Below are 57671 nucleotides of genomic sequence, written 5' to 3' on the forward strand. Positions count from 1 at the left end.
ACGTTTTCATCAATGTAAATGATAGGTTGGCTTTGCTGTAAGGTGTATTCCTTTGCAAGTTCTTTTGCTTGGGCCAGCTCGGCTTCAGAGATAGGGTCTAAACCATTGTCTTCAAGGTAGAACTGGTCAAAAATTCCTTGGTAAGATCTGGAGCTTAAAGACGTGTTGTCATAGGCAATGGCTCGAGCCATACCTTGTACTGCATAGCGTCGATCTTCACGAGCTTTTTTACTGTAGTATTCATATATGGTTAAAACTTTTCTACTGTCTGAAAAAGGAATCAATCGCTCCATGGTGGCTTCGGGGTACCCTTCAGGGTAACGCTCTGCATCGTAATTGACCCATAACATGGCTCTGGCATCGTTATTGTTGGCCGCAATTTCAACCACCTTGAATAAATTTGCCTCTTCAAGTGGTGATAAAGGGACTTTATCCATATTGAAAAGCTCTATAGAAGTTCGGTTTCGGTATAATGTGGCTAGCTTAAGTAAAGGCCGATAATAATGCTGTTTTATTCCATCGTTGGCAGCCTTCAATAATATCTGAAAAGGGTCGTCTTCCTTAACTTCGTAGCCTTTGTCGAAGAATAGGTTGCGTTCCTTGTAAAGATATTTCTGATCTAAAAACAGGGCGTAACCGGCTTTGGCATCCCCTTGCGCGGCACGCTCAATTAATATTTTTCGACCCAATTCGCCCCATTTTTTATCACAGTAATAAGCCATATTTTCTTGGCATTCGTAATTATTTTCATCCAGCATCATGGCCGCATAGGGGTTACCAAGTTTTGCAGCTCGCACAAACCAGCCCGCTCCAACTAATCCTGTCAAAGCACCACTATAGTTGATTTGTCCTAACCAAAACATAGCATCGGCATTGCCTTGATCTGCCAATACTTTGAGCTTTTCCTCAGCAACCGACCAGCGCTTTACCTGTATATAGGCGACAGCTTCATACAAAGGGTCTCCGGGTCGATAGGTACTGGCCGCATAAGGGTCATCATTAATGGGGACACCTTCTTCGGCAAGGGCGATCAAGTTGACAATCGCCTTATTTGGCCCTTCAGCTATTTGTAACTCTGTGTCTGTTGGTATCCTCAAATAGAGTTCATAACCAAACACACCTAAAAAGCCCACCAAGGCGATGGTAACAACGGAGATGGTCATTTTTTTAACGATTGTCATTTAGTGTCCGTACCTCTGTATCCACTACGTATTTTCCCTATAAAGTTAAATTCAATTATTACCAATCAAATTAGTTCGAGAGGGCACATTTTCATCAAAGGGGTATTATCCTTTTTTTTATCAACCCTTTGATTTAGCTAATGAGGCTCATAGCCCGATTTCACAGAACTCATATCCCAAGCACTGATATCTTGATTGAAGGAAGATGCTTCATCGAACATATCATACATGTCTCTGACATTACTGGTTTTCCAGTTACTAATGTCGCTATTAAAAGCACTTGCGTAGGTAAACATCTGACGCATGGTTGTTACTTGGCTAACGTCCCAAGTATTAATGTCACTATTAAATAAACTACTCACTAAAAACATCTCACGCATATTTGTCACTTGGCTAACATCCCAAGTGCTAATGTCTCCATTAAATTTATGTGTGTGGGTAAACATACCTCTCATGTTTGTCACTTTACCTGTGTTCCATTTATTTAAATTCTGATCGAAAACAAAGGCTTGATTAAACATGAAGGACATATTTTTGACATGGCTAACATCCCAATTGCCAATGTCTTGGTTAAATGATTCGGCATGCGAAAAGGTTTCAGCCATGTTGATAACGCGACTAGTATCCCACTGCCCAATATCTTGATTAAATGACTTCGCACCGTAAAACATTTTGTACATGGTATTAACACTACTGGTATCCCATGAAGATATATCAAGATTAAATGTTGTCATACCATTGAAGAGATTTGATAAGTCTGTAATACCGCTGACATCGGCATTTTTAATGTTATCTGCCATCTGTATTACTTCAGTGGCATTAGGGTTTACTTGATAAGCTTTATGATAGTCGGCGACTAGGTTGTAGAGTGCAATGCGTTTTTGACCAATAAGAGTGGTTGAATCATCATCGTCATGTAAGCGCTCAGCATCATATAAATTTAATAACCTTAAAAACCCCCAATGATATTCAGCCATCCCACCATCCATAGAATAGTAATCACGCAGCCCCTTTAATAGTTGGTGACATTCGTCATCACCTAATAAAGTACAAACAAAGAGTCGCTCGATAAGATCATAAAGTTGATGCTCACCAATATTTGGCATAGGGGTTAATACACTGGCTTTTATCGAGGCAATTTCTTCAGCGGTGACTTGTTGCTCAGGTAGTAAAAAATGCGGATCTGATAAGGTGAAAACACCGTTAACTTCTCGCCCTCGTCTTTCAATAAGTGGATACCTTTGTTCTCGCCAGCCTTTTCCGATAGGTAATATAGGGGATTCTTGAATGACAACGCCGTCGTTCGTATATTCCATAAAATGGTAAATGTAATACCCTTGTGCATCCATCAACAATTCGCCTGTACTGCAGTTTTGCAAGGCGAATGTATCTAACAGCACTTTATTTTTGCCATCGCTTTGGTGAACTGAACCGCAAGCAGATAAATCCGTATTGCCTACTTTTTTAGAAAAAGCAGGCTTTAACTTTTCTCCCATAAAATACTCACTGCTGCATTCACAGCTATTTGCATCGCTTTGAATTTTATAGGGCGAAATCCTACTTTTATGGACATAACCTTTTATTGTACGGTGCTTTATATACCACCAAGAGGAAGTGTTGCTTGGGATATAATCAAACTTACCCTCATAATCGTAAAACTTACCGACCACTCTAGCATTGCCTTGAGGTTGCTCTCGAACATTAACATAACCATCTATGTCGTTAATCACGCCTTCTTTAAACTCAGCAGCATGCACGCTAAAGCTGATGGCAAGGGAAATAAATAAGATAATGGATTTCATAGCAAACCTAAATTATAAGACTGAGTCGTAAAACGCTATTTAACAGAGTGAAAAGGTTATCACTAATAATCTAGTCAGGACACTCACAGATAAAATTTAGCCTTAAATGGCAGGCCTAATAGGTTGGCTTTTTCGGAGTTGGATCTGATTGATTTTCGAAAGCCACAAAAAAGCCGACATAACGTCGGCTTATTCTATTGGAAATTATCAACCTCATTTCACTAAGACAATTGCGCAGCAACTTCGTTAATTGCATCGACCAAGGTGACGGCAATAAAATCGGCTTCGTCTTTTGTTAGCGTCAACATCGGGCATAAACAGAGCGTGTTGTTATAGCGACCAAAAGAGCGATTAGTGCGGCCAATCATTAAACCTTTTTTCATGCATAGCCCCGCGACTTGCATGGCGATACTTTCTTCAACCGGCTCTTTGGAGACTTTGTCTTTAACCAGTTCAATGCCGATCAATAATCCTTTTCCGCGAACATCACCGATAATTCGGCTATCCAATTGCTGTTCACGCAGCAGCGTTAAAAGGTATTCGCCCATCGTCGCGCTGTTTTCAATTAGGTTTTCTTGTTCCAGAATCCGGATGTTTTCTAATGCCGCTGCTGGGCCTGCGGTACAGCCACCAAAGGTACTGATATCACGGAAGTAGTTGGCACGCTCACTCGGTTCGTCCATAAACTCTTGGAAGACGGCCTCTGTTGTCACCGTACAAGAAATTGCGGCGTAACTGGAAGCAACGCCTTTTGCTAACGTGACAATATCTGGCTGAATGCCGTAATGCTGATAACCAAACCATTTACCGGTTCGACCTAAACCACAGACCACTTCATCGATATGCAGCAACACCTGATACTTTTTGCAGATCGCCTGAATTTCTTGCCAGTAACCTTCTGGCGGCGTAATGACTCCACCACCGGCGGTGATGGTTTCTAATACAACAGCACCAACAGTATCGGCGCCTTCACGCAGAATGGCTTTTTCTAATTCTTGCGCCGCTAAATAGCCGTAATTTTCAACTTCGCCAAACTGACTGCGGTATTCACAGCAATGACCAAATTCTGCAAAGCCTGGAACGAATGGGCCATACTGGTCTCGGCGCTCTTCTTGGCCTGTTGCACTCAAGGCTGCAATGGTGGAGCCATGATAATCTCGCTCGCGGTATAAAATTTTATGCTTTTTACCGCCGTATTTTTTATGTGCGATTTGACGAACAATTTTAAATGCCTTTTCGTTGGCTTCAGAACCAGAACTGGCGTAATAAACTCGGCTCATGCCCGGCATTTTTTCGATCAACTTATGAGCTAATTCTGCACCCGGCGCTGTCGCGGCGGTACCAGCAAAAAAGTTAAGCTCAACTAGCTGGCGGCTGACGGCTTCGGCAATTTCGGTGCGGCCATAGCCAACGTTAACGCACCAAACTCCGCCCGCTGTGGCATCTAAATAGCTGTTACCTTTGGCATCCCAAACACGAGAACCTTCACCCTTTACAATCATCATCGGGTCTTGCTTCTCGTAAACGCTGTGCTGACTCAGATGATGCCAGACATGGGATTTATCTTTCTCAATCGCCGAGGCAAATTCAACTGTTTGAGGGCTTATTGTTTGCGTCATAGCATCGCTCCATATTGGCTTTTAGCACGTCTTGGCAATTTATGCTGCCAAAGACGCTAGCCATAGTGCCAGCCTTATAAATCCCTACGTCCAGACAAAGCTAATGAGGATAAATAAGTGACGTGACAGTAAAGGCTCGATAAGATCACAGCACTACTGTTATTTTTAACCAAGGGGACTGTTCATGAGCAATTGCGTTTTTATCACCGGAGCCACTGCCGGTTTTGGTTTAGCAACGGCAAAAAAATTCGCCCAACACGGCTGGCGCCTTGTTTTAACTGGTCGCCGCGAAGAGCGCTTAAACGAGCTTAAGGCAGAACTTTCTAGCCAATGCGAAGTTCATTGCATCGCTCTTGATGTGCGCGACAGCAATGCCGTTGCAGACGCTATTAAAACTCTGCCAAGTGCATTTAGCGATGTCAGCGTACTGGTCAACAACGCAGGACTCGCTTTAGGTACCGACCCATGCTACGAGGCGAGCTTGAGCGACTGGCACACCATGATCGACACCAACATTACTGGCCTGACGAACGTTACTCATGCGCTATTACCAACCTTGATGCAGCAGGTGCCTGCGACAGTGATCAACCTGTCGTCTATTGCCGCCAACTGGCCATACCCTGGTAGTCACGTTTACGGTGCCTCCAAAGCCTTTGTGAAACAATTCAGCTACAACATGCGTAGCGACTTAGCAGGTAAAGGTGTACGAGTCACCAGTCTAGAGCCGGGCATGGCGGAAAGTGAATTCAGTTTAGTGCGTTTTAAAGGCGATAAGGCAAAGGCCGATGCGCTCTATAAGGGTGCTAACGCGATCACGCCTGAAGATATTGCCGATATTATTTATTGGATCGCCAATCAGCCTGCGCACCTGAACATAAACAGCCTTGAAGTAATGCCGAACTCGCAGGCGTGGGATAACTTTAAAGTCGTCAAAGAGAGTTAAGCGCTTCTAATAGCACTGAAACAAAAAAGCCCCGACGAATCGGGGCTTTTTTATGCATGATCGAATGACTCGCGTTATTCGACCAACTTAAAACGTCCAACAATATTATCGAGTTTTCTATTTAGCTCAGAAATATCCTCGGTACCCTGCTGTAGGTTTTCGCCGTTGTCAGTGAGGTTTTCAACCATATTGTGAATGCGGTTCATGTTCTCGCTGATCTCCTGTACAACTCGATTTTGCTCATTCGCAGAGGTTGAGATGTGCACACTGATGTCGTTAATTTTGCTGACATAACCAGTCATCGACTCAAGGCTTTCAGAAATTGCTTCAGCCTCTTCAATGGTCTGCTCACTGGTTTGCTTAGTGCTCTCAATCGAGCTAACCACAGAGCCTGCACCCTGTTTAAGCTGGGTCAAAGATTTATCAATCTCACCTGTGCTTTCTTGGGTGCGCCCTGCCAAGGCACGTACTTCATCAGCAACCACCGCAAAGCCTCGTCCTTGCTCACCAGCACGCGCAGCCTCAATCGCAGCATTCAGTGCTAATAAATTGGTTTGCTCAGCAATTTCACCAATTACCGTCAAAATAGAACCAATGTCTTCTGTTTCTTTGCTCATCTGATTAACGCGCTCGGTAGCACCGTTAATTTCTTCTGCCAGTCGGTTCAAGCTCGCCTGGGCATTAACAATGGTTTCTTTTGAACGCTCACCTGACTTATTGGCGTCTTCAACAAATTGCGCCGCTTCATCCGCACTCTGCGCGACCATTTCTGACGACGAGCCGAGCTCATCCATCGCGACCACAATTTGATTGGTTTCTTCTTGGTGCTCACTCAACACTTCGGTGTTTTTTTGCATGTTATGGCGCAACTGACCGATGCTATTGATCAACTCACCGCTAACCGCCTTAACATCAAGCATCATGGCATTTAGGTTTTCAACAAAGCGATTCACGCCCTGAGCAATATCGCCTAAATCGTCTTTTGAACGAACTTCTAAACGCTGAGTTAAGTCTCCGTTACCACTGGATAAGCCTAAAATAAGATTCTTAAGTGCGATAACTGGGCGGTAAATGCGCGCCAACACCACCAACAGGATCATTAACGAAATGATACTGATAACAACGCAAATCATCGTCAAATACTTAGAAGCCTCATACACAGGCCCTAAAGCTGTTTGTTTGTCGACCGCGTTGACTAAGAACCAATAGCCACCACCCAGTAGATTAATTTGCGATGACAGCACCAAACGCTCACGACCTTCAATGACTAGCTCGTTAATGGTTGCTTCACTGGATAAAACTTCTGACGCAATATCGGCAAAACCTTCGGCTGCCGTGAACTCGTCTCGGATTAGGATGTTTTCTGAAGTAGAGGCCAAGATCATGCCGTTTTTATCGACGATCAAAGAGATAGTTCCCGGCTGAATATCAATACCTTCGACAATTTCTTGCAGGTTAGTCAAACGAATATCTGCGCTCAACACGCCATCTTTAATTGGTTGAACAGCCGCAGCTAAAGGCACGCCCTGTTTAGTGAAAAATACGTCGGTAACGGCTAAACCACTCTGAGCCAAACCAAATTGATACCACGGTCGGGTGCGTGGATCATACCGCTCCAGTAGGCCAACACCGTTAGGGAAGCTTTTTGAGGGTTTGGAAACATAGGAGCGACCATCATTAAAGCCGAGCGTAATTTTAGAGACGCTGCCTGTTACGGCTGCCATTTCAACGATTTTTTCATGACCTTCTTGGTATTGGTACTTATCGTAAAGTGTCGCTAGTTGAGCGATCGGTTGGGATGCATTGTAGATATACTCTTCGACGTTTTTAATTTCATAGCCAGCAGACGTCTGTATACGCTCAATAACTTTTTCGGTAACCACCTTCTCAAGCTGCTGAACCGCCAAATAACTCGTGGCCGCCAACGATAGTGACACAATCACCATCATCGATATTACCAGTACCGCTTTAAACCCTAACAACTTCTTCATTGCTATATTCCTTATATCCTACATCCCATTCGAACAGTGTACGTTTAAGCGCCTACTATGGCTTTACCGCTTTAAGAACACAACGCCTTACACTATTTAATTACCTGGACTATTTCTTTTATTTCTTGCAGCAACGACCTTATTGTTATTGGTGCTCGTCGATACAAGTATCTCTGACCTTAATCAGCATTATGAACTTGTTATAAAGATTATCGGTCAGTGCGCTATAAAGTTTAGCCTATTCTTATATATTGACTGCTCACGGCAACAAATCGATACAAATTGATGTGCTACACTTTATGCTATAGCTCAAACACTGAAACCTTGAACTAAACCCGTATCGTCGCCCACCTTGCGGCTAGGAGTCATCATGTATCAGACCATTGTTGCGCCCGTGGACATCTCTGAAAAGGAGATGAGTGAGAAGATCCTACAAATGGCTCTTTTTCATTTACAGCACAGTCACTGCCAAGTTCACCTACTGATGGTAACGCCGGCAACAGCCAGTGATGAAGAGGTTGAAAAGCTCTCGGTAGCGCTAATGGCATTTACCACCGAACATATTGATAAGCAGGATGGTAAAAAAGACAGCCTGAAAATGATCATCAAGAAAGGCGCGCCCAGCGATCAGATACTGAGTTATGCAACTGAGGTAAAGGCAGATTTAATAATTTTGGGGCGCCACCGTACTGCCGCTAATGTTCTTGGTCGCCCAGCCTTAGGCAGCACAACAGTGAAGGTGTCTAGTCAAGCAAGTGCCGATATTTGTATCGTAAAGAACATTGCTTAATCGTAAACAAAGAGGCTCTACTCAAAGCCTTACGGCTTATGAGTGATCTAAAAAATTAATAATCTAACGACCAGTTGAGCTCAATACCATTAGTATCGAGCTCTCCTACTTCACCTTGGGTATACAGCTCAATATAGGCGCGTTTGGTTAGCTTATATTGCAAGCTGCTGCGAAACTCTTCATCTGACCCATCCTGTTCTACTTCTAGATAAAGATAATCGTTAATATACTTACCTGCACTAACACTGAAGGTCAGTTCGCCGTCATCATTTGAGTCGGTATCAATCACTAACGTATCCAAAGAAAGTTCGTTACGCGCTTCACCAACAATATCGAGTCCGGTTTCACCTGTACGCAAATTATTCACCGCATTGGCCAACTGCACTGCTTGAACAATGCTCATCTGTTCAATGTTTTCGCCAAACAGTAACAAGGCCAGTAATTCATCTTGACCTTCAGCGGCATCGGATGTCAGTGACAACGACAACTCATTTTGATTGCCTGAAATTTCTAGCGTGACATCCAAGTCATTGTTTGAGTAATTACCTTGGATATCTAACGCGACCTGATCGCCTTGAATCTGAACGGTACCGCTTTCTAAGGTAAACACCTTACCAAAACCCAGGTAAGTGCCGCGCACCAACGAAAACTGACCCGCCAACACTGGGCTGTAGAGATTGTCAGTAATCGAAAACTGCCCCGAAAGCTCAGCAGTAATACCCTGACCATAAAGATTAACCCGTTGCTGTGCGGTTAAAGTAATGTCTAGCACACCCTGCGGCGCGTAGAATGCAGGCCCATCAGCGGCGGCAGAGCCTTGAGAGGTCGCCTCCACTATATTTAATTGCGGCGCGCCATCCCAAAGTAAGGAATCGGTTTGCATATTTAAACGTGATATCGCGACATCACCGACAATGGTTAAATTCTGATAGGAGCCTTGCGCGCGAATATCTCCGCTCATCGTTGCTTCCATCTGCGCCTGATTGATCAATCGAGCGTTACGGATTTCTGTCGCAACTGAAATATCATGCGGTAAAATAATGCCTTCGCTGGCGCTGAACTGAACTTGGCCTTGAACTGCAACACTGCCATCGGCGGCATCACTGGCTACGCCGTTAAGTTGCCACTGCTTCGATTCGGTGTTTAATGAAACAGCCATATCGGATAACCGAGTGCCTAGACCAACATGCTCATAACTGCCATCTCGCCAATGCAGCTCACCTTGCCATTGAGGATCACTTAGGCGGCCATCCAAACTGATATCACCATAGATAAAGCCGGTGAATGCCTGATCAAGCTGATTCACCAACAGCGGCTCCAGCACGTCCAGCGAGGTGTTTACGGCTAATCGCATCTCCATTGGCTGATCAGCGGCATTTGTCTGCCAACGACTCAATTCAGCAACAGGGGTTTTTAAGCGTAACTTAACTTTGGTTTGCTCATCGCTGATCAAACTTGCCTCTAGCTGATAATGCTGACTTAAAGTATTTAAATCTGCCCGTAAACTCAGTGGCGAGCTGCTGGCCTGCCAATCGACACTGCCTTTTAGGTTCGGCTGTTTTAAATCACCGTTGGCCTGCAACCTAACATTCGCCGGACCATTAATGATCCCCGACGTTGGCAACCAGTAACCCAAATCATCGGTCACTATATTGAGTGCTAAGTCGCCCATTGTAGCTTGGCCGCTACCACTTAATGAGATTTCTAATGCATCTGGAACAGTAAACAGGGCGCGCTCTATTTGCCAAGCGGACCAGCGACCATTGGCTTGCGCCTCGGTAATGAAATCATGATTCTGGTACTGACCAAACGCCTTAAGGTCGGCATTAAATAGCGGTTCAGTCACCGTACCTGCAACACTGACACTAGCATCTAATTGACCACTCAGGTGATCAGGGATATTTGAAGAAACCAGCGCCAACTGATTAAGGTCGACACGCTGCACATTCACTCGACCTGTGATTTGCTCACTCTCAGTTTGCAGCCGACCTCGCACAATAGCGGTGCCCCAAGTTAAGTCCAAGCGGTGATTTAACGTCGACTGCAAATTGCCACTGCCTTGCCAACTAAAGAGATAAGGCTCTGTTTGTAAAACACCCTCACTGCTTAAATCACCTTCGATCAGCCAAGCTTCGCTCTGATTATCGAGCGTTAAATCGCCCTTGAGCGAGCCTTGCCACTGTTCAACCCAGGCAAATCGATCGTCTTGTTGCAACAGAGGTGCGATGCCGTTCAGCAAATAGCTGGCATCGGGCAAATCCGTTGAGGCTGTCATCGAAACCTGTTGTTGCGCCCAATTATAAAAACCAGACAATGACCAAGCACCTTGCGCCCATTCAGCTTCCGAACCGGCGATTTCTATATGTTCGGTATCCAGTTGAGTGACGGTGGTGGTCATTGAAAATGGCTGTGCATCAATTTCGCCAGAACTGGTCAGCGTGCCTGCCAACGTCGGTCGATAGATTTTACCTTCAATCGACATCTGACCATTCATGTCGAGTAAGACTCGTTCTGGTAATTTTTTCTCGATACCAGTGAAGGCTTCGCTCAACAACGGCAAATGGCTACTAGACAAAGAAGTGACTTCGGCAGCGCCGTCCAGCCAGAGATCGTAAGGCTCGAATGCGCCATGGTAACGCCATTGAGCTCCCAGCCAATTCATATCCGACAGATCAACTTGCCAATCTTCGGCCGTCGTTGGGTCAATACTGATGGCTAAACTCAATGGCTGTCCTAGCCAAGAGCCACTAAATTCACTCTCTGTTGCAATGGCAGGCCGACGCCAATAGCCAGTAATACTGGTACTACCGCGTGCATTGCCAGAAAAACTCGCTAATACTTCAGGCCACTTTGAAAACCACGGAGCAATGGCTGCCACTGGCATCGAGCTATGTTCGAAATGCAAGTCCAGCTGTTTAGCAGACCAATCCACACCGCCATGGGCGAAGACATCGGCCTGATTAAAAGACACTCGAGAGTCACTGTAGCGGACACCCTGCGGGGTTAAAGAGTCCAGTTGGATGCTGGCATTAACCGGCCACTGCTGCCAACGCCCTAAGGCATTTAAAGGGCCAGAAAACTCGAACTGACGACCTTCACCCTCCGCCAAGACATCGCCATGTACCGAAAGATCAATATCCACCGGTAGCTCAATACCAACATACGGCAAGATGTCTGTGCGTAACTCATCGACATCAAACTGACCACGCCAACGGAAGTTAGCCGGTTGCCAGCTAAAATCGCCAGTTAACTGAGCTAACCGAGAATAGAGCGCGATATTACTGAAACCAAGTTTTTGATCCTGCCAAAGGCCGCTTAATTGGACGCGGAAATCCTCAGCGTACCAAGTACCCTCAGCTAGCCCAGCTATGGTGACAACTGGATTATCAAGCGTACCTATAATTTCACCGGTCAACTGAGCATTGCCCTGTAGCTCAGCAAAATAGTCTGGCATCAATGTAGGCAATAACGGCGCGGCGTTAATATCTGCTTGATACGCTAATGACAGCTCATCGGTCTGCCAATTGGTGGAGCCTGCGACATTCAGCTGACTATTCGCCAAGGTTAGTGAGGCTTGCTCAATATTGAAATTGGCACCATCACGATTTGAGGCTATTTGAACTTCAAACGGCTGCGCTTGCCATTGACCCGAAGCCTGTATTTTTGAGTCCGCTAGCGGACGACGCCAGCCGCCTTGAATCCGGCTTTGTACAACCAGCTCTCCGCTTAAATCTTGCACCCCAAAAACGTCAGCTAGAGGAGCTAAGGTCCAGCGATCAATAGACACCAATAAATCGGATTCATCGCGCGCTATAAAGCCTTCGGCACTGGCTTCTTTGCCATCGAGTACCAGCGTCAACGGCAAGAATTCGACTTGCTGTTCACTCACTAAATACCGCACCATGCCTTCAGCCGACAGCTCATGACTTTGCCAAGGCACGCTCCACTTATCGATAAGCACATCGAGCAAGCCATACTGACTGTAATCGATACGGATATCCCAGCTGGCCGCTAAGGGTTCCGACAGTTGCCAATTAGCCCACTGAGACCATGCACTCAAGGGCTCAGCATCCAGCCGGCCTTTTAACCGAAAATAATCAATTGCATCGGCAGAAAGCTCCGCAGCAAAGTAGTTTCCAGTCTCAGTTTCAGATAACGACACCACAAACTTAGCAGGAATCGCGCCCCAGTTAACTTCTCCCTGGCCATGAAGCTGGGCATGAAAATCCGACATCTCGGCACGCTCTAATGCAATCTGTGAAACATGCAATGCACTGACACGTAATGCAGGAATACTCAGCCAGCGTCGATACAGTTGAGAAAGCGCTGAAGAAGCGGTATCGGTTTTCTCGGCATTGGATCGACGATCGAGACTCAAATCAGCATCGAGCTGTTCGATACTGATACTTTTAAACCACCAGCGATTTTGCAAGGCGTATTTCCAGTTCCATTGCACATCAATATTGACTGCCTGCGCGAGTGGCTGGCCTTCGGAGGTATTCAGGCGGATGGCATCAATGTGCCACTGAGATAAAGCAGGCGATTGAACACCTTCAATCTGCAACTGATAATCGCTGACCCATTCGACCAGTCGCGCCGAGTTCATCGCCAACAAACCGCGGCCAGTTTGAGTACCGACAAAATAAATTAACGTTAGTAGCGATAGCAGCAACAACAACAGCAACGATCGAATTGCGATAGTCCAGCTACGTTTTGCTGCGGCGCGCAGTTGTAATGCCATTAAAACGCCTGCCCTAAGCTGACATAAATAATAAAGTCATCGTCTTCATCGCGCTGATCTAACGGTGTCGCAACATCAAAGCGAATTGGCGCAAAGCTGGTAAAAAATCGCACCCCGACACCTGCACCAGAATACCAAATATCCTGATCAAAGGGGTTAATTTGCTCGCTGACTGAACCACTATCTAGAAAAAACACCAAGCCCCAGCTCTCTGTTAAACGCAACCGTATCTCATTATTCAACAGCCAACGCTGGCTGGCACCTGCAATATCGCCAGCGGTGTCATCATCTGCCAAGTACTTTTCTTCCAGCTCAATAGACTCATAGGCATAACCTCGAATGGTACTGCTGCCACCAGCAGTCAGCCATTCTGACTCTGGAATATTTTCTTGCGACGAATCAAACACATCGCCATACCAAAGCGAGTTCCATTTGACACTGCTAGCTAAGGTCAACCGTGGATTTAATTCAATAAAACCCTGTACGCCAGTACCGCTGAGCAAGTAGCTTGTAAACTCATCATCAACATCCCAAACCGGTTCAACATTTACCGACCAACGCAAGCCAGTACTCGGATTGAACGGATCGGTAACATTGTCGTATTGGTATTCCAGCGGCACGCTGATCTGATGGTAAACATCCCATTCATCGTCGACGTACTCGTTTTCCTGAGTATAGCCAATGCCGTATTCATAATAATCTTGACGTGAAGCCTCGCGTTCAATCGTCGCGGTGCTCGAAAAGGTATTGTATTCGTAGTCGGAGGTATCGCGTTCGAATTCATTCTGCCAAGTAAATTCATTACGACGATCAAAAAAGGAGGGGACAACAAAAGCTACACTGGCGGTCTGATTAGTCTCCTGTAGCGATAATTCTAACTCCAAGCTTTGTGCGCTATGGAATAAATCTCGATGCTGCCAACCTAAGGTTGTGGTCGGCCCTTGCTCACTCTCGTATCCCAATGCCGCCGACAGCGTTCGCTTATCTTTTTGAGTTAGAGCAAAAACGACATCGACTTGATTATCGGCCGTTTTCGAAACAGTCGGTTTAACCTGACTAAACACACCGGTATCGAGCAACGCAATTACCGCTGTACTGATCGCTGAGGCTTTATAACAATCACCCGCGTCTATATCCGCCGTTCGGCTTAGAAACTCTTGGTTTAATGTTCCTGCTCCAGTGAAACTCACTGCATTGAATTGCGCAGGGTCTTTGACATTAGCAATTAGGGTCAAATTCCCGCTGTGGTTTTCTGGGTCCAGCTGAACTTCATGACTGACCGTTGAAGTAAAATAACAATCCTGCGTCGCTATATAGCTTTTCAGTGTCGACTGCTGGCTGATGACCGCGCTGGCATTTAAGGCATCACCTACTTCAAGACGCAACCAGTCATCATCGAGCGGTTGAAAGTTACCCTGTAACGTGAGCTCGGCAATTTCATAACGCGGCCCAAGAATAACTCGATAACTGGGTTTCCCAACTTGGTCACTACGTGACTGCCAACCGGCTTCGATCGTCGCCTCATAATAACCTCGGCTCTTTAACAAGAGGTTTAATCGGTTGATTTCGGCACGAATTTGTCGATCTTGCGTTAGGGTTATTTCTGAAGCATTGACTGAATCTCGATATTCGTTCAGCGTACGGACCAACTCGCCTTTTAGGCCATAACGATAGCTATCGATAGAAATATCCCACCGACTGGCAGAAGCTAAATCTTCCGCCCATGCCACGGTCGCTAACGACAACAACAAACCTAACACACTATATTTCATCGCCAGCGATTGGTCTCTATATAAAAATGAATGATAACCTGCTCCGATAGCAGCTTATGCCTGTAGCATTAGCGGCTATTCTAATTGAGCATTTTACCAAAAAGATGGCACAGATTATCATGCTATCTACAGTCATTAACGGATACTTACACAAATGAAAAAAGATAAGTCTAGAGTAGAGGGTGTCGAGTGGGGTGAGGCCCAATTACGTGAATACCTGAATTTCACGACGTTCGACGGTACAGACAAGGATTTTCACTGCCTACACCGCGCCTACACACGCATGACTGCTGACGTATTTGCTGATTTTGTTGCACTGTTCAAGGCAGAAAACCGCAATATTCATGCAATAAATTTACAAGGCAAAACCCTCGCAGAGCTGATTGCCAGCCATGATAAGAGCGCTGACTACCTTACCGCGCTCACCAATTAAAAGTAGCGATTGAGCAAACCAAGCCTGTCTAGGCTTGGGTTTCGCTCTTAATGCGGGCTCTTTCTGTCTTATTATTAGCTGTTACTGTCTTAAAGTTTAGCTAGTGCTGCTTAACGTTAATTATGCAAATGCAGTCTTTCTTCTCTTATTCGCTACTCTTCTCTTAATTGCTGTAACGCCTCTGCCAATGTCGTCACTGCGATCACCTGAATGCCATCGATTGTCTTTTTAGGCTTATTGCCGATTGGCACTATCGCGCGTTTAAAACCATGCTTAGCCGCTTCGATAATGCGCTCTTGGCCATTAGGTACCGGACGAACTTCACCATTAAGCCCAAGCTCACCAAAAGCGACCCAATCAGCAGAGATAGGCTTATCTTTCAAACTCGATAAAATGGCCAATAGGCTAGCCAAGTCTGCAGCAGTTTCATTAACTCGAACACCACCGACCACATTAATAAATACATCCTGATCGCCAGTAAAAATTCCGCCGTGACGGTTCAGAATTGCCAGCATCATGTTTAATCGATTGGTATCCAAACCGACAGCAACGCGACGTGGATGACCCATGGTTGCGCCATCGACCAACGCCTGAAACTCAATCAGCATAGGTCGAGTTCCTTCCCAAACAACGGTGACTACCGAACCAGAGGATTGTTGCGCTGAGCGATTCAAAAAGATTGAACTCGGATTTTTTACTTCTTTTAAACCCGTATCCAACATAGCAAACACACCTAACTCGTTGACGGCACCAAAGCGATTTTTGATTGCTCTTAACGTCCGAAAGCGTGAATCACCCGAGCTTTCTAACATCACAGAAGCATCGATCATGTGCTCCAATACTTTCGGTCCCGCTAACGAGCCATCTTTAGTGACGTGGCCAACCAGAACTAAAATCGTCCCTGTTTGCTTCGCATAACGGGTTAGCCAAGCCGCCGATTCACGAACCTGAGAAACACTACCGGGAGCTGACTCAATAGCGGGGGCGTGCATTACCTGAATCGAGTCAATCACCAGAATTTTCGGCTGCAGGTCTTTTGCAACTTCAGTGATGCTTTCGACACTGGTTTCAGAAAGAATTTTTAAATCATCACGCGGTAAGTTGAGCCGCTGCGCACGCATGGCAACCTGCTGCATAGACTCTTCACCAGTGACGTACAAAACCGAATGTTGCTTAGCCATATGGCAAAGCGTCTGCAAAAGTAAGGTACTTTTACCTGCGCCCGGGTGACCGCCAATCAAGATCGCACTGCCAGCAACCATACCGCCACCGAGCACGCGATCAAATTCGCCAATACCAGTCGCTAATCGAGACTGCTCATTTAGATCAACGTCACTGAGCGCTTGCACCGAAGCCTTAGCACCGGCGTAACCAGCAAAACGATCGGGTTGAGAAAAATCCGGTCGGCCGGCGGGTGATTTTGCTTCACGAAATTCTTTCAGTGTATTCCACTCTTTGCACTCGCCACATTGCCCTTGCCACTTGGTGTAATCTGCGCCGCAACTGGTGCATACGAATTGGACTTTAGCTTTTGCCACTGTAAATATATCCAGTTATTGTAATAAAGCACCTTTATAACCAATGCAACAAACTGACTCAAGCCTATTTTCTCTTCGGCATAAGCGAGCAGCACTTGAATAGTCAGCTGAGCACCAGCATGATGCTCACTTTAGCTCGATAATTCTTGGGATCACTGATGACACGTATGAATTGGGAATCGCTACTGACGACGGCGAGAGAAGGGCATGACGCATTAGGTCCAGCAGACATGGGCCGAAGTCACTTCCACAAAGATCACGACCGCATTGTATTTTCCGGTGCGTTTCGCAAGCTCGGTGGTAAAACTCAGGTTCACCCATTAGCCAAGTACGATCATATTCACAACCGCCTCATTCATTCGATGGAAGTTGGCAGCGTGGGTCGCTCACTCGGTATTCGTGTCGCCGAAGAACTTAAACAAGAGCTGCCAATAGGCATTCAGGCTGACGACCTCGGTACCATTATTCAGTCTGCCTGCTTAGCGCACGACATCGGCAATCCGCCCTTTGGTCACGCTGGCGAATACGCCATTCAAGACTGGTTTAAGCGAGATGCCAATAAACATTATTTAGCTGGATTGACCGAATTAGAACGCTTAGACCTACAAAGCTTTGAAGGTAACGCACAAGGCTTTCGCACACTCAGCCAAATTGAATATCATTTCAATAATGGAGGTCTAAGACTTACCTTCCCAACGCTCGGCGCTTCGTTAAAATACCCTTGGACCGCAGACTTAGCAGGCGCTAAAGGCAAATTTAGCTGTTTCAAAAGCGAACTTAGAAACCTTGAAGAGCTAGCCAATAAACTAGGGCTCAAACGAAAAGCCGATGGCCGCTTTGCTCGCCATCCGCTCAGCTATTTAATGGAAGCAGCAGACGACATCTGTTACGCCTTGATCGATCTTGAAGATGCGGTCGAGCTTTCGATTATCGAATTCAGTGAAGTCAAAGACATCTTTTTAAGCATACAGGGCACGCAAGATCTCGACTTTGATGAAGAGGGGGTTTCATCGGCCCGACAGCTTTCTGCATTACGCAGCAAAACCATTGGTTGCATTATCGATGCTGTAGTAGAAGCCTTCATGCAAAACAAAGAGACGATCCTAAACGGCGAATTGGAAGGTGATTTAATAGCCCACTGTGCACCTGCGGTACGTGACGGAATTTATAAAGCCAAGGCATTGGCGGTAAATAAAGTCTTCAAGGATGCACAAAAAACTGAAACGGAAATTGGCGCTTACACGGTGCTCTCGACCCTGTTAGAAACCTTTATTGAAGCCGGTCACGAATACTATCAGCGACCCGATAAAAACAAGCTGTCTTACCGCACCAGTCGCGTTTTTGACCTAATGGGCGGCGAAGCACCGACAGCAAAGATGTCGCAGTATCAGGTGTACCAACGTATGGTCGACAACATTGCTGGCATGACTGATAACTACGCGCTGTATTTAGCAAAACAGTTTTCTGCACCGAGCTAACTAACTCTCATAAAATATCGGAGTGCTGGCCTAGCCTAAGCGCTGGGCCTTGCACTCATATGCCTACGAATTTCACCCTGCGATCGAAGTATAGTGCTCGACCAATTCACTGCGCTGCTCTTTTTTGAATGCACTAAGAGCGAGCTTTCGAGTAACTTCCTTACCCTTTTCATTAACCACAATGGTAAGTCGTTTCGGCTCGGCCGTTACGCTGACAATGTTGTTATTTTTAACCAACCACGGAGATGCTAAAGGAGCCAATTTAATCTCTGAATACTGATCGTACACTCGCACCACTTGCAAACGATAATTCAACACCCCAATAATGGTTGTACCGATACCCACAAACAGAAAAAACGGGGCATCCAATTGGTATAATACTTCATTCGTAATGATAACAATAATGCCCACAATAATCTGGCAGACTGGAAGGGCTTTTGGAAGTCCGTATACCTTTTTAGGTTGCTCTTTTATTAAATCTTCAGTCATTTTCTATATCCTTTAAAAACTCACGTTTGGACTCTTTGTCCATTTCATTTCTAACTGCCACAAGTCCCATCAACCCAGTGGGTAGACCAAGCACAAAACCCACCATGGCTAGATAAGCCCAAAGCTTATGTTTTGTTTTTATATAAAGCAGACCCAAAGCCGATAATATAAATGACGCACCAGACGTCATTGCATACAACCTATATTCGTCACCCGGTGTAGCTTCGAACGCAATACCGACAACCAATTGGAAAACCAACGGCGTGTAATATAACCAACCCATAATACATATCTCTTCATTTTTGCGACCTACTTCATTAAGGTCTCCGTCAGCTAAACTAACCGATCTATATCGATTTAACTAGACTGTTATATTGACTTGCGACCTATATTATCGGCCGCGTTATACTAGACTGGTCGAACTGATCCTTAGCTAAATGGCTGACTATGCTTGAAATAATCAAACCGCACCGCGCTAAAATTTTTGCTGCCCTTACTTTCACTATGGCGTTATTGTTTCCACATATCAGCCTCATCCAATCCTCTGGGCTTAATGACGCACAACTAAAAACCATCGCCATTCTATTATTAGCAGCGGTGCTTTGGGTGAGTGAGTGGGTGCCGTTGTTTATTGTCAGCTTTATTATTTTAGCGTTAGAAATAATCTGGCTATTACCTGCTATTCATCAGCTCGATATTAGCGCCACAGAAAGCTTATTTTTTTCGCCTTTTTTTTCCAACATTATTTTATTGTTCATGGGTGGCTTTGTGTTATCGAGCATCATGCAAAAAGCCGCACTGGACGCTCGCTTTGCCTTTTGGATACTTAAAATCACCAAGGGTGAGCCCAAAATTACGTTAATGGGCATCATTGCTGGCTGTATTTTTCTTTCAATGTGGCTCAGCAATACAGCAACCACGGCCATGATGTTGACGATGATTCTACCACTCATTAAACAGCTTAGGTTTGACTCTCCATTCCGAGTCGGGTTGATTTTAGCGATTCCGCTGTCATGCAATCTTGGCGGTATCGGCACACCGATCGGAACGCCACCCAATGCCATTGCGATGAGCTACTTAAACGCAAAAGGCATCGATGTCAGCTTTTTAGAATGGATCATCCTAACCTTACCGTTCTTGCTAATTACCGCGATCGTTTTGTGGTATGCCATTTTAAAAGTCTATCCACCGGGCAACGATGTTTTAAAAATGAGCGACAGCAAGATGGAACCCTTCAAAACCCGCCAATGGCTGACACTGTTTATATTTGTTGCAACGGCGATTGGCTGGCTAGTCGGCGGGCAGTTTGGCTTAGCAACAGGAACCATTGCACTGTTCCCAATTATTGCGGCCTTCTGGCTTGGCTTATTGGATCAAACCGACTTTCGAGCGCTGCCATGGGATGTTCTCTTTATGGTTGCAGGCGGTATTGCACTGGGCGTCGCCATTGATATTACCGACTTAGGTCAGGTCATTTTGAACCTGCTGCCAGCCTATGAAAACTTTTTATTCTTAGTCATTTTATTAGTCGTGACGGGTGCGTTTTTAGGCACCGTAATGAGTAACACTGCAACCGCAGGCTTGCTCATCCCGATTGTCGTATCATTAGCATTGCCGACGAATCAACTGTTGGTGTTGGTGTTAGCCATCACACTCAACTGCTCCACTGCGATGATACTGCCCATCAGTACACCACCGAACGCTATTGCTTTTGGCTCCGGAGTTATTGGCGTCAAAGACATTGCCAGAATGGGGCTATTGATGAATATTTTGGGCATCGTGTTAGCAATTAGCATAGGCCCTATTTACTGGTTTATGGTGCTATAGCAGCAACCTAGACTGACACCATTACCGCCAGACTTTTAGATTTAGTGAGGAGTTCAGCATGCAAGTCCACATACAAAAATGCCAAAACTGCAGCTCAACAAATTTGCGTAATATTATCGCCCGCGATGATGCGCAACGCGTGTTTGTGCAATGCCAAGATTGCGGCCATTTTGTTGCCCGCTACGTACTGGCACCGGGTGGATATTTTCACGAAGGGCGCGACTACGAAAGCTTTCTGCGCACCCGAATGCTCGACCGCGGCTACTCTTCTGGGCGTGATTTAAAATCTTTATATAAAGAAGTGTCTGAGTCTGCAAAAGAAGGCTTTGAAGAAACCTTAAAACGCACTAAAGAAAAGTACGGGGACGAATTGCCCTAATTCGTTTTTCGCCATTTCACATTATCTTCATCACCCTTACTTACCGTTGCGCGCGACAAACACTTAGCCGTAAACTCATCGTCTCTTGATGAACAAATAGTAAGGAAATCCATAGTGAAAAAAGCACATCATCTGTTGCCTATACTCATGGCAGCCTGTTCACCGATTGTCTTCGCCGCCACTGTCGAATTGCGGGTTATGGAAACAACCGACATTCACATGCATATCGCAAACTACGATTACTATAGAGATTCAGAAAGTGACTCCGTAGGGTTAGCAAAAGTTTCGACACTGATTAACCAAGCACGCAGCGAAGCAAGCAATGCCGTTTTAGTCGACAATGGCGACCTTCTGCAAGGCAATCCATTAGGTGACTACGTCGCAAAAGGGCGAGTACTGAGAGTGGGTGAAACTCACCCTGCATTTAAAGCCATGAACTTAATGGACTATGACGTCGGTAATGTCGGCAATCATGAATTCAATTACGGCTTAGATTTCTTAGCTAAATCACTGGCTGGTGCAAATTTCCCGTACGTTTCTGCCAATGTCTATGTCGATGATGGCGATAACAATCCGGACAACGACCAACCCTATTTCCAGCCTTACGTTATTCACACAAAGCAGGTGACTGACAACAAAGGCCAAAGCCAATCGATAAAAATAGGTTACATTGGTTTTACGCCACCTCAAATTATGAACTGGGATAAAGACAAGCTGACGCATCACGTGATCGCAAAAGACATTGTTGCCAGTGCCGAAAAATACATCCCTATGATGAAGTCTGAAGGTGCTGATTTAATTATTGCCATTCCACACAGTGGACTTTATGCCAACCCACGCATTGAAAAAGAAGAGCACGCGGTATATCACCTAGCTAAGGTTGAAGGTATCGATGCGATTTTATTCGGCCACTCGCATCAGGTTTTTCCTGGCGGAGCTTTATTTAACGACATGCCCGGCGTCGATAACGTTAATGGTACCGTTTTTGGAGTTCCTGCTGTGATGCCCGGTTTTTGGGGAAGCCACCTTGGCATCATCGATCTAACGTTAGAGCTTAACAACAATAGCTGGAAGGTGGTTAATAGCCACAGCCAAGTGCGAGCTATTTCTAAACGTGAAGGCCGTGAAGTTATTGCACTCGTGCCTGCGGATAAAAAAATTAACGACGCGATAAAACAAGACCATGAAGGCACACTGGCTTACATGCGCCAGAAAGTTGGTATCACTACTGCACCGATCTACAGTTACTTTTCACAAATTCAAGATGACCCTTCTGTACAGGTCGTTAACAATGCGCAGATTTGGTACGTAGAAAACATTGTCCGTGGTACTGAGTACGATGGTCTGCCGATTTTATCAGCAGCAGCACCCTTTAAAGCTGGCGGCCGCGGCGGTGCCGATTACTACACCGACGTTCCTAAAGGTGATATTGCGTTAAAAAATGTCTCTGATCTTTATATTTACCCGAACGATTTAAAAGTCGTTAAGTTAACAGGCGCTCAAGTTATTGAGTGGCTTGAACGTTCAGCAGGACAGTTTAATCAAATAGACCCGACACTTTCAGATAGCACTCAGCCATTAGTGAACGAATCATTTCCATCTTATAATTTTGATGTCATCGACGGTATCGAATACACAATCGATGTGACTCAGCCGAGTCGATATGCTGCGGACGGTTCTTTAGAAAACCCAAAAGCGCATCGTATTTTGGACGTTAAATTTAACAATAAACGGATCAATAAAAAGCAGGAATTTTTGATTGTAACCAATAATTATCGTTCTGGTGGCGGTGGCAAATTCCCGAACTTAGATGGCAGCACAACCATTATTGATGCACCAGATAAAAACCGTGACGTCATTGCAAACTACTTACTCAGCCAAGCAGAGATCAATCCACAAGCCGACGGCAACTGGTCTTTTGCAAACTGGGGCAATGCTCGTGTCACCATTCGTACATCACCTAAAGCCCGAGACTTTGCTGGAGATGACTTATCCTTTAAAGGTATACAAGAGGATGGTTTCGCACTGTTTGAATTTAACTAAACAGTCCTAAATAACTTAGAACAAAACCGCCAACGATGGCGGTTTTTTTATTTTTTAAAATATTCTTTCTAACAACTAACTAAATAAATTTAGCTAGCATTGCGATTATTTAACGCATTCCACCATTTTTTGGGTAATAAAATATTGACCAGCTTTAATATAATAATAAAGCGTCTCGGGAATTCGATAGTTGCTTTGCCTTTTTCTAAGCCACTAAAAACTCTCTTCGCCGCAGCGTCTGGTTCAACTAAAAATGGCATTGAAAAATCATTTTTATCGGTAAGCGGCGTTTTAACAAAACCCGGCCGAACTGTACTGACATGGATACCTTGAGGTTGAAGATCTAAACGCATAGTTGCGGCTAAGTAATCCAGACCCGCTTTAGAAGCACCGTAAGCTTGCGCTCGAGTAAAGGGCAAATAAACCACGCTTGAACTGACGAAAACTAATCGGCCACCTTTTGTGATCTTACTCACCAACGCCTCTAATAAATAACCGGTTGCAATAAGGTTAGTGTGAATCACACGGCTAAATAGATCAGAATCAAATTGCACGGCATCATCGATATACTCACAATCGCCTGCGTTAAGAACAACCATATCGATTTTCGTTAGCGGCTCTGCAGCCTTAAGCACATCGGCCTTACTGGTAATATCAAAGCTCAAGGTTTCAATGTTAGTGTTAAGCTGTGCTAATTGAGCTAAACGCTGCTCACTACGACCACAGGCAATAACTCGCCAACCTTGCTCTGCATAAAGCAAAGCTAAACTTTTACCTAACCCCGAGCTAGCACCAGTAATTAAAACAGTCTTCATTTTTTCGGCTCCTGTGAATTAATCTGTGAACAAAAAAACTGCGGGCGCCTCAGCAATAGACACTGTGATTTAAGAAGCAACCTATTTGAAAAGCGCGCTAACTTTTACGTTAGCGCATTGTAGATAGATCATATAAGGAGAGAATTGAGGCAATTCTTACTGCCTGTTGACGAACAGCCTCAATAAAGATTGAACTACGGCAAGTAGCCAAAAATTACAAAAACAGTCTTACTTATGCTCAACTGTTTCGATTTCATATTCCACTTCGCCGCCGGGTGTTTTCACCACGACAACATCGCCTTCTTCTTTACCAATCAAGGCTCGCGCAATTGGTGAGTTCACTGAAATTTTATTCAGTTTCACTTCGGCTTCATCATCACCGACAATGCGATAGCAAACGTTTTCATCGGTATCCAAATTGAGCAGCGTAACAGTGACACCAAAAATAACTTTGCCGCTATTTGGGATATCTTTTACATTGATGACTTGCGAGCCAGAAAGTCGGCCTTCAATGTCACTGATGCGTGCTTCGATAAAACCCTGTTGCTCTCGAGCAGCGTGGTACTCTGCATTTTCTTTTAAATCACCGTGCTCTCGAGCTTCTGCAATAGCTTCAATAACGGCAGGGCGCTTTACCGTTTTTAATTCTTTAAGCTCATCTTGCAGCGCCTGCTCACCTTCAACGGTCATTGGGTAACGTTGCATGTTTCATTTCCTCAGAACAAAAAGGGCGCTTAGCGCCCTTAAATTTAAATAGATAATGGTGTTAAATTATCACTGACATTAGCTGGCATGCAAGTCTTGCAAGCGGTTTACTGCGGTATCGCCGCGTAACTTCATTGCCATAACCGAGGCTTCTGCACCGGCTAACGTCGTGGTGTAATACACCTTATGTTGCAGTGCGCCTTTACGAATTTCGGCACTATCAACCATCGATTGGCGACCTTCTGTAGTGTTCATTACATAGGTCACTTCGTCGTTTTTAATCAGATCGACTAAATGCGGACGACCCTCTTTAACCTTATTGACAGACTCTGTCGGCAAACCGTTTTCAGTAAAGAATTGCGCCGTACCTTTGGTCGCAACCACTTCAAAACCAAGCGCGGTCAATTCTTTAGCCATCGACAAGGCTGCGGGCTTATCTTTGCTTTTAACAGAGATGATCACCTTTCCTTGAGTCGGCATAACTGCACCAGCACCTAAAGCGGCTTTGTAAAACGCTTCTGGGAAGCTCTTACCAGTGCCCATTACCTCACCTGTCGACTTCATCTCTGGGCTAAGAACCGGATCAACACCATGGAACTTATTAAACGGCATGACAGCTTCTTTCACCGAGAAGTAATCGGGAATGATTTCTTTGGTAAAGCCAATTTCAGCAAGCTTTTTACCGATCATGACTTGAGTACCAATTTTTGCAAGCGAGGTTCCAATGGCTTTAGAGACAAAAGGTACCGTACGTGAGGCTCGAGGGTTCACCTCAATAATGTACAACTTGCCGTCTTGCCAAGCCATTTGCACATTCATCAAACCGATAACATTCAGTTCTAACGCCATGTCTCGAACTTGCGCTCGAATCATATCCTGCGCGTCTTTCGGCAAACTGTAAGGCGGCAATGAGCAAGCAGAATCTCCGGAGTGAATACCGGCCTGTTCGATGTGCTGCATAATCGCGCCCATCACAACTTGCTCGCCATCACTGACACAGTCGATGTCCATTTCGATAGCATCATCTAAGAAGTGATCAAGCAATACTGGCGCGTCATTAGAAACCTGCACTGCTTCGTTCATATAGCGTCGCAAGTCATCCTCGCCATAAACAATCTCCATGGCTCGGCCACCCAGAACATACGAAGGACGAACAACCAATGGATAACCAATTTGATTGGCAATTGTCACCGCTTCATCCAAGCTTCGAGCAGTACCGTTTTCAGGCTGCAAGAGACCTAGTTTTTCTACCATGACTTGAAAGCGTTCACGATCTTCGGCGCGATCAATCGCATCTGGACTGGTGCCAATAATAGGAGCACCTGCGGCTTCTAAATCTCTCGCTAGCTTCAACGGTGTTTGACCACCGTAGTGAACAATAACACCTGTTGGTTTTTCTAATTCGATAATTTCCAATACGTCTTCTAACGTCACCGGCTCAAAGTAGAGACGATCCGAAGTGTCGTAATCGGTCGATACTGTTTCTGGGTTACAGTTGACCATAATGGTTTCGTAACCAGCTTCCTTGGCAGACAAGGCAGCATGAACACAGCAGTAATCAAATTCGATTCCCTGACCAATGCGGTTTGGTCCGCCACCGATAACCATAATTTTCTGACGATCGGTCACTGCCGCTTCACATTCTTCATCGTAAGATGAATACATGTACGCGGTATCCGATGCGAATTCAGCCGCGCAGGTATCAACCCGTTTATAAACCGGTTTAACATCTAACGCCCAACGCTTTTTACGAAATTCTTTTTCAGAAACACCCAGCAATTCAGCCAAACGCGTATCAGAAAAACCTTTGCGTTTGTATTTGCGCATCACCGATTGAGTGAAGTCTTTCAAACTTAATTGGCCCAGCTGGGCTTCGTCTTTTATCAGATCTTCAATCTGTACTAAGAACCAAGGGTCGATTGCCGTTAAGGCAAACACATCTTCAATGCTCTTACCCATACGGAACGCATCTGCGACATACCAAATTCGATCTGGCCCTGCTTCTCTTAATTCGCGCACCAAACTTTCTTCAGCATTGTCGCTATCCAAGTCGAGCATTGGATCAAAACCTGCAGCGCCAACTTCTAAACCACGCAGCGCTTTTTGCATCGATTCTTGGAAGTTACGACCAATAGCCATGACTTCGCCAACAGACTTCATCTGTGTGGTTAATCGATCATTCGCTTGTGGGAATTTTTCAAAAGCAAAACGTGGAATTTTAGTTACCACGTAATCGATACTTGGTTCAAACGACGCGGGTGTTACACCGCCAGTAATGTCGTTTTGCAACTCATCCAAGGTATAGCCGATCGCCAATTTGGCCGCCACTTTAGCAATTGGGAAGCCGGTCGCTTTTGAAGCTAATGCCGAAGAACGCGATACACGTGGGTTCATTTCAATAATGACCATACGACCATCTTTCGGATTAATACCGAACTGGACATTGGAACCGCCAGTTTCTACACCGATCTCACGCAATACCGCGAGCGAGGCGTTACGCATAATTTGGTATTCTTTATCGGTCAAGGTTTGCGCTGGCGCAACGGTAATGGAGTCACCGGTGTGAATCCCCATTGGATCGAAGTTTTCGATCGAACAAATAATGATGCAGTTATCCGCTTTATCACGCACAACTTCCATTTCATATTCTTTCCAACCGATGAGGCTTTCATCGATCAATAATTCGCTGGTTGGTGATAAATCCAAACCACGGCGACAGATTTGCTCAAACTCTTCTTTGTTATACGCAATGCCACCACCGGTGCCACCCATGGTAAAACTCGGTCGAATAATGGATGGAAAGCCAAGGCCTTCAACCACTTCCCAAGCTTCTTCCATGCTGTGAGCAATACCTGAACGGGGTGTTTCCAGACCAATCGCTTTCATTGCTTTATCGAAACGATCACGGTCTTCGGCCTTGTCGATAGTATCGGCATTAGCACCAATCATTTCCACGCCGTACTTTGCCAACACGCCATGCTTTTCTAGATCAAGGGCACAGTTTAATGCGGTTTGACCGCCCATGGTCGGCAATAAAACATCCGGCTTTTCTTTGGCGATGATTTTTTCAACTTCTTGCCAAGTAATGGGCTCAATGTAAGTTGCATCGGCCATGGCAGGGTCAGTCATAATGGTCGCTGGGTTAGAGTTGACCAAAATAACTCGATAGCCTTCTTCGCGAAGTGCCTTACAAGCTTGCGCGCCGGAGTAATCGAATTCACACGCCTGACCAATAACGATCGGACCGGCACCTAATATTAAAACGCTTTGAATGTCGGTACGTTTAGGCATTAGCTGCTTTCTCCATGTCTTCAATGAATTGATCAAATAATGGAGCGACATCGTGAGGCCCCGGGCTTGCTTCTGGATGGCCTTGGAAGCTAAACGCCAACTTATCGGTACGACGAATACCTTGCAAAGACTGGTCAAATAAAGAGCGGTGCGTCATCTCTAAATTATCCGGTAAGGTCGTTTCATCCAGTGCAAAACCGTGGTTCTGGCTGGTAATCATGACTGTTTTTTCAGCAATGGTTTCGACCGGATGGTTGGCTCCGTGATGACCAAATTTCATTTTGATCGACTTAGCACCACTGGCAAGCCCCAACAATTGGTGCCCAAGGCAGATGCCGAAAACAGGAACAGCGGTTTCTAAGATTTGTTGAATGGCTGTAATGGCGTAATCGCATGGCTCAGGATCACCAGGGCCGTTGGAAAGAAAAACACCATCGGGTTTCAACGCTAGCACCTCACTGGCCGGAGTCTGTGCAGGCACGACGGTTATACGGCAGCCGCGATCGGCCAACATACGAAGAATATTGCGTTTAACGCCGTAATCGTATGCGACAACGTGGTACTTACTGGTATCCGGCTTGGTGTGGCCTTGGCCCAACTTCCAGCTGCCTTCGGTCCACTGGTACGCTTCACTCACGGTCACTTCTTTCGCAAGATCCATACCTTTTAAGCCCGCAAAGCCACTGGCTAATTCAAGTGCGCGAGCTTCATCGAGATCATCACCGGCCATAATGCAGCCATTTTGAGCGCCTTTTTCACGCAAGATACGAGTCAATCGGCGAGTATCGATATCGGCAATAGCCACGACCTTTCGCTCAACCAAATAGTCTTGCAGTGATTGTTCACTGCGAAAATTACTATGTAGCAATGGCAAGTCACGAATCACCAGACCTGCGGCCCAGACTTGATCAGACTCTTCATCTTCTGATGTAACACCTGTATTGCCGATGTGAGGATACGTTAATGTTACGATTTGGCGGGCATACGATGGATCAGTCAAAATTTCTTGATAACCGGTCATGGCAGTATTAAACACCACCTCACCAATTGACTCCCCATTAGCACCAATGCTGATGCCTCTAAAAATACTTCCGTCTTCGAGCGCGAGTATGGCAGGCGTACTCAAGATCCCTTCCCCTTATGAATGAATGGACGATTGAGAGAACTGGCTAAGGCAGACTTGTTATTTAGCGATCTAATATTCGTAAAAAAGCGAGATGAAGATAACCTCACCCCGCTCCTTTAAATATTAAAACTGCGCATAGAAAGCACAGCCACTAGTGTTATAAGCTTTTATTAGATGAGCATCCTTTAAAAGCACACCGCATCAGCCAATGAGCGTATAAATTACGCTCAAAAAATTTGCTGAATTCTAATTAAAAGGTGGCAAATTGTCCATTAAATTCGAAGCTCTAGCGAATAAAGTTAATTTGATGGACTAGGGTCATAAAACAACTCAATATGACAAGCTCGGCCACTGGTCAGCCAGCGTATTTAATGAGACTATCCTGTTGTTCACGGATGTTGAGAGGGCAGTTACTATGTCGCAAACAAGCCAAGTCGTCGACACTATAAAAAAAATACTCAGAGAAAAACGCATTACTTACGCGGACGTCGCCGTTCATTTAGAACTCAGTGAAGCCAATGTAAAACGTATGTTTTCTCGCCGACACTTTACGCTAGAGCGACTAGAAGAAATCTGCACGCTGGCCGAAGTCGACCTCGAATACCTAATTCAGCGCATGCAAGAAGACTCGAAAATCACCAATGAACTCACTAAAGAAATTGAGACTGAGCTGGTCAGCAACATAAAGCTACTGATTATCGCCCAACTGTTAATCAATCGCTGGACCGTAGAAGAGATTCAAGCCGCCTATACTTTCGATGAACTTGAGACCATTCGCCTTTTAGCTCGCCTAGACAAGCTCGGCATTATCGAACTACTACCGGGAAATCGAGTAAAAACACTGATCTCGCGACATTTTAAGTGGGTTCACAACGGCCCCGTTCAAAAGTTCTTCAAACAGCAGGTTGCGCAAGAATTTTTTGACTGCCACTTCAAAACAGAAGCCGGTGAATTGTTGATCTTTAGTTATGGTCAGGTGACTCGGTCATCGAATGCCCAGTTACAGAAGAGCATGATTCGCTTGGCGCGAGAGTTCGATGACATCTGCAAAGAAGATGCAAAGCAACCTCTAGATCAGACCTATGGCACCGGCATTACAATAGCCATGCGGCCGTGGGAATTAAGTGTTTTTAATGAATACCGCCGCGAGCCAAATACTAAGCGTTTTTAATCAATGATTTCGCTCTCTGAAATCTGGCGATTGGTTATGGAATAATAAAAGGAAGCAAAAATAGTTAGATGCAAAACAACACCAAGCTCTAACTAGGCGTGAGTATCTAGGTTAACACCAACTTCTTGACGCATTTGAGCCTCATAGGCCTGCATAATAGCGTGAGCTGTTTCTTGAGCTCGATTAAAAAATGCATCATTACGCTCGGCCGATTGCTCAGGTTGGGCGTCATCTGAATCATCAGACTCTGACTCTCTATCTGCTTCAGAATCCTCGACAATCTCTTCACTCGAAAATAGCGAAGTAAACTCAATAGATGATTCAGTAGCCTCATCAGAAGGTTCTGATGCAGCATTTTCGATTGTCTCTGTACGCATTTCAACCTGTGCATCAATCTGCATTTTTAATGCAATTGAGGCAACTTGTCGGTCTTGCTCTGAAGGTTCTGCAGGCGCTAGAGCCGCGGCACGCACTGTTCGAGCTTTTGAGATAGTTGCTTCAGGATCACCTGGCACTTCTGCTACATCGATAGGAACTTCACCGCTTGTGGCATAACGCTGACCATTAGGGCCGCGGGTATAATCCAAGCTGATCGCACCAGCATATTGACCTCCCACACTCTTATGAGCTTGCTCATGCTGGCGAACTTCTTGGTCTCTAGCGGATAGTTTGTCGATGAGCTCCATCTCTGATTGCTCAATCGACTGCTGAACACGAGAAACCTCTTCCGACTCTACTCGCTGAGTTCCCTCAGTAGGTTCTTCGCTTGTACTTGTCTGTGGCTGGTCTGCGATTGTCTGACTGGATACGCGAACGCTTTGCTCTGCAGCAACACGACCTGGCTGGCTAATGTGAGTAGCGTTGCTTTCGCTGCTCGAAGATAAGGCTTCAACCGGAGAAAAAACACGATTTTCATTTTCTCGGCGCTGACGAGTCTCTGCCGCAGGGTCGCTAGACGCTGCAAAAGTGGGGGTTATCGCATTTGGAAACATTCCACTGACAGTAGACATAATGGTTACTCTTTAATTGCTTAGCTTCGATCGTTAATGGCTTTCGAATATTAGTGATTTTCCAAACACCAATTAACCTCGAATACCAAGCTCTATACTCGAATATCGATAAGCGTGCCTAGCGTTTCATCGGCAGCTTCGACAACCTTAGCGCTGGCTTTAACATCGGTTTCAGCTTTAAGCTCGTCTGTTCGAGCTTGTACGTAATCATCATTTTCTGGCTTATTCAATTTAGCCGTTTGATCAGCAGCCTTATTCAATGATTCAACACCGCTTTGAATACCTGACAAACCGACGCTCATTGCAGATTCAATCATGATCGCTCTCCTAGATAAAATTAGATTACCGCTTTTACTGTTCATATTTTAGTCAAGCAGGGCGCTTTTGCTGTTATTTTTTGTATATGCGGCTAAAGTTTTCCGCTTTTTGAACGACAAAAAGCCGACGCCCCATGACTTAACCTCAAAACCCTCTACAATAAGCCCGCTATATATCTGCCCTTAAACCGAACAGTGATCAATAACTGGAATTTCCCTTATGAGTCAAAAACACCCTTTTCAGCAGTTAAGCCAAGATCGAATCATCGACTGGCTGGAAACTTTAGGTGTCTATAGTGACTATCGAATCTACCCTCTGAACAGTTATGAAAACCGCGTATACCGAGTCGGGATAGAAGATGACCAGCCGATTGTCATGAAAATCTACCGACCTGATCGCTGGTCTAAGCAGCAAATAGAGGAAGAACTGACCTTCACCCAACAACTTTATGATGCAGAGCTGCCCGTCGTGCCTGCACTAGAGTTAGGCAATCAGCGGCTTCACGAACGAGACGGCTTCTACTTTGCCTGCTTTCCAATGCGCGCTGGCCACGCATTTGAATTAGACAACGCCGATAAACTATACCGTATTGGTCAATTACTCGGCCGACTGCATGGCTTAGGTAAACAGCAATCCTTCAATCAACGCAGCCAGCTTTCTTTTATTCAACCTATTCGTGAATCACTGGTGTTTTTCCAGCATAGCGCTCTTATTCCCGACGACATACGAGACAACTACCTAACAACACTGACTCACTTAGAAAATCTACTGCAACCTTTTGAGAACAGCCTAGCCAATGACTCCTTGATTCGCGTGCATGGTGATTTTCATGCTGGCAACATCCTTACGCGTGACGAGAACATCCTGATTGTCGATTTTGACGATACGCTAACCGGCCCTGCGATGCAGGACATCTGGAAGCTGCTGTCGGGCTCTGACCACGAACAACAGGCACAGCTGTCCGAACTGAGTGAAGGCTACGAACAATTTTTAGAGTTCCCCAACACTCAACTGAAACTCATTGAGCCACTGCGCACTCGACATATGGTTAACCACAATTTGTGGATTGCTAAGCGTTGGAACGATCCCGCATTTCCAAAAGCCTTTCCTTGGTATGGCGAGTCACGCTATTGGAGTGAGCATTTACTGGCGCTCAGAGAGCAATGGTCGATTCTGCAAGAACTCATCTAACTATTTAAAGCATTAATCCGCCGCTAAATCTGTCAGAGTTCGATAAAGCTTTTCCGTCAACTGCTTCAGCTGGCGAGCTTCGTCTACTTCCATATTCACCCGGCAAGCCAGAGCCTCAGGAATAGAGGCGGCCTTCTCACGCAAGGCTTGCCCCTCAGCAGTCAACAACAAGCGCTTTTGCCGCGAATCGCTGGCCGATTTGTGTCGCTGAATCAAACCTTTCGACTCCAAGCGCGCCAACATCGGTGTCAAAGTTCCCGCATCGAATCGAGTATGCTCAACTAAATCCTTAATGATGACATCGTCTTGCTGCCATAACGACAGCATCACCAAATACTGCGGATAAGTTAGCTCTAAAGCCTCAAGCAAAGGCCGGTAAGAGCGAACTAAAGCATTGGCGGCAGAGTAAATCGAGTGGCAAATCTGATTCTCTAGCTTTAACTGTTTTGGCGTATCCATAAGCATTCCACTATTTTTGACATTATTTTGCGCGCAAAGCATTGACAGGTCAACCAGCTTCGCCCATTATTTTGCGCACAAACTTTATTAATAACCCTATTTTGAGACCCTCTTATGAAAGGAACTAAGATTATGAGCATTATCGTCATCGTACTGGTCGCATTCATCGCGTTGAATGCGCTACGTATCTATATGCAGAACAACCAAACACCAACATTGGGTGTAGAAAACGGACAACTTAAGCCAGTCAGCAAAAAGCCTAACAACGTCTCCACTCAGGCGGTCGATGAAGCCAAAAGAGTCGAGCCATTAGCGATGAAGGGCTCAATAGAAGAAACCATGCAAGCATTAAAGTCAGCGGTTGAAAGCTACGGCGGCGCGAACATTGAGACAGAGACAGGCAACTACCTCTATGTCATTTTTACTACCGCCCGTATGAAATATCACGATGACGCAGAATTCTGGATTGACGAAGCAAAGGGTGTTGTTCATTTCCGCTCTGCCAGTCGCGCGGGTTATTCAGATATGGGACTCAATCGTAAACGTTATGAGGAGCTAGCTGAACTTTACTCAAGTCTGTAGGTCAAATTATCCGACTATACTGAAAATTTAGTCAGTCAAACTCATAACCTTTACTCACTAATAACAATGGAAATAACATGGAAAAATTCGACCTTATCGTAATTGGATCCGGTGCTGCAGGCCTAACCTCGGCATTCACTGCACTGGGCTTTGGCAAGTCGGTATTGATCATCGAAAAATACAAAAGCGGTGGCGAATGTACATGGTCTGGCTGTGTTCCGAGTAAAGGTTTAATCAATCAGGCTAAAGATATTTATACCGCCAAAAAGTATGCCGATGTAACCGTCGACACCGCGCAAGTACTGAACAAGGTTCGCGCGATTCGAGAAGGCATTTACCAGCATGAAACACCAGAGGTGCTGGAAAAAGCCGGAGCGGTATTTGTACAAGGGCAGGCGGTTTTTGAATCTAGCAATAACATTCGTGTTGGCGATAAAACCTACACTGCCAAAAAAGTCATCATTGCGACGGGTTCTTCACCGATGGTACCGGCTATTCCAGGTTTGGATTCCGTCCCCTATCTAACCAACGAAAACTTTTTTGAACAAACGCAATTACCGAAATCAATCATTGTTTTAGGCGCTGGTGCGATTGGCATGGAGCTTTCTCAATCAATGAATCGCCTAGGTGTGAAAGTCACCGTGGTTGAAATGATGCCAGAAGTGATGTTCCGAGAAGAGCCAGAATTCAGTAAGGTGATTCGAGAAAAATTAACTGCTGAAGGTATTGAGTTCCACATTGGCACCAAGGCTGTCGGCGTTGAAAAAACCGACCAAGGCATTCTGCTCAGTGTTGAAAAAGATGGCCAACACAGCACCCTAGAAGCGGAGACTATATTGGTCGCGCTTGGCCGATCGCCAAATATTCAAGGCATGAACTTAGACGCGGTGGGCATTAAAACGGATCGTCATATCGTTGTCGATGCAGGCTTACAAACGACAGCTAAAGGCGTCTACGCTTGTGGCGATGTCGCAGGTCCATATCTATTAAGCCACATGGCGAACTACCAAGGCAAAATTGCCACCATGAACGCGCTATTACCAATTAAACGAAAAGTAAATTACCAGCACGTCAGTTGGGCCACCTTTACTGATCCTGAATTTGCCCGTGCAGGTTTAACCGAAGCTGAAGCTCGCGATCTCTACGGTAATAACGTACGCGTTTATCATTACGACTTTAACAAACTCGATCGCGCGCAAACCAAAGAAGGGGATCACGGCCAGATTAAATTGATTACCAATCAAAAAGGCCGTGTACTTGGCGCGCACATTATTGCCGATCGCGCGGGTGAGTTAATTGCAGAAGTGCAAACCATTAAAACGCTAGGCATCAACTTCGCAAAATTACAGGGTGTCATTCACCCGTATCCAACCTACGCTGATGCTTTACGACAAATAGCCCAGCAAGTATTTATCGACAACCTATTAAACTTACCGATTGTTAAACTATTCCGTAAGAACAAATAGCAGCTTGGGCCAGCCTAGCGTTAGGCACTAACCTCGAATATGGCGCACGCGAAAGCTGCGCCCTTTAACTTTACCTTGGCTTATCTTAGCTAAAGCCGTTTTCAACTGTTGTCGTTTCACCGCAAAGTAAGCGCTATTATCCTGCACGGCAATTTTTCCAACGTCATCTCCGGCAATGCCTTCACCGTTAGTTAACGCACCGACAATATCACCCGGCCTTACTTTTTGTTTTTTACCACCGTCGATTTGCAACGTCACCATGCTTGGCTGATAAGCAGGGATGTCGTCGTAATGGCTTTCTGGCCATAGCGTAGGCTGTGCAATCGGGTCTTGATCCAACGCCAAATCGAGTAATCGATGGCCGTCCTTATCATTAAAAAATGTATAGGCAACGCCGCTTTCGCCAGCTCTACCTGTTCGGCCAATCCGGTGGGTATGAACTTCAGGGTCTCGTGCCAATTGGAAATTAAACACCGCATCGAGTGATTGTATATCTAAGCCGCGAGCGGCTACATCAGTCGCCACTAAAATCGAGACACTGTGATTAGCAAAACGAATCAAGGCTTCACTTCGTTGCCGCTGATCCATATCGCCATGTAATGCAATAGCGCTATAACCACGCGCTTTGATTTCATCGACTACTTCATCAACATCACGTTTGGTATTACAAAACACGATTGCAGACTCAGGCTGATCACTGGCTAACAATCGCATCAGCAACACAAACCGTTGCTCGTGTTGTTCGACTCGATAAAATTTTTGCTCAATCGATGGCGCGGTTTGAACCGATTCAACTTTAATACGCTCTGGCTTACTCAGCACGCGCTGGGCAATTTTTTCAATTTGCTCTGGATAGGTTGCACTAAACATCAACGACTGACGCTTTGTAGGCAGTTGCGCCACAATGGTATCAAGTGTTTCCTGAAAGCCCATATCGAGCATACGATCTGCTTCATCCAACACCAGCGTGCGAATATCCGAAGTTTTTAACGTACCTTTTCTTAAGTGCTCTTCAATACGACCCGGCGTTCCGACGACAATATGAGCACCATGCTCTAATGAACCAATCTGTGGCCCAAAAGGCATTCCGCCACACAAAGTCAGTACTTTGATGTTGTGAATCAAACGGGCAAGCTTACGTATTTCTTGAGCAACCTGATCGGCCAACTCACGAGTAGGGCACATCACCAGCGCCTGTATGCGAAAGTTTGAGACATCTAAGTTTTGTAATAATGCCAAACCAAAGGCAACGGTTTTACCCGAGCCTGTTTTCGCTTGCGCAATGATGTCCTTGCCTTCTAACACATAGGGCAAGCTTTCTTTCTGAATCGGCGTGAAGTCGGTAAAGCCTAACGTAACTAAGTTTTTTTTAAGCTCTGGTTTAAGGTTAAGCTGATCAAATGTGCTCACGAATTAGGTGTTCCTTATTAAAACTGTATCGATGATACCGCGGCTTCTGGCATCTGTATCATTATTGGGTGTAATTTTGGATCGAGCCATTGCATGACTAATATGGGTAGCATAAATAGTATGAGCAGTATGAATAGTATAGATACCTTTGTCCCACCAAACCGTCTTAACCAACCACAGCGGGCATCGACGCATTAACCAAAATCCACTCATCGTCGAAGCGACTCGGATTGTATGCTTGTTCATAGCAATGGTAAACCGAGCTTAGCAATTAAAGCTGCGGCGGAATGATGACCACCGATCGATAAATATAAAGTTTTTTATTAACAACCAGACATAAAAAAAGCCTGCAAATGCAGGCTTATTCATCATTTAAAATACCGAAATATTCGAACCGTTATTTTTTCTCGGCAGGTTTTTGATCCGCTTTCTTCTTAATCACGGTAGTGCCTTCAAAGGTTTCACCTTCGACATAAGCCTGACCATGATACGAATCGAGCAAGACTTCTCGCAATTCCGATATTAATGGATAGCGAGGGTTTGCACCGGTGCATTGGTCATCAAAGGCATCAACCGAAAGCTCATCGAGTTTGGCCATAAAGTCTGCTTCTGGCACGCCTGCTTCTTTAATAGATTTAGGAATGTCGAGCTGGTCTTTCAACTCTTCTAACCAAGCCAGTAGCCGCTCAATTTTTTGGGCGGTTCGGTCACCCGGTTGCACCAAACCTAAATGCTCAGCCACTTCAGCATAACGGCGACGTGCCTGTGGACGGTCGTATTGCGAAAATGCGGTTTGCTTGGTTGGGTTATCATTCGCGTTATAACGAACCACGTTGGCAATTAATAAGGCGTTAGAGAGACCGTGCGGCAAATGGAACTCGGCTCCTAATTTATGCGCCATGGAATGACAAACACCTAAGAATGCGTTGGCAAAAGCAATACCTGCAATCGTTGCGGCATTGTGCACTTTTTCGCGCGCAATCGGGTCAGCAGCGCCGTTGGCATAACTGGATGGTAAATACTCTTTTAAGATCTTCAATGCTTGCAGCGCCTGACCATCAGAATACTCATTCGCCAATACTGAAACATAGGCTTCAAGTGCGTGAGTCACTGCATCGTAACCACCAAAAGCAGTTAACGACTTCGGCATATTCATCACTAGATTAGCATCTACAATCGCCATCTGTGGTGTTAGTTCATAATCGGCTAACGGATATTTAGCACCGGTTTTATCGTCCGTAACTACAGCAAAAGGTGTCACTTCAGAGCCAGTACCAGACGTTGTCGTAATACAAACCAGTTCGGCTTTTTTACCCATTTTCGGGAATTTATAAATACGTTTGCGAATGTCCATAAAACGCATCGCCAACTCTTCGAATGCCGTCTCTGGGTGTTCATACATTACCCACATAATTTTTGCAGCATCCATCGGTGAACCACCACCGAGGGCGACAATGACGTCTGGCTGGAAGCTTGCCATCATGTCCGCACCTTTACGTACAACGGATAAGGTTGGGTCAGCTTCGACATCGAAGAACACCTGAACTTCCATACCTTGAGCTTTTAATAAACTGACGATGTCATCGGCATAGCCGCTGTTAAATAGAAAACGGTCGGTCACTAAGAAGGCACGTTTTTTACCTTCCAGATCACCCAATGCAATCGGTAAACTGCCGCGGCGGAAATAGATAGACTTAGGAAGTTTATGCCACAACATGTTTTCAGCCCTCTTAGCAACGGTCTTTTTATTGATTAGGTGTTTGGGTCCAACATTCTCAGAAATTGAATTACCACCCCAAGAACCACAGCCTAAGGTGAGTGAAGGTGCAACATTAAAGTTATACAGATCGCCAATGCCGCCGTGAGTCGTTGGGATATTTACCAACAGTCGTGCGGTTTTTAATTTATCGCCAAAGTAACGAATGCGATCTTCATTTATATCTTGGTTAGTATACAAACCAGAGGTGTGACCGATGCCGCCAATCTCAACCATCGCGACGGCCTGATCAATGGCATCTTCAAAATCTTTCGCACGGAACATTCCTAATACTGGCGATAATTTTTCATGTGCGAATTCGTCATCTGCAGTCACTCGCTTGCCTTCACCAACCAAAATTTTGGTATCGGTCGGCACCTTAACTCCGGCCATCTCTGCAATTTTTGTCGCAGGCTGGCCAACAATGTTGGCGTTTAAGGCACCATCGATAAAGATGGTTTTACGTACCTTATCGGCTTCTGCTTTGGTTAACACATAGGCTTTATGAGAGGCGAAACGTTCTTTCACCTCATCATAGATATCATCATGAACAATCACCGCCTGCTCAGAAGCACAGACCACGCCGTTATCGAAGGTTTTAGACATTAACACCGAGGCAACGGCGCGTTTCACATCAGCAGTTTCATCAATCACCACCGGCACATTACCAGCGCCAACACCAATAGCTGGTTTACCAGAAGAGTAAGCCGCCTTCACCATGCCTGGGCCACCGGTTGCTAAAATCAAAGCAATATCAGGGTGCTTCATTAGAGCATTAGAAAGCTCAACCGAAGGCTCTTCAATCCAGCCGATAATATCTTTTGGAGCACCGGCAGCAACGGCAGCTTCGAGTACTAATTTAGCCGCGTCGTTGGTTGAATTTTTAGCACGAGGATGCGGTGAAAAGATAATCGCATTACGAGTTTTTAGCGCGATTAACGATTTAAAAATGGCTGTCGACGTTGGGTTGGTTGTCGGCACAATACCGCAAATAATACCGACCGGCTCAGCAATCGTCATAGTGCCTAGGTTTTCATCTTCTTCTAGAACACCACAGGTTTTTTCGTCTTTATATTTGTTGTAGATAAACTCCGACGCAAAGTGATTTTTAATCACCTTATCTTCAACAATGCCCATTCCCGATTCGGCAACAGCTTGCTGTGCTAACGGTATACGAGCTTGGTTAGCAGCCAGAGAGGCGGCACGAAATATTTTATCGACCTGTTCCTGTGTAAAGCTGGCAAACTCAGCTTGCGCCGCTTTTACACGCGAAACCATAGCGTTCAACTGCTCTAAGGGGGTTTGACTTTTTTGTGTCATTTTTATTGTCTCCGAGATTTTTGAAAGCTTTAGTGACGACGCTAGATTGCTTATGCAATTGTTATTTTTATGTTCACTAGCGTAGTGTATTTTGCTGGTGACACTAAATAGGCTTGAGTCCCACCAGCAAAATAGGCTGCAACTCGACTTCGAATGACTGAGCAAAAGTGTAAGAAAACTACAGACCAAGCGATTGACGTGGGTCATTTTTTGCCAGAATTCCTAGCTTCCAGCCAAGAAAAGCTCGAAACCGATCACAGAATCGCCTAGACCAAACATCTCACTTTTAACATTGTTGTAACTTAGCAACATATTTATTTGTACGCTGCCACCACAACTGTGTAAAAATAACGACTCCTTTTTTGCTCCATTGTTGCTACGAAGTATCACGCCTATGAAGTCTGAACGCCGAGCCATTATTTATGCCTTAGTTGCCGTCGCGCTTTGGTCTACCGTTGCCACTGCTTTTAAAATTGCCCTACAACAGGTTGATGTTATTCACCTATTAGCAGGCGCGAGCACGGTCTCGTTATGCGCATTCAGCTTACTGTTACTACAGAAAAAGCAGTTGCTCAATGCGATACGGGCACTAAAAACCCATTGGCGTATGCAGCTGGCGCTCGGCCTAATAAACCCAATTTTCTACTACTTAATCTTATTTGAGGCTTATCGTCGCTTGCCAGCTCAAGTCGCTCAACCAATAAATTACACCTGGGCAATTACGTTGGCGCTGTTGAGCGTACCACTGTTAAAACAGAAGCTTTCTGGCTATAGCCTAATCGGCTTAGCTATCGGCTACGGTGGCGTGGTAATCATTTCGATGGCGGGGCAACAGGTTACCGGCACATTGGACATAGTTGGTTTGAGCTTGGCGTTAATCTCGACTCTGTTATGGGCTAGCTATTGGCTGCTAAACACGAAAAACTCTCAAGATGCTTTAACCTCATTGTTTCAAAGCTTTCTTATTGCGAGTCCGATTTTAATCGCCGCAGCAATGCTATTTGGTAGCAACACAATCATCTGGCACGCAAAAGCCGTTTTCAGCATACTTTACGTTGGGCTGTTTGAAATGGGCATTACTTTCGTATTTTGGCAGCTGGCATTGCATCACACTCAGAATACGGCGCGTATTGGATCACTTATTTTTCTATCGCCATTTGTCAGCCTATTTCTCATTCATCTAATTCTTGGTGAGCCGCTGCAATTGAAAACCTTTTTTGGTCTAGCGCTTATTATTACTGGCGTGGTTATCGCACAAAAATCGACTAAAGTTCGATAATTTTTTATCAGTTATTACTTTTTAATTGTTTTTTGATTAGATTAGCTGTCATTCAATTAACTTTATTGTTGCAACCCCGCCATGACCCTGTCTCTTAAATTAGAAACTGACCGCTTAACCCTTGTTGGCATTAACGACGTCAATGTTAGTTCACTCGAACACTACTATTTGGACAACTATAGTCACTTAGTCAGCAGTGGTGGTTTTACACCTAAAACAAGAAATGATGTCGAAGCGGTTTACCAACAGTGGTATGAAAATATATACAACGAAGAAGAGGTTCGTTTTTTTATATTTTTACAGCAGCAACTGATAGGCGTTTGCGGCCTTAGCAATATTATTCGTGGCGCATTCCACGCTGCTTATTTAGGCTACCATCTCAGTGCGGAGCAACAAAACAAGGGCTACATGACAGAAGCCGTCACCGAAGTTGTTCAGTTTGGTTTTTACGGTTTAAACCTGCATCGCATTATGGCGAACTTTAGACCAGACAACCTTGCCAGTGGCCGAGTATTAGAAAAGGTCGGTTTTATAAAAGAAGGCTATGCTAAAGACTATTTAATGGTAGATGGAATCTGGCAAGACCATATACTCACCGCGCTAACCAATGCTCATTGGGTTAAACGCACCTAAGCATTTTGTTAAAAACCTAAGTATTCATAACAACGAAAGGACACACCTTATGAACAAACCTATGCCGAGCCTCATTGGTCATCGCGGACTGCCAGACTTAGCACCAGAAAATACCAAGTCCAGTGTTGTGACCGCCGCTAAACACGGCATTCGCTGGGTAGAAATCGATGTGACAATGGCTGGCGACGGCTCTTTAGTCATTATGCACGACCCTGATCTTCGCTTATTTGGCCAAGCCGAAACGCGGCTAGTCGATATTGGTAAATCAGAGTTGAGTAGCATCGATGCCGGCAGCTGGTTTGACAGCAATTTTACCGGCGAGCCACTACTGTTTTTGCCTGAGTTGCTCGACTTAGTTATCGGTCATAATTTAGGGCTAAACCTAGAAATAAAGATCAACCCAGATATCGATATGTCACTTCAAGTTAAGGCGGTATATCAATGCCTTTCTGATTTTCATATCACAGCAGAAAATCTTTTAATTTCCAGCTTCGATATGGCGGCACTGGTTGAACTGCGCAAACTCGATCAGAATATTCAAATTGGTGCTCTGGCACAAAAAATTCCAGACCAAACACCGAGTGAACTGGCCTTTATCGCACCGGTTTCGATCCATTGCGATCAAGAACATTTAACCCAAGAACAGGCCGCGCAGCTAAAAGAGCAGTACCCTCTTTATTGCTACACGGTAAATTCTGCAGAAAAATTTGCGCAGTTACTCAGCTGGGGCGTCAGTGGTATTTTTTGTGATCGGGCTCATGCAGAGGACATGATTGCAGTACTTACACATTCATCCAATTAAACCTTAACGACTAATCATCGGTTAATAAATCTGGGGTGATCAGGTGCCCCAGTTTATCCGACTTCACCGATAGGTATTTTTTGTTATGGCTGTTCAAACCCGCCATATGAGTTAGCTGCTCAACCACCTCAACACCAGCTGCTTTTAGCGCTTCAAGTTTTCTCGGATTGTTGGTCATCACCTTCACTTTTTTAATGCCGACATGCTCAAGCATCGTGCTAAGCATTGAGTATTCACGCATATCTGCAGCAAAGCCGAGTTTTTCATTTGCTTCGACGGTATCTAAGCCACAATCCTGTAAGTGGTAGGCGCGTATTTTATTGAGCAAGCCAATGCCTCTGCCTTCTTGGCGCAAATAGAGGATCGCGCCTCGGCCCTGTTCGACTATATTTTTCATTGCCGCTTCAAGTTGTGGGCCGCAGTCGCACTTTAAACTGAACAAGGCATCGCCAGTTAAGCATTCGGAATGAATTCGGATTAAAACAGGTTCGTCACCACTCACATCACCGTAAGTCAGAACCACCTGTTCCTTACCATTATCATCAAAACCGTGCATGTCAAAAGTGCCCATAACCGTCGGCAACTTACAAGACTCTATAAATTTTACAGCCACAAACCTTCCTATCTATTACTTCGCAATGACGCTAATTTAGCATGTCGCTTAATCATTTAATTTGAAAATAACATTCGCTTTTATTAAAGCTGCTGCATCAGTGAGACCATTTCTAATGCTGTGATAGCCGCTTCTTCACCCTTGTTACCTGCTTTTGTGCCAGAACGTTCAATCGCTTGTTCAATTGAGTCGACCGTTAGCACGCCAAAGCTTACTGGTATCGATGCATTCAACGAAACTTGAGCCAAGCCTTTAGTACATTCACCAGCAACATAATCAAAGTGTGGTGTACCACCGCGAATAACAGCACCTAAGGCAATGACCGCATCGTATTTTTTAGTGTCGGCGAGCTTTTGTGCAACAACCGGAAATTCAAACGCGCCTGGAACATAAACAATCTCTATATCTTCATCAGCCGTGCCATGACGCTTCAGCGTATCTAGCGCGCCTTCTTTTAAGTGCTCAACAACAAAGCTATTCCAACGGCTAACAATAATGGCGTACTTACCACGAACATTATTAAGCTGACCTTCAATTACATTAATTGGCATCTTTATTTACCCTTATTAATTCATCTATTTAAAATTCTGTTTAGCTAGCCTAGCGTAACAACACGACTAGCGTTCCAAATACTCAACCACTTCTAAGTCAAAAGCCGATAACGCCTTAAACTTAAAAGCAGAACTCATTAAGCGCATTTTCTTCACACCCAGCTGCTGCAGGATTTGCGAACCTGTACCTATCTGCTTGTAAGCGGCATTTGGATTGCTCGGCGCTTGCTGGCCAGACAGCAACGACTCAATACTTTGTTCGATATCTGCAGAGGTTTCGGCACTGGCAATGTAAACCACCACGCCAACAGACTCTTGCGCCACGCGCGCCAGAGCATCTTTAAAACCCCAGCCTGAGTGGCCTTGCTCGGCAGCGGTTAAGCTAAACACATCTTTGGCAATAGAGCCGACATGCACTCGAACTGGCACCGCTTCAACCAACTGAAGATCACCCTTAACCAACGCAAAGTGGTGCTCATTTTCGGCAGAGTTAAAATAGGTTTTTAAACAAAACTCACCAAACTCGGTATCGACCATGCGTTCATTGACTGGGCTGATATTTTTTTCATACAGCGCCCGGTATTGAATCAAATCGGCGATGGTTCCCATCTTAAGGCCATGCAATTTGGCAAATTTTTCTAATTCTGGACGACGCGCCATGGTGCCATCGTCGTTCATAATCTCAACGATAACCGACGCTGGCTCTAGGCCTGCCAAACGAGCTAAATCGCAACCGGCTTCAGTGTGACCAGCACGGCTTAACACACCTGAAGGCTGAGCCATTAACGGAAATATATGGCCCGGCTGAACAATGTCAGCAGGTTTGGCATCTTTAGCCACCGCAGCCAAAACGGTCGTGGCGCGATCGGCAGCAGAAATGCCAGTCGTCACACCTTCGGCGGCTTCGATAGAAAGGGTAAAGTTGGTGGAATGAGCAGCACCGTTATCGCTAACCATAAGCGATAAATCGAGCTGACGACAACGCTGCTCGGTCAGCGTTAAGCAGATTAAGCCACGTGCATAGCGCGCCATAAAATTAATGTGTTCAGCAGTGACTTTTTCTGCCGCTATGACCAGATCACCTTCGTTTTCGCGATCTTCATCATCCATCAGAATGACCATTTTGCCTTGAGCAATATCGTCGATAATTTCGCTGACGCTGTTCAGTCCAGACCTAGGCGCTGAATCGTCATGTTTTTTTATGATGCTCATAATATGAATTCACTGTGTAAAAAATTGAATTGTGTAATCGTTAATTTAATCGTCACTGGCCCTAACATACACCTAATCGCGCAGCTGGCTTAACCGACAAACCTTACTTTATAAGCTTATTTTAGGTAGCCGTGCTGCGCTAAAAAGCCACTGGTTAAGGCTGAACTATCAGCCTGTTGCAGCGCAGCTTTATCACCCATTAATAGCCGCTCTAAATAACGCGCGATAACATCTACCTCTAAATTCACGCGTGTACCTTTCTTGTAATGCTGAATAATCGTTTCACTGATGGTATGAGGCACTATATTGAGTTGAAACTCATCGCCGTCGACCGCATTCACCGTTAGGCTCGCGCCATCCATCGTAATCGAGCCCTTATGGGCGATATATTTAGCCAACGCTGCCGGAGCCTTTATTACAAAACGTATCGATCGCGCGTCCTGATAACGCTCAACAACTTCACCAACGCCATCAACATGACCACTGACTATGTGACCGCCGAGCCGACTTGTTGGCATCAGCGCCTTCTCTAGGTTCACCAAGGTTCCAGACTGCCACGCTTTAATGGTGGTAAATTCCAGCGTTTCTAATGAAACATCTGCAACAAAGCCATCGTTTAACAGCGATACTGCGGTTAAACAGACACCGTTAGTGGCGATTGAGTCACCTAGTTGGACATCTGCCCAAGGCATGGCTTGTGAACGAATCTGTATACGCACATCGCCAGAGCGTTGCTCAATAGTGGCAATCTCACCAACGGCCTGCACTATACCTGTAAACATACAAACAACCTGCTTATCATTATTTGAAATTTGGCGTAGCGATAATACGCCAATCCGAGCCAACAGGCTCAACCTGCGTTATGGTTAAATCAATGGCTTGCGACATACGTTCAAATGGCAATTGAAATAACGGTCGTGCGCTGGAACCTAATAATTTAGCGGCCATATAGACCACCATTTCATCGACCAAGCCTGCCATCAGATAACTACCGGTAAGGCTAGCACCGGCTTCTACCAACACTTCGTTACATTGCTGCTCAGCTAGCTGAGCTTGCAAGGCATGCAGATCGACGCGACCGTCTTTCTCCGGCAAGCGCCAAACATCGCTGGCACGCTGTATCAACGCGACATCCAATTTCGCTTGCTCAGTAGTGGCGATAATCGTCTGCCCAGGTTGATCAAAAATTGCCGCCTGCGCTGGCGTACGCCCATGACTATCGACAATGATGCGGATCGGCTGTCGCTGGCAATCGGCCAGTCGCACCGTCATCTTAGGATCGTCTTGAATCACAGAATCAACGCCGGTGATAATAGCACAGCTGCGAGCTCGCCAATGCTGTACATCTTGCCGTGCATCAGCACCTGTTATCCATTGGCTCTCACCACTGGCCATTGCGGTACGGGCATCTAAACTCATCGCTGACTTGGTTCGAACAAGCGGCAGGTTATCGGTCATCCGTTTAATAAAACCAGCGTTCAATGCATAGGCCTGCTGTTCCAGAACCGGCCCTGCGACCTCAATACCCGCCTCCTTCAAAGCCTGCAAGCCACGACCACTGACGAGGCTGTTTGGGTCTTGCATGGCAAACACAACCCGCCGAACTTCGGCTTTAATTAACGCTTGGCAACAGGGTGGTGTGCGGCCAAAGTGACTGCATGGCTCTAACGTCACATAGGCAGTTGCGCCTTTAGCTTTATTGCCTGCTTGGCGCAAGGCGTTTACTTCTGCATGCGGCTCGCCGGCTCGTTCATGAAAACCTTCGCCGACCACCTGCTGGTCGGCATCAACAATGACACAGCCAACTCTGGGGTTCGGTGATGTGCTGTATAAGCCGCGCTCAGCCAATTGCAATGCTCGCTGCATCCAAATGCTGTCTACTTCGTTCGTTTGTGCTGCCATAGCTCTCTAACTTGTAACACCTTAACTTGAAACACCCTAACTTATAACGCCTATTCTGATACGAAACGTGATCACCATACGATCACCCATGCTGCAACGCTCACGACTCAACATCTTCAAAATAGTCTTTGAACGGCTGGTAATTATGCAGCGGTTGTAAGATTTCATCTTCAAAAATTTCTTCGCGATAGCTGGCATTAATTTCCACCGAGCGGATCAGGCTTTTAACCGCGTCATCATATTGATCTAACAGCGTATAAGCACAGCCCAACTGGTAATGCGCGTGTGAGTTTTCCTGATCAATATCTAATGCTTGGTTACAAAGGTTAATTGCCCACAAAGGCTCACTGAGTTCCAACACGGCATCGGCTTTATAGGTTAGCGCTTCGGTATCTTCAGGGCTGACCGATAGAATTTGATCGTAAGTCACTATTTTACTCGACGGCGTTAATTCTTGCTGTGCTCTCAACCATAGCGACTGCACTTCTTTCGCCGTTTCTAAATCTTCTTTGTTGGCGGCAATGTCGACTGACTTAGCGCGTAACTGGTTTTCTAAGCTCTGTAATCGGCTTTCATATTCTTCAATCAGTTTTGAAATTTCGGTGTTGGCAAAAGAATGAACTCGCTCTTTAATATCCCGAATCGAGGTCCAACCAACGGCCACTAGAATCGACGACGCCGCTGCAACCAGGTAGAAAAAGTAAGTCACGGTATCTGTTGCATAAGTCACCGCTCGGTCAACCGATTGATGCTCACGATCAAGAATCTGCTGTTGTAGGTCGTTTCGCTGTTCCGCCATCTGCACTCGGAGTGAGCGCAAGTCATCCAAAATATAGCGTTCAATAAATGGTGAATACATGGCTTCATCGAGTTCATCGACCGCCAATTCAACTGCCTGATCGTCGTAAGCTTGACCGGAAACATCATCATCGGCAGCTAACGCGAACGACATGAGACAGCTAACGCACACCAGCAATACGCGCGCAACGCTATGAATTAGATTAAAACCTGACACTTGCACTACCCCTACATCTGTAAATTTACAGCCTTGTTAAAACGCAACAAAGCCGCGACATCATTTGACCGTTAACCATAGCAGCAAACCTTCGAGCATCAAAAAACCGCGATCGACAACAGCAACATTGGCTTGGCTAAGTACGGTTTGCTGGCTATCATCGCCCTTTAGGCTCTCAAGGTATTCCAAGATGACGATGTCCACGCTGTTACTGCTAAAAAATGCTCAACTATACGCACCTAAGTTTTTGGGCACAAAGGATGTCCTGTTAAGCGCAGGTAAAATAATTGCTATAAGTGATCAGATTAAGCTGGATTCTAACCTTGATGTAACAGAATACGATTGCCAGCAGGCTATTTTATGCCCTGGGTTTGTCGACACCCTGACGCATGTAACCGGAGGCGGCGGTGAAGGTGGTTTTGCTACTCGAACACCAGAAATGCAACTGACCGACGCTATTCTCGGTGGCGTTACCACGGTGACCGGCGCGCTCGGTACCGACGGCGTATGCCGCACACATAAAGAATTACTCGCCAAAATCAAAGCCTTAAAAGAAGAAGGTTTATCGGGCTATTTTTATACTGGCAATTACCATTATCCAATTGTCACGCTAACCGGATCTGTCGAACAGGACATCATGTTTATCGACGAATGCATTGGCGTTGGCGAAGTTGCCATTGCCGACCATCGCGGCAGCCAAATTACTTGGCAAGAACTGGCTCGCCTCGCTTCTCAAGCACGCGTGGCTGGCATGTGCTCAAACAAAGCGGGCATCGTCAGTATTCACACTGGCAGTAACCAGCAAATGCTAACGCCATTGTTTGAAGCCGCGGCACAGAGCGCCATTCCACTCAGCGCTTTCTACCCGACCCATATAAATCGTAATGCCAAACTGCTTGAGCAGGGCATAGAATTTAACAAACAGGGCGGCACTATCGATTTTACCGCCAGCACGACGCCAGAAATTTTAGCTCGCGGTGAAGTGCTCTGCGCTCAAGCATTAAAAATAGCGCTCGATGCCGGCGCCGATGAAGACCGCATTACCTTTAGTACCGATGGCCACGCCAGCTTGCCAGTATTTAATGATCAGGGTGAATTGGTCAGCCTTAAAACTGGCTCAATGACATCGCTACATGAACAGCTGGTACGCGCAGTGAAAGAGTTTAACGTTGAATTATCGACCGCGTTAAAAACCGTTAGCCAAAACCCAGCTCGCATTCTGAAACTAGAAAACAAAGGCCAGATCGAAATAGGCCGCGATGCTGATCTATTGTTATTGCAGCCTGATTGCCTTAGCCTAAATGGCGTTATAGCAAAAGGCCATTGGATGATGAAAGATAAAAAACTACTCCGGCGAGGCATGTTCGAAACGCAACGTTAAACATCATCCCCCTGACTTCGGAGTGAATCGTGCCACTGTCTATTGGCTTTATTTTATTACCCAATTACTCATCCATGAGTTATGTCTCAGCAATGGAGCCGCTGCTGATGTGCAATGAATTGATGGGTGAGAGCAGTTTCGAATTTTTTACGGTCTCGCTGAAAAACCACAAAACAGTGTCTAGCCTAGGTAACTCGGTAGACACTCATTACTGCTTAGACGACGCACCCGAAGCCGATTGTTGGGTAGTCGCAGGTACAACTCCAGCACGTCACACCGACTCTCAAGCACTCACCGAATTCTTAAAATCAAAGCATCAAAAAACATTAATCGGTCTTGCCTCTGGCAGTTACAGCCTAGCCAATGCCGATCAGCTGGATGGCTACCGCGCCGTTGTGCATTGCTTATCTTATGAATCACTGATGGTCAATCACAAGGCAATTTTGCTGGCTCAAGAGCAATTCTGTATCGATCGAGGCAGACTCACTTGCCGTGGTGGCAGCGCCAGTTTAGACCTCATGCTGATGTGGATTGCCCAACTGATCGGTGCCGAAACCGCAGAAGCAATTTCGAAACACTTTGTTAACGAGCGCCTAGGCAGCGCTGACTCAATTTCTCATCAACAGCTCAATGCGCGCACAAAACTGGAACAACCTAAATTAGCCGAAGCGTTAACGCTGATGGAAAATAACATTGAAGAACCCTTAAGTACCGACGACATTGCCTATCACGTCGCCATGAGTCGCCGCCAGCTGGAACGACTGTTTAAAAAGCACCTCAATTCAGTACCTAGCCGCTATTATTTAAGAGTGCGTTTAGAAAAAGCACGTGCGCTGCTGTTTAGCAGTCAACGTAGCTTGGCAGAAATTGGTTTAAGTTGTGGTTTTTCTTCTGGTGCTCACTTTTCGACTGCTTACCGAAACCAATATGGACTGACGCCTTCGGAAGACAGAAGCTTACACTCCGCCGTTGGTAAAATTGAAAACCTATAACGATAGGATGATCGTTAAAAAATTTTAACCGGCGCGCCGTTAACTGAACATCAATAATTTAACGCCCAACAAGCAATAGATTAGCGATGAGGCTTTCAGTAACGGACGGCGGCAGCGGTTGTATACCTTTAAAAAACCAGAACAGGAAAAAACTAGCGCAAATGAACTGTGCGTAATGAACGACAAAATAAAGGTGCCGCCAATCACCGATGCCGCAACCCAAGTAGGTGAGTCTTTATAAATTGAAAGCGAAGCAATGGCTAACCAGCCAAACGCTGACTTAGGGTTAGTCATCATCAACAGATAACCGGAAACAAAAAATTCGCTCAATTTCTTTGCTGGTAAACTCTCGTTAATCTGTTCCTGCTCGCTAGATGCTTTAAATACTTTATAGCCAATATAAATAAGATAAGCGCCACCTAGCAGCTTAATCAACCAAAGCACATAGTCGTAACTGGCAATAAAATGCGTTAAACCGACAACCGTTAAAATACTCCACGTCAATGAACCCATAGCAATGCCGACACCAAACAAAGTGCCCGCAGCTCGGCCACGCTCAAGTGTGGTTGTCAGAATCCCCATCAAATTAGGGCCCGGTGTCAAAAGTGCTAACAGTACGGCGACGTAGGTCAGTAATAAGCCAATAATGTATTCATTCATCGGGTGTCATCCTTACCCTAATATTTATTATTTTTTCTTAATGGCATGCATTCGGTACTCCAAAACCAAATCTCGATGCTTTATTTTTTAGCCTGTTTTTTAACTCGATAGCTATCGCTATAGGTTTTATTTTTATAATTATTCAAATTTTACAGCTACTGTATTTTTATAACCAAGCAGCTTTTATAACCGCTGAACTTTACTAGCCGATTACAGTACAGCAACCGACTTTAGCTGAATCCATAACTCTGTATTGATTTCAATCGCCAAGCTGTTCAATGAATAACGGCTGATTTGCGCCAATATTTTTTGACCACTTGCTAGCTCAGTCGTCACTAACATTTCTGCGCTTAATCTTGCCGGCTCTATAGCCAGCACCTTTGCTGGGAAAATATTTAAGATACTGCTGTCTGTTGGTTTTGATAAACATAGACTGACGTCACTGGCAAACACGCGGCAACGTTGACGCGAGCCGATTGCAAACGGCCGATGAGTAATCCTTAAACAGGTTTTAACATCTCTGTGCTGATCATGATAAAGCTCTAGTTCGGTTAAGCCATCTTTAGCACTTTGACCCACCACCTCGCCTTCTAATAAACTGCTGGCGCCATCAATAAACAGATCGTTATTTTTTTGTGCCAGCAAAACCTCTCCGATATCGCCACTGGCAATCACCGAACCTTGGCGAAGAATGCACAAATAATCGGCCAACCGAGCAACTTCATCAGCAGCATGGCTGACATAAACCACCGGTATAGAAAGTTGCTGATTAAGGCGCTCTAAATACGGCAAAATATCTTGCTTGCGATTTGCATCCAGCGCCGATAACGGCTCATCCATTAATAGCAAAGCTGGCGAAGTCAGTAGTGCTCGCGCAATCGCTACGCGCTGTCGCTCACCACCGGACAATGCTGCCGGAAAACGCTTAAGCATTGTTTCGATGCCTAACAAAGACACCACTTCATCGTAGTTGACCGTTCGCGATGTCGCTGCGACTCGGGATAATCCAAACTGTAAATTTTGTTCCACACTCAAGTGCGAAAACAAACTGGCTTCTTGAAATACATAACCGATTTGACGCTTATGAGGCGGAATAAAAATACCGCGCGCCTCGTCTTGCCATACTTCACCGGCAACAGAAAAGTTGCTATTCGGTAGTCGTTCTAGCCCGGCCATGGCACGTAAGCAGGTGGTTTTCCCTGAGCCAGAATGACCAAAGAGCGCACTCACTCCATGGCTTGGCAAGTTAAGTTCAACGTCCAAGCAAAAATCACCACGGTCGACCTGAAAACGACATTCTAATTGCGTCATAAGGTGCCTCGATTCGCCATGCGTTGATTAACAAAGTAAATCGCCAGTAACGCGATGAAAGAAAACGCAACCATACCGGCAGCAAGCCAATGCGCTTGCGCATATTCTAAGGATTCTACGCGGTTAAATATTTCTACCGACAACACACGTGTCCGGCCTGGAATATTGCCACCAATCATCAGCACGACGCCAAACTCGCCAATGGTGTGGCAAAAGCCCATCACAATGGCAGTTAAAAAACCTGGCCGAGCCAAGGGCAACACAACATAATAAAATCGATTCCACGGCCCTGAACGCAATGTGGCGGCAACCTCCAAAGGCCGTTTACCAATGGCCTCAAAAGCATTTTGCAATGGCTGCACAACAAAGGGTAACGAATGTAAAGCGCAGGCGATTGCAATGCCCGCAAAACTAAACGGCAACAAGCCTAAACCCAAAAACTGACTTAGCTGGCCAATCGGACCATTAGGGCCTAACAACAACAGTAGATAAAAACCCAAAACGGTTGGAGGTAACACCAGAGGCAGTGCCACAATCGAAGAGACAAACAATTTAAGTTTTGAATGGGTTTGCGACAACCACCAAGCAATCGGCGTCGCTACAAGCAATAGCAGGCTAGTGACGACAACAGCCAATTTAATAGTTAAAAAAATCACGCCGACATCTAACACGATCAATATCCTTTACTGGCTTTATTTAGCCGCGCTGCATAAATATGAGGTTATAGATTATTACAGCTGATAACCAAAGTCTTGAATAAGCTGCCGGATCTGATCGGTTTGTAAAAATTGCCAAAGCTGTTCAGCTGCTTCGTTTGCTTGTGCGCCTTTTACTTGCCCGCCTTTTAAGAGTACCGCATCCTGTTTGATCGGTTGATACATTGATTCGGGAACCAGCCAAGCCGAGCCATAAGGAATATCGCCATCTTCAAGCACCTGAGAAAGCGACAAAAACCCAGCCGGAACCGTTCCGCTAATCAAATATTGATAGGTTTGCGATAAATTTTGCCCTTCAACCAGCTTACCTTGATACTGTTCAAGCAGGCCTAGCCTGGTTAACACCTCGACCGCCGCCTGACCATAGGGCGCTGTTTTCGGATTAGCGATAGCAATCAGCGGCAGTTCACCGTTAACCAACTTACTGGCTTGAGCATCGATAACGTCAGCTTTCGGCGACCAAAAAACCAATCGCCCCTTGGCGTAAGTAAAACGACTTTGCTCCACTATTAAATGCTTGCTTTCTAACAAGGCTGGTCGCTGTTGATCGGCAGCCAAAAAAAGATCGTACGGCGCACCCTGCGTAATTTGCGCATAGAGAGCGCCTGTTGAGGCAGCTGACAACTCAACCTCGTGATTCGTCTGCGCCTCAAATAGCGCACTGATATGCTGCATCGGCAGATAGAAATTTGCGGCAACAGCCACGCGAACAGTTTCAGCCTTTAAACCCTGCATCGATAGCAGCAGTATGATCAAAACGGAGTAAAAAAAACCCATCGCTTGCCCCTTTTAACAGTTACATCGTTTGGCTGGGGAACTTATCATTGCCTGTCAATTCCATTGACTTAGGCTCTTTGTATTTAGCGAAGTAAGAGACAAGGTACGAAATCCAAATTCCGACGATGCCGAATAATATTGAAACAGCCAACCAAAGCAGTTTATTACGACCAATGGTTTTCATGTGCCGAGTTATTGCAAAGAAATACACGAAGATATTTAAAAAGCAGAACAGCCAAAATAACAACAACACCGACACAATCACTTCTTGGTATTGAGTTAAGGCGATTACAAGATCCGTGCCTAAAATAGACATACCGCTGATTATCGATTGATTAACCTGTTCCAAGCCAGCCGTCGCAAAGGTAGCTAAATAAAACAGGTTCACAAAAATAAAGCTGCTATCCAGCAGCTTTCGTCCTTTAAAAAACATAAGCCTATGCCAACTGTCAGTAATATAAGAACTGACTATAACATAATGATCAGTGTGCCATAGCTGCCAATTACTCATCCAATGTCGGCAATGCAACAACAGAGAACCAAAAATTCTCCACAGCATTAACCACATCCACAAACTGACTGAGATTAATCGGCTTAACCACATAGCTATTGGCATGCAGATCGTAGGTTTTTACGATGTCTTTTTCTGCTTGTGAGCTGGTCAACACCACCACCGGTATGCGCTTAAGCACATCGCTATTTTTTATTTTATCGAGTACTTGTCGGCCGTCGACTTTAGGAAGATTTAAGTCCAATAGGATTAACTCGGGTCGCTTAGCTTGCTGGTAGTCACCTTCGCGGAACAAATACTGCAAAGCCTCTTCACCATCTTTAACGACCTGAAGGTTGTTGAGAATTTTTGCTTCCGAGAAAGCCTCTTGGGTAAGCACGACATCACCCGGATTGTCCTCAACTAATAGAATCTCTATGGGTTTCACGCGTCTACTCTCCATTTGTTTTTCCTTTTGATCGAGCGTTAATGTATTTATTTTGGTAATGTAAAATAAAAAGTACTGCCTTTACCCAGAGCCGACTCGGCCCAAAGTTGGCCTCCCATTGCCTCGACAGATTTTCGACAAATAGATAAACCCATGCCCGTGCCACTGTACTCATCCTTAGCATGTAAGCGCTGGAAGGGTTCAAAAATTTTTTCAATATATTCTGACTTCATACCGATGCCGTTATCCGTTACTGAAAACAAATAATCAAACATGCGTTCTTCAAAGCCCACATCAACAATTGGGTTTTGTTTCTTTTTTCGATACTTCAATGCATTGCCTAATAAATTTTGAAAGATCGACACCATTCGAACAGGGTCAACATGTACGGTCGGCAAACCTTGCTGCGGCCAATTTATTTGCGCATCTGATCGCTCAATGCTGTCATACAAATTCTCGGTAACGACTTTTTTCAGTTTATTTAAATCGTAGCGTTTTTTAACCTGACTGCCTTTGCCAATACGCGCATATTCTAATAAGCCCTTAACCAACTCTCGCATTCGTATAGCGCCGTCGTTAGCATAACGAATATACTCAAGTCCCTGATCACCTAACTGGTCGCCATAGCGTTTAGCCAGTAGTTCAGTAAAATTTGTGATCATCCGCAATGGTTCTTGTAAATCGTGTGACGCGACATAGGCAAAACGCTCCAACTCCATATAGGATTGCATTATTTCTTGCTGGGCATTTTTTTTCTGCGTTATATCGTCGATAGACCCGGCCATGCGAAGAGGGTTATCAAGCTCATCCCAAAGCGCCTGACCTCTGGCATGCACCCATATATAATGACCATCGCTACACACAATTTGATATTCAATGTCGTAAGGCGTTTTTTCTTCTAAATGCCGGTTTAAGGCGCGCTCAACCTGATCTCTATTGTCGATGTGAACCATCGTTAAAAACGACGTTATCGAAGGACTAAAACTTTTATCGGCATAACCTAATATTTCGTAAAACCTCGGCGACCAATACAAGTTATCGCTTTTAATATCCCAATCCCACAAACCAACCGAAGAGCCCGATACGGCTATTTCATAACGCTCTTCACTATTACGCAAAGCCTGTTCTATTTCTTTTCGTTTAGTAATGTCCCGGCTTATACCTAAAATAAGCGGATCACCATTTGGGTCGGTAAATCGAATTTTTTTTGTTTCCAGCAGGTGTTTATTACCATCAGGAAAGATCACCTCTTCTTCGGTCTCTGAACGGCCTTGCTCGAACGCTAATCGATCCTGTTCTAAAAAATGCTTCGTTGTCTCATCGCTAAAGGGCTTGGTGGCTTTAGTGCCCATAACCTTATCGCGACTTTGCTCAGCATACATGGCTAAAAAAGCTTGGTTCGCATCGATCAGCCGTGATCGCTTATCTTTTACAAACAATAAATCCGGTATACTTTCTTTAACTAATTCTAAGTAATCGTGCGACTGCTCTATCTTTTTTAAACTTAACTGATTGCTAATTTCTGAAGATACCCACTGTGCAACTAATCTAACAAAACTCTTTTCTGATTTACTAAAGGCCGTGGCTCGTTTCTCTTTTTTAAAGTATGCCAAGGTGCCGTAGGCTTCATTGTTTACAAACAGTGAAGTGCCGATGTAAGCATTAAATGGATTTTTAATATAGCACTGATCATTTTTAAGCTGACTGCGAGAAACATCTTGCCAAGCACGCACCGAAGCGGAACCTATTAGGTAAGAACAGTAGGCCTCTGTGTAATGTTGTCGGTCACCCACTTTAAAGGCTGAACTGGGCAGCACATAAAGTACTTCACATTCATCACCCTCAACCTGAGTAATCTTAGCCTGCTCCAAACCTAAGTATTCAATCCCTAGCTCCAATACTTTGATAATTTTTTGCTCTGAAGAATATTTATTGCTCAGCACTAAACCATGAAATCGATTCAGGACATCCTCTGCTTTAGTATCCTCTTCAAACTGGAAAGACGCTTCTTGCAACGCAACGATGGTACCAACAAACAAACGCTCGCCATCGGCTTTCACTTCATTAACATTCAGTTTTATTGGGAATACCGTGCCGTCTTTTTTTTGCGCGGTCACTTCACGACCAATACCGATGACTCGTTTTTGACCGGTATGAATATAATCGGATATGTAGTGATCATGCTCATCTTGATAGGGCTTTGGCATAAGTATGGTCACCGGCTGGCCAACTGCCTCATCAGCAGTATATTGAAACAACTGTTCAGCCGCCTGGTTAAAGCTCAGCATCTGACCCCTTTCATTAATAATAATGGTGCCAGTAGGGATGCTTTTTAATACTTGATCCGCCGAAAAGCTTTTTAAAATATCATCGCTTACCTTCATTTAAACCTCTGATATAACGTTCAATATTCACTGACACCAAGCAATGACAGCTGCAGAAGCGGCGCTGAATTTGAATCGGCTCACACAAATAAAACCCGAATCAATATAGTCCAGCCTACTCTATAGCGCCATTATCAATTTGGTAAGCTACAATAAGTCGACTATTAAATGAGGCGACAGTTTTGGACTCTGATCACAAAAATGAAATTCTGATGAGACCTTTTATCGAAGAGCTGATTCGAGGGCTCATTCACGACCTAGGCGCACCGGCTCGCCACATTGTCTTTTTTTCGAATATGCTCAACGAACAGGTTAAAGAGGGTGTTAGTGAAAAACACAAGCAGTGGCTTAATTTCATTAATGAAGGCGGCACCAATATTCAGACCATGCTCAATAGTCTGGAGTTTATCGACCAGATCAGTCAGCAAGCCAGTCAGCACGATTCTGTCGACCTAAAACCCTTATTCGAACAAGAGTTAAGTCTTTTGACAAAAAATCACAATTACTCGGCGAGCGATATCGAGTGCACGATAAGTGGCGACTGGCCAGTGATCGAAGCCAGTAAAATGCACTGGCAAACATTGTTCTCCTGTTTGCTGGATAACGCGCTGACCTATCAGCCCAAAGACGAAAAGCCTAAAATTTGTTTAACCGCCCACCTGCAAACCGCAGAATCTCAGCTAACCTTTTTTTTAGATGACAACGGGATTGGTTTAAGCAAGGAGCAACAAACGGATATTACCCGTCCGTTTAAACGCCTACACAGCCACGACGATTATCCTGGACTTGGGATGGGGCTTTCTTATTGCAAGTTAATCGCGGAGCTGCATAACGCCAGCTTAAGGTTTGAACGCTCGCC

Annotated in this window: 49 protein-coding genes (2 of these 49 cut by a window edge); 17 read left to right on the top strand and 32 right to left on the bottom strand. The window is 45.3% G+C overall.

What is annotated here, in order from left to right; all coding sequences use genetic code 11:
* The 3 genes from FME95_RS07865 to FME95_RS07875 form a co-directional block, all read right to left on the bottom strand.
* Positions 1-1181, bottom strand: the 5' portion of a protein-coding gene (locus FME95_RS07865) for an SEL1-like repeat protein (protein WP_147713836.1). 34 nt of this gene lie to the left of the window's left edge; the window shows 1181 of its 1215 coding nt (coding positions 1-1181); its start codon is at positions 1179-1181; its stop codon lies off the left edge, out of view.
* 137 nt (positions 1182-1318) lie between these two features.
* Positions 1319-2983 (bottom strand): BspA family leucine-rich repeat surface protein, encoded by a 1665-nt coding sequence (locus FME95_RS07870; RefSeq protein ID WP_147713837.1) that lies wholly within the window; start codon positions 2981-2983, stop codon positions 1319-1321.
* Positions 2984-3204: 221 nt separating this feature from the next.
* A complete protein-coding gene (locus FME95_RS07875) occupies positions 3205-4602 on the bottom strand; it encodes an aminotransferase family protein (RefSeq protein ID WP_147713838.1) in 1398 nt (465 codons plus the stop codon).
* 184 nt (positions 4603-4786) lie between these two features.
* Between FME95_RS07875 and FME95_RS07880 the strand changes: the two genes are divergently transcribed.
* Positions 4787-5545: an SDR family oxidoreductase gene (locus FME95_RS07880; protein WP_147713839.1), complete on the top strand. Its 759-nt coding sequence runs from the start codon at positions 4787-4789 to the stop codon at positions 5543-5545.
* A 74-nt stretch (positions 5546-5619) separates the two neighbouring features.
* On the opposite strand, the gene FME95_RS07885 is transcribed toward FME95_RS07880, so the two are convergent.
* Positions 5620-7536, bottom strand: coding sequence for a methyl-accepting chemotaxis protein (locus FME95_RS07885; protein WP_147713840.1), 1917 nt, complete (start codon positions 7534-7536; stop codon positions 5620-5622).
* 370 nt (positions 7537-7906) lie between these two features.
* Between FME95_RS07885 and FME95_RS07890 the strand changes: the two genes are divergently transcribed.
* On the top strand, positions 7907-8326 hold the full coding sequence (locus FME95_RS07890) for a universal stress protein (protein WP_147713841.1): 420 nt from the start codon (positions 7907-7909) through the stop codon (positions 8324-8326).
* 55 nt (positions 8327-8381) lie between these two features.
* Here the strand turns inward: FME95_RS07890 and FME95_RS07895 are convergent, their stop codons facing one another.
* Both FME95_RS07895 and FME95_RS07900 read right to left on the bottom strand, forming a co-directional pair.
* The gene (locus tag FME95_RS07895) at positions 8382-13067 is read right to left on the bottom strand and encodes a translocation/assembly module TamB domain-containing protein (protein WP_147713842.1); all 4686 of its coding nucleotides are present in this window, start codon (positions 13065-13067) and stop codon (positions 8382-8384) included.
* Positions 13067-14839, bottom strand: a complete 1773-nt coding sequence (locus FME95_RS07900) for an autotransporter assembly complex protein TamA (protein WP_147713843.1) — start codon at positions 14837-14839, stop codon at positions 13067-13069. Before FME95_RS07900 ends, FME95_RS07895 begins: the two co-directional genes overlap by 1 nt.
* A 154-nt stretch (positions 14840-14993) precedes the next feature.
* On the opposite strand from FME95_RS07900, the gene FME95_RS07905 reads away from it, so the two are divergent.
* Positions 14994-15272 (top strand): PA4642 family protein, encoded by a 279-nt coding sequence (locus FME95_RS07905; RefSeq protein WP_147713844.1) that lies wholly within the window; start codon positions 14994-14996, stop codon positions 15270-15272.
* Positions 15273-15424: 152 nt separating this feature from the next.
* On the opposite strand, the gene radA is transcribed toward FME95_RS07905, so the two are convergent.
* Positions 15425-16810, bottom strand: coding sequence for a DNA repair protein RadA (radA, locus tag FME95_RS07910; protein ID WP_147713845.1), 1386 nt, complete (start codon positions 16808-16810; stop codon positions 15425-15427).
* A gap of 158 nt (positions 16811-16968) precedes the next feature.
* Between radA and FME95_RS07915 the strand changes: the two genes are divergently transcribed.
* A complete protein-coding gene (locus FME95_RS07915) occupies positions 16969-18288 on the top strand; it encodes a deoxyguanosinetriphosphate triphosphohydrolase (protein WP_147713846.1) in 1320 nt (439 codons plus the stop codon).
* Between the two features lie 72 nt (positions 18289-18360).
* On the opposite strand, the gene FME95_RS07920 is transcribed toward FME95_RS07915, so the two are convergent.
* Both FME95_RS07920 and FME95_RS07925 read right to left on the bottom strand, forming a co-directional pair.
* Positions 18361-18777, bottom strand: coding sequence for a hypothetical protein (locus tag FME95_RS07920; RefSeq protein ID WP_147713847.1), 417 nt, complete (start codon positions 18775-18777; stop codon positions 18361-18363).
* On the bottom strand, positions 18770-19060 hold the full coding sequence (locus tag FME95_RS07925; RefSeq protein WP_147713848.1) for a hypothetical protein: 291 nt from the start codon (positions 19058-19060) through the stop codon (positions 18770-18772). The genes FME95_RS07920 and FME95_RS07925 overlap by 8 nt, the downstream gene beginning before the upstream one ends.
* A gap of 164 nt (positions 19061-19224) precedes the next feature.
* Between FME95_RS07925 and FME95_RS07930 the strand changes: the two genes are divergently transcribed.
* From FME95_RS07930 to FME95_RS07940, 3 genes are all read left to right on the top strand, one after another.
* Positions 19225-20604 carry an SLC13 family permease gene (locus FME95_RS07930; protein ID WP_147713849.1) on the top strand — a complete coding sequence of 460 codons (1380 nt, stop codon included), beginning with the start codon at positions 19225-19227 and terminating at the stop codon, positions 20602-20604.
* Between the two features lie 58 nt (positions 20605-20662).
* A complete protein-coding gene (locus FME95_RS07935; protein ID WP_147713850.1) occupies positions 20663-20983 on the top strand; it encodes a hypothetical protein in 321 nt (106 codons plus the stop codon).
* Positions 20984-21130: 147 nt separating this feature from the next.
* The gene (locus FME95_RS07940; RefSeq protein ID WP_147714394.1) at positions 21131-23026 is read left to right on the top strand and encodes a bifunctional 2',3'-cyclic-nucleotide 2'-phosphodiesterase/3'-nucleotidase; all 1896 of its coding nucleotides are present in this window, start codon (positions 21131-21133) and stop codon (positions 23024-23026) included.
* A gap of 89 nt (positions 23027-23115) precedes the next feature.
* Here the strand turns inward: FME95_RS07940 and FME95_RS07945 are convergent, their stop codons facing one another.
* From FME95_RS07945 to carA, 4 genes are all read right to left on the bottom strand, one after another.
* Complete coding sequence (locus FME95_RS07945) at positions 23116-23841, bottom strand: SDR family NAD(P)-dependent oxidoreductase (protein ID WP_147713851.1); 726 nt, start codon at positions 23839-23841, stop codon at positions 23116-23118.
* A gap of 228 nt (positions 23842-24069) precedes the next feature.
* Positions 24070-24546: a transcription elongation factor GreA gene (gene greA, locus FME95_RS07950; protein WP_147713852.1), complete on the bottom strand. Its 477-nt coding sequence runs from the start codon at positions 24544-24546 to the stop codon at positions 24070-24072.
* A gap of 78 nt (positions 24547-24624) precedes the next feature.
* The gene (carB, locus tag FME95_RS07955; RefSeq protein ID WP_147713853.1) at positions 24625-27837 is read right to left on the bottom strand and encodes a carbamoyl-phosphate synthase large subunit; all 3213 of its coding nucleotides are present in this window, start codon (positions 27835-27837) and stop codon (positions 24625-24627) included.
* Complete coding sequence (carA, locus tag FME95_RS07960; RefSeq protein ID WP_147713854.1) at positions 27830-28963, bottom strand: glutamine-hydrolyzing carbamoyl-phosphate synthase small subunit; 1134 nt, start codon at positions 28961-28963, stop codon at positions 27830-27832. Before carA ends, carB begins: the two co-directional genes overlap by 8 nt.
* A gap of 415 nt (positions 28964-29378) precedes the next feature.
* Between carA and FME95_RS07965 the strand changes: the two genes are divergently transcribed.
* Positions 29379-30134: a helix-turn-helix domain-containing protein gene (locus FME95_RS07965; RefSeq protein WP_147713855.1), complete on the top strand. Its 756-nt coding sequence runs from the start codon at positions 29379-29381 to the stop codon at positions 30132-30134.
* Between the two features lie 92 nt (positions 30135-30226).
* Here the strand turns inward: FME95_RS07965 and FME95_RS07970 are convergent, their stop codons facing one another.
* Positions 30227-31144, bottom strand: a complete 918-nt coding sequence (locus tag FME95_RS07970) for a putative metalloprotease CJM1_0395 family protein (protein WP_147713856.1) — start codon at positions 31142-31144, stop codon at positions 30227-30229.
* A 92-nt stretch (positions 31145-31236) separates the two neighbouring features.
* Positions 31237-31461 (bottom strand): flagellar biosynthesis protein FlgE, encoded by a 225-nt coding sequence (locus FME95_RS07975; protein ID WP_147713857.1) that lies wholly within the window; start codon positions 31459-31461, stop codon positions 31237-31239.
* 220 nt (positions 31462-31681) lie between these two features.
* Here FME95_RS07975 and FME95_RS07980 point away from each other — a divergent pair, with 220 nt between their 5' ends.
* Positions 31682-32653 carry a serine/threonine protein kinase gene (locus tag FME95_RS07980; RefSeq protein WP_147713858.1) on the top strand — a complete coding sequence of 324 codons (972 nt, stop codon included), beginning with the start codon at positions 31682-31684 and terminating at the stop codon, positions 32651-32653.
* 12 nt (positions 32654-32665) lie between these two features.
* On the opposite strand, the gene FME95_RS07985 is transcribed toward FME95_RS07980, so the two are convergent.
* The gene (locus tag FME95_RS07985) at positions 32666-33112 is read right to left on the bottom strand and encodes a MarR family winged helix-turn-helix transcriptional regulator (RefSeq protein ID WP_147713859.1); all 447 of its coding nucleotides are present in this window, start codon (positions 33110-33112) and stop codon (positions 32666-32668) included.
* Positions 33113-33244: 132 nt separating this feature from the next.
* Here FME95_RS07985 and FME95_RS07990 point away from each other — a divergent pair, with 132 nt between their 5' ends.
* Both FME95_RS07990 and FME95_RS07995 read left to right on the top strand, forming a co-directional pair.
* Complete coding sequence (locus tag FME95_RS07990) at positions 33245-33694, top strand: DUF1499 domain-containing protein (RefSeq protein ID WP_147713860.1); 450 nt, start codon at positions 33245-33247, stop codon at positions 33692-33694.
* Between the two features lie 77 nt (positions 33695-33771).
* Positions 33772-35160: a dihydrolipoyl dehydrogenase family protein gene (locus FME95_RS07995; protein ID WP_147713861.1), complete on the top strand. Its 1389-nt coding sequence runs from the start codon at positions 33772-33774 to the stop codon at positions 35158-35160.
* Between the two features lie 27 nt (positions 35161-35187).
* Here FME95_RS07995 and dbpA read toward each other — a convergent pair whose 3' ends face one another.
* Positions 35188-36570: an ATP-dependent RNA helicase DbpA gene (gene dbpA / locus FME95_RS08000; RefSeq protein WP_147713862.1), complete on the bottom strand. Its 1383-nt coding sequence runs from the start codon at positions 36568-36570 to the stop codon at positions 35188-35190.
* Positions 36571-36967: 397 nt separating this feature from the next.
* Positions 36968-39646 (bottom strand): bifunctional acetaldehyde-CoA/alcohol dehydrogenase, encoded by a 2679-nt coding sequence (gene adhE, locus FME95_RS08005; RefSeq protein ID WP_147713863.1) that lies wholly within the window; start codon positions 39644-39646, stop codon positions 36968-36970.
* A gap of 394 nt (positions 39647-40040) precedes the next feature.
* Between adhE and FME95_RS08010 the strand changes: the two genes are divergently transcribed.
* The 3 genes from FME95_RS08010 (at position 40041) to FME95_RS08020 (ending at position 42360) form a co-directional block, all read left to right on the top strand.
* Positions 40041-40925 carry a DMT family transporter gene (locus FME95_RS08010; protein ID WP_147713864.1) on the top strand — a complete coding sequence of 295 codons (885 nt, stop codon included), beginning with the start codon at positions 40041-40043 and terminating at the stop codon, positions 40923-40925.
* 81 nt (positions 40926-41006) lie between these two features.
* Positions 41007-41558, top strand: a complete 552-nt coding sequence (locus FME95_RS08015) for a GNAT family N-acetyltransferase (protein WP_147713865.1) — start codon at positions 41007-41009, stop codon at positions 41556-41558.
* Positions 41559-41607: 49 nt separating this feature from the next.
* The gene (locus FME95_RS08020) at positions 41608-42360 is read left to right on the top strand and encodes a glycerophosphodiester phosphodiesterase family protein (RefSeq protein WP_187265475.1); all 753 of its coding nucleotides are present in this window, start codon (positions 41608-41610) and stop codon (positions 42358-42360) included.
* A 10-nt stretch (positions 42361-42370) separates the two neighbouring features.
* On the opposite strand, the gene ribA is transcribed toward FME95_RS08020, so the two are convergent.
* The 7 genes from ribA to FME95_RS13630 form a co-directional block, all read right to left on the bottom strand.
* Entirely contained in the window at positions 42371-42973 is a 603-nt protein-coding gene (ribA, locus tag FME95_RS08025) for a GTP cyclohydrolase II (protein ID WP_147713867.1), read from the bottom strand.
* 83 nt (positions 42974-43056) lie between these two features.
* Positions 43057-43524 carry a 6,7-dimethyl-8-ribityllumazine synthase gene (gene ribH / locus FME95_RS08030; RefSeq protein WP_147713868.1) on the bottom strand — a complete coding sequence of 156 codons (468 nt, stop codon included), beginning with the start codon at positions 43522-43524 and terminating at the stop codon, positions 43057-43059.
* A gap of 66 nt (positions 43525-43590) precedes the next feature.
* A complete protein-coding gene (gene ribBA, locus FME95_RS08035; protein WP_147713869.1) occupies positions 43591-44736 on the bottom strand; it encodes a bifunctional 3,4-dihydroxy-2-butanone-4-phosphate synthase/GTP cyclohydrolase II in 1146 nt (381 codons plus the stop codon).
* A 116-nt stretch (positions 44737-44852) separates the two neighbouring features.
* Complete coding sequence (locus FME95_RS08040) at positions 44853-45518, bottom strand: riboflavin synthase (protein WP_147713870.1); 666 nt, start codon at positions 45516-45518, stop codon at positions 44853-44855.
* A 19-nt stretch (positions 45519-45537) separates the two neighbouring features.
* Positions 45538-46638: a bifunctional diaminohydroxyphosphoribosylaminopyrimidine deaminase/5-amino-6-(5-phosphoribosylamino)uracil reductase RibD gene (gene ribD, locus FME95_RS08045; RefSeq protein WP_147713871.1), complete on the bottom strand. Its 1101-nt coding sequence runs from the start codon at positions 46636-46638 to the stop codon at positions 45538-45540.
* Positions 46639-46738: 100 nt separating this feature from the next.
* Positions 46739-47590 carry a tetratricopeptide repeat protein gene (locus tag FME95_RS08050; protein WP_147713872.1) on the bottom strand — a complete coding sequence of 284 codons (852 nt, stop codon included), beginning with the start codon at positions 47588-47590 and terminating at the stop codon, positions 46739-46741.
* 123 nt (positions 47591-47713) lie between these two features.
* Positions 47714-47857, bottom strand: coding sequence for a hypothetical protein (locus FME95_RS13630; protein WP_187265476.1), 144 nt, complete (start codon positions 47855-47857; stop codon positions 47714-47716).
* Here FME95_RS13630 and iadA point away from each other — a divergent pair.
* Both iadA and FME95_RS08060 read left to right on the top strand, forming a co-directional pair.
* Positions 47844-49034, top strand: a complete 1191-nt coding sequence (iadA, locus tag FME95_RS08055; protein ID WP_246109340.1) for a beta-aspartyl-peptidase — start codon at positions 47844-47846, stop codon at positions 49032-49034. The genes FME95_RS13630 and iadA overlap by 14 nt on opposite strands.
* 29 nt (positions 49035-49063) lie before the next feature.
* Entirely contained in the window at positions 49064-50026 is a 963-nt protein-coding gene (locus tag FME95_RS08060) for a GlxA family transcriptional regulator (protein ID WP_147713873.1), read from the top strand.
* A 39-nt stretch (positions 50027-50065) separates the two neighbouring features.
* On the opposite strand, the gene FME95_RS08065 is transcribed toward FME95_RS08060, so the two are convergent.
* The 7 genes from FME95_RS08065 to FME95_RS08095 all read right to left on the bottom strand — a co-directional run bounded on the left by FME95_RS08065 (position 50066) and on the right by FME95_RS08095 (position 56812).
* The gene (locus tag FME95_RS08065) at positions 50066-50686 is read right to left on the bottom strand and encodes a LysE family translocator (protein WP_147713874.1); all 621 of its coding nucleotides are present in this window, start codon (positions 50684-50686) and stop codon (positions 50066-50068) included.
* A gap of 210 nt (positions 50687-50896) precedes the next feature.
* Positions 50897-51997 carry a molybdenum ABC transporter ATP-binding protein gene (gene modC, locus FME95_RS08070; protein ID WP_147713875.1) on the bottom strand — a complete coding sequence of 367 codons (1101 nt, stop codon included), beginning with the start codon at positions 51995-51997 and terminating at the stop codon, positions 50897-50899.
* Positions 51994-52668 (bottom strand): molybdate ABC transporter permease subunit, encoded by a 675-nt coding sequence (modB, locus tag FME95_RS08075; protein ID WP_147713876.1) that lies wholly within the window; start codon positions 52666-52668, stop codon positions 51994-51996. Before modB ends, modC begins: the two co-directional genes overlap by 4 nt.
* 60 nt (positions 52669-52728) lie before the next feature.
* Positions 52729-53490 carry a molybdate ABC transporter substrate-binding protein gene (modA, locus tag FME95_RS08080; protein ID WP_147713877.1) on the bottom strand — a complete coding sequence of 254 codons (762 nt, stop codon included), beginning with the start codon at positions 53488-53490 and terminating at the stop codon, positions 52729-52731.
* 19 nt (positions 53491-53509) lie between these two features.
* Positions 53510-53923 (bottom strand): hypothetical protein, encoded by a 414-nt coding sequence (locus FME95_RS08085; protein ID WP_147713878.1) that lies wholly within the window; start codon positions 53921-53923, stop codon positions 53510-53512.
* Between the two features lie 70 nt (positions 53924-53993).
* On the bottom strand, positions 53994-54443 hold the full coding sequence (locus FME95_RS08090; RefSeq protein ID WP_147713879.1) for a response regulator: 450 nt from the start codon (positions 54441-54443) through the stop codon (positions 53994-53996).
* 32 nt (positions 54444-54475) lie between these two features.
* Complete coding sequence (locus tag FME95_RS08095) at positions 54476-56812, bottom strand: PAS domain-containing sensor histidine kinase (protein ID WP_147713880.1); 2337 nt, start codon at positions 56810-56812, stop codon at positions 54476-54478.
* 212 nt (positions 56813-57024) lie between these two features.
* Here FME95_RS08095 and FME95_RS08100 point away from each other — a divergent pair, with 212 nt between their 5' ends.
* On the top strand, positions 57025-57671 hold the 5' portion of the coding sequence (locus tag FME95_RS08100) for a sensor histidine kinase (protein WP_147713881.1). The gene runs 40 nt beyond the window's last position; 647 of the gene's 687 nt are visible here — the first part of the coding sequence; the start codon lies at positions 57025-57027; its stop codon lies off the right edge, out of view.

Source organism: Reinekea thalattae (assembly GCF_008041945.1).
Classification (GTDB): Bacteria; Pseudomonadota; Gammaproteobacteria; order Pseudomonadales; family Natronospirillaceae; genus Reinekea; species Reinekea thalattae.

Coding starts and splice junctions, on each gene's coding strand:
- FME95_RS07900 (WP_147713843.1), bottom strand. CDS start 14,839: ATGAAATATAGTGTGTTAGGTTTGTTGTTGTCGTTAGCGACCGTGGCA.
- greA (WP_147713852.1), bottom strand. CDS start 24,546: ATGCAACGTTACCCAATGACCGTTGAAGGTGAGCAGGCGCTGCAAGAT.
- FME95_RS08050 (WP_147713872.1), bottom strand. CDS start 47,590: ATGTCGTTCGCGTTAGCTGCCGATGATGATGTTTCCGGTCAAGCTTAC.
- FME95_RS08020 (WP_187265475.1), top strand. CDS start 41,608: ATGAACAAACCTATGCCGAGCCTCATTGGTCATCGCGGACTGCCAGAC.
- FME95_RS07945 (WP_147713851.1), bottom strand. CDS start 23,841: ATGAAGACTGTTTTAATTACTGGTGCTAGCTCGGGGTTAGGTAAAAGT.
- FME95_RS07995 (WP_147713861.1), top strand. CDS start 33,772: ATGGAAAAATTCGACCTTATCGTAATTGGATCCGGTGCTGCAGGCCTA.
- FME95_RS07915 (WP_147713846.1), top strand. CDS start 16,969: ATGACACGTATGAATTGGGAATCGCTACTGACGACGGCGAGAGAAGGG.
- FME95_RS07965 (WP_147713855.1), top strand. CDS start 29,379: ATGTCGCAAACAAGCCAAGTCGTCGACACTATAAAAAAAATACTCAGA.
- adhE (WP_147713863.1), bottom strand. CDS start 39,646: ATGACACAAAAAAGTCAAACCCCCTTAGAGCAGTTGAACGCTATGGTT.
- FME95_RS07920 (WP_147713847.1), bottom strand. CDS start 18,777: ATGACTGAAGATTTAATAAAAGAGCAACCTAAAAAGGTATACGGACTT.
- FME95_RS08090 (WP_147713879.1), bottom strand. CDS start 54,443: ATGGAGAGTAGACGCGTGAAACCCATAGAGATTCTATTAGTTGAGGAC.
- FME95_RS08095 (WP_147713880.1), bottom strand. CDS start 56,812: ATGAAGGTAAGCGATGATATTTTAAAAAGCTTTTCGGCGGATCAAGTA.
- FME95_RS07925 (WP_147713848.1), bottom strand. CDS start 19,060: ATGGGTTGGTTATATTACACGCCGTTGGTTTTCCAATTGGTTGTCGGT.
- FME95_RS07985 (WP_147713859.1), bottom strand. CDS start 33,112: ATGGATACGCCAAAACAGTTAAAGCTAGAGAATCAGATTTGCCACTCG.
- FME95_RS07895 (WP_147713842.1), bottom strand. CDS start 13,067: ATGGCATTACAACTGCGCGCCGCAGCAAAACGTAGCTGGACTATCGCA.
- iadA (WP_246109340.1), top strand. CDS start 47,844: ATGACGATGTCCACGCTGTTACTGCTAAAAAATGCTCAACTATACGCA.
- modC (WP_147713875.1), bottom strand. CDS start 51,997: ATGACGCAATTAGAATGTCGTTTTCAGGTCGACCGTGGTGATTTTTGC.
- FME95_RS07890 (WP_147713841.1), top strand. CDS start 7,907: ATGTATCAGACCATTGTTGCGCCCGTGGACATCTCTGAAAAGGAGATG.
- FME95_RS07880 (WP_147713839.1), top strand. CDS start 4,787: ATGAGCAATTGCGTTTTTATCACCGGAGCCACTGCCGGTTTTGGTTTA.
- FME95_RS07875 (WP_147713838.1), bottom strand. CDS start 4,602: ATGACGCAAACAATAAGCCCTCAAACAGTTGAATTTGCCTCGGCGATT.
- FME95_RS08015 (WP_147713865.1), top strand. CDS start 41,007: ATGACCCTGTCTCTTAAATTAGAAACTGACCGCTTAACCCTTGTTGGC.
- modA (WP_147713877.1), bottom strand. CDS start 53,490: ATGGGTTTTTTTTACTCCGTTTTGATCATACTGCTGCTATCGATGCAG.
- FME95_RS08065 (WP_147713874.1), bottom strand. CDS start 50,686: ATGAATGAATACATTATTGGCTTATTACTGACCTACGTCGCCGTACTG.
- FME95_RS08010 (WP_147713864.1), top strand. CDS start 40,041: ATGAAGTCTGAACGCCGAGCCATTATTTATGCCTTAGTTGCCGTCGCG.
- FME95_RS07970 (WP_147713856.1), bottom strand. CDS start 31,144: ATGTCTACTGTCAGTGGAATGTTTCCAAATGCGATAACCCCCACTTTT.
- FME95_RS08085 (WP_147713878.1), bottom strand. CDS start 53,923: ATGTTTTTTAAAGGACGAAAGCTGCTGGATAGCAGCTTTATTTTTGTG.
- FME95_RS07885 (WP_147713840.1), bottom strand. CDS start 7,536: ATGAAGAAGTTGTTAGGGTTTAAAGCGGTACTGGTAATATCGATGATG.
- ribH (WP_147713868.1), bottom strand. CDS start 43,524: ATGCCAATTAATGTAATTGAAGGTCAGCTTAATAATGTTCGTGGTAAG.
- FME95_RS08040 (WP_147713870.1), bottom strand. CDS start 45,518: ATGTTTACAGGTATAGTGCAGGCCGTTGGTGAGATTGCCACTATTGAG.
- FME95_RS07870 (WP_147713837.1), bottom strand. CDS start 2,983: ATGAAATCCATTATCTTATTTATTTCCCTTGCCATCAGCTTTAGCGTG.
- FME95_RS07980 (WP_147713858.1), top strand. CDS start 31,682: ATGAGTCAAAAACACCCTTTTCAGCAGTTAAGCCAAGATCGAATCATC.
- FME95_RS07905 (WP_147713844.1), top strand. CDS start 14,994: ATGAAAAAAGATAAGTCTAGAGTAGAGGGTGTCGAGTGGGGTGAGGCC.
- FME95_RS07975 (WP_147713857.1), bottom strand. CDS start 31,461: ATGATTGAATCTGCAATGAGCGTCGGTTTGTCAGGTATTCAAAGCGGT.
- ribD (WP_147713871.1), bottom strand. CDS start 46,638: ATGGCAGCACAAACGAACGAAGTAGACAGCATTTGGATGCAGCGAGCA.
- ribBA (WP_147713869.1), bottom strand. CDS start 44,736: ATGAGCATCATAAAAAAACATGACGATTCAGCGCCTAGGTCTGGACTG.
- FME95_RS07990 (WP_147713860.1), top strand. CDS start 33,245: ATGAGCATTATCGTCATCGTACTGGTCGCATTCATCGCGTTGAATGCG.
- FME95_RS07940 (WP_147714394.1), top strand. CDS start 21,131: ATGGCAGCCTGTTCACCGATTGTCTTCGCCGCCACTGTCGAATTGCGG.
- FME95_RS07935 (WP_147713850.1), top strand. CDS start 20,663: ATGCAAGTCCACATACAAAAATGCCAAAACTGCAGCTCAACAAATTTG.
- carB (WP_147713853.1), bottom strand. CDS start 27,837: ATGCCTAAACGTACCGACATTCAAAGCGTTTTAATATTAGGTGCCGGT.
- FME95_RS07930 (WP_147713849.1), top strand. CDS start 19,225: ATGCTTGAAATAATCAAACCGCACCGCGCTAAAATTTTTGCTGCCCTT.